Annotated in this window: 54 protein-coding genes and 4 tRNA genes (2 of these 58 only partly in view); 20 read left to right on the forward strand and 38 right to left on the reverse strand. The window is 55.9% G+C overall.

Annotation, left to right across the window (positions count from 1 at the left end; genetic code table 11):
- The 7 genes from V6L81_RS12775 to V6L81_RS12805 form a co-directional block, all read left to right on the forward strand.
- Positions 1 to 193 carry the 3' end of an O-succinylhomoserine sulfhydrylase gene (locus V6L81_RS12775; RefSeq protein ID WP_322213123.1) on the forward strand. It extends 1,019 nt beyond the left edge of the window, so 193 of the gene's 1,212 nt are visible here — the last part of the coding sequence; the start codon falls outside the window, past its left edge; it ends in the stop codon at positions 191 to 193.
- A gap of 8 nt (positions 194 to 201) precedes the next feature.
- Positions 202 to 969, forward strand: a complete 768-nt coding sequence (locus V6L81_RS12780) for an SDR family oxidoreductase (protein ID WP_153400341.1) — start codon at positions 202 to 204, stop codon at positions 967 to 969.
- Positions 970 to 1,066: 97 nt separating this feature from the next.
- Positions 1,067 to 1,142 (forward strand) — tRNA-Val (locus V6L81_RS12785).
- Positions 1,143 to 1,197: 55 nt separating this feature from the next.
- A tRNA-Asp gene (locus V6L81_RS12790) sits at positions 1,198 to 1,274 on the forward strand.
- A 102-nt stretch (positions 1,275 to 1,376) separates the two neighbouring features.
- Positions 1,377 to 1,453, forward strand: a tRNA-Asp gene (locus tag V6L81_RS12795).
- A gap of 297 nt (positions 1,454 to 1,750) precedes the next feature.
- On the forward strand, positions 1,751 to 2,590 hold the full coding sequence (locus tag V6L81_RS12800) for a DUF2242 domain-containing protein (protein ID WP_095000608.1): 840 nt from the start codon (positions 1,751 to 1,753) through the stop codon (positions 2,588 to 2,590).
- Between the two features lie 38 nt (positions 2,591 to 2,628).
- A complete protein-coding gene (locus V6L81_RS12805) occupies positions 2,629 to 2,814 on the forward strand; it encodes a hypothetical protein (RefSeq protein WP_130871641.1) in 186 nt (61 codons plus the stop codon).
- 13 nt (positions 2,815 to 2,827) lie between these two features.
- Here the strand turns inward: V6L81_RS12805 and V6L81_RS12810 are convergent, their stop codons facing one another.
- Entirely contained in the window at positions 2,828 to 3,868 is a 1,041-nt protein-coding gene (locus V6L81_RS12810) for an AraC family transcriptional regulator (RefSeq protein ID WP_095019774.1), read from the reverse strand.
- A gap of 4 nt (positions 3,869 to 3,872) precedes the next feature.
- Positions 3,873 to 5,003: a carbon-nitrogen hydrolase family protein gene (locus V6L81_RS12815; protein WP_095025746.1), complete on the reverse strand. Its 1,131-nt coding sequence runs from the start codon at positions 5,001 to 5,003 to the stop codon at positions 3,873 to 3,875.
- A 210-nt stretch (positions 5,004 to 5,213) separates the two neighbouring features.
- Between V6L81_RS12815 and V6L81_RS12820 the strand changes: the two genes are divergently transcribed.
- On the forward strand, positions 5,214 to 7,250 hold the full coding sequence (locus V6L81_RS12820) for an NADPH-dependent 2,4-dienoyl-CoA reductase (RefSeq protein ID WP_338659987.1): 2,037 nt from the start codon (positions 5,214 to 5,216) through the stop codon (positions 7,248 to 7,250).
- 122 nt (positions 7,251 to 7,372) lie between these two features.
- Here V6L81_RS12820 and V6L81_RS12825 read toward each other — a convergent pair whose 3' ends face one another.
- The 6 genes from V6L81_RS12825 to V6L81_RS12850 all read right to left on the reverse strand — a co-directional run bounded on the left by V6L81_RS12825 (position 7,373) and on the right by V6L81_RS12850 (position 12,641).
- Positions 7,373 to 8,158, reverse strand: coding sequence for an amino acid ABC transporter ATP-binding protein (locus tag V6L81_RS12825; protein ID WP_095000605.1), 786 nt, complete (start codon positions 8,156 to 8,158; stop codon positions 7,373 to 7,375).
- A 16-nt stretch (positions 8,159 to 8,174) separates the two neighbouring features.
- Entirely contained in the window at positions 8,175 to 9,416 is a 1,242-nt protein-coding gene (locus V6L81_RS12830; protein WP_150629341.1) for an FAD-dependent oxidoreductase, read from the reverse strand.
- 49 nt (positions 9,417 to 9,465) lie between these two features.
- Positions 9,466 to 10,176 carry an ABC transporter permease gene (locus V6L81_RS12835; protein ID WP_338659988.1) on the reverse strand — a complete coding sequence of 237 codons (711 nt, stop codon included), beginning with the start codon at positions 10,174 to 10,176 and terminating at the stop codon, positions 9,466 to 9,468.
- Complete coding sequence (locus tag V6L81_RS12840; RefSeq protein ID WP_095019762.1) at positions 10,173 to 10,892, reverse strand: ABC transporter permease; 720 nt, start codon at positions 10,890 to 10,892, stop codon at positions 10,173 to 10,175. Before V6L81_RS12840 ends, V6L81_RS12835 begins: the two co-directional genes overlap by 4 nt.
- Positions 10,893 to 10,996: 104 nt before the next feature.
- The gene (locus tag V6L81_RS12845) at positions 10,997 to 11,752 is read right to left on the reverse strand and encodes a transporter substrate-binding domain-containing protein (protein WP_095000601.1); all 756 of its coding nucleotides are present in this window, start codon (positions 11,750 to 11,752) and stop codon (positions 10,997 to 10,999) included.
- Positions 11,753 to 11,765: 13 nt separating this feature from the next.
- Complete coding sequence (locus tag V6L81_RS12850; RefSeq protein WP_095024524.1) at positions 11,766 to 12,641, reverse strand: MurR/RpiR family transcriptional regulator; 876 nt, start codon at positions 12,639 to 12,641, stop codon at positions 11,766 to 11,768.
- A 132-nt stretch (positions 12,642 to 12,773) separates the two neighbouring features.
- On the opposite strand from V6L81_RS12850, the gene V6L81_RS12855 reads away from it, so the two are divergent.
- A complete protein-coding gene (locus V6L81_RS12855; RefSeq protein WP_133144457.1) occupies positions 12,774 to 13,784 on the forward strand; it encodes an Ldh family oxidoreductase in 1,011 nt (336 codons plus the stop codon).
- Between the two features lie 157 nt (positions 13,785 to 13,941).
- Here the strand turns inward: V6L81_RS12855 and V6L81_RS12860 are convergent, their stop codons facing one another.
- A complete protein-coding gene (locus V6L81_RS12860) occupies positions 13,942 to 14,976 on the reverse strand; it encodes an AraC family transcriptional regulator ligand-binding domain-containing protein (protein ID WP_338659989.1) in 1,035 nt (344 codons plus the stop codon).
- On the reverse strand, positions 14,973 to 15,893 hold the full coding sequence (locus V6L81_RS12865) for a GGDEF domain-containing protein (RefSeq protein ID WP_095000597.1): 921 nt from the start codon (positions 15,891 to 15,893) through the stop codon (positions 14,973 to 14,975). Before V6L81_RS12865 ends, V6L81_RS12860 begins: the two co-directional genes overlap by 4 nt.
- A 468-nt stretch (positions 15,894 to 16,361) precedes the next feature.
- Between V6L81_RS12865 and V6L81_RS12870 the strand changes: the two genes are divergently transcribed.
- The 6 genes from V6L81_RS12870 (at position 16,362) to V6L81_RS12895 (ending at position 24,623) form a co-directional block, all read left to right on the forward strand.
- The gene (locus V6L81_RS12870) at positions 16,362 to 18,896 is read left to right on the forward strand and encodes a TonB-dependent receptor (RefSeq protein ID WP_338659990.1); all 2,535 of its coding nucleotides are present in this window, start codon (positions 16,362 to 16,364) and stop codon (positions 18,894 to 18,896) included.
- A gap of 132 nt (positions 18,897 to 19,028) precedes the next feature.
- Positions 19,029 to 20,936: a phytase gene (locus V6L81_RS12875; protein WP_338659991.1), complete on the forward strand. Its 1,908-nt coding sequence runs from the start codon at positions 19,029 to 19,031 to the stop codon at positions 20,934 to 20,936.
- 48 nt (positions 20,937 to 20,984) lie between these two features.
- On the forward strand, positions 20,985 to 21,695 hold the full coding sequence (tolQ, locus tag V6L81_RS12880; RefSeq protein ID WP_338659992.1) for a protein TolQ: 711 nt from the start codon (positions 20,985 to 20,987) through the stop codon (positions 21,693 to 21,695).
- 14 nt (positions 21,696 to 21,709) lie between these two features.
- Positions 21,710 to 22,156, forward strand: coding sequence for a protein TolR (gene tolR, locus V6L81_RS12885; protein ID WP_016780534.1), 447 nt, complete (start codon positions 21,710 to 21,712; stop codon positions 22,154 to 22,156).
- A complete protein-coding gene (locus V6L81_RS12890; RefSeq protein ID WP_338659993.1) occupies positions 22,153 to 22,935 on the forward strand; it encodes a TonB family protein in 783 nt (260 codons plus the stop codon). Before tolR ends, V6L81_RS12890 begins: the two co-directional genes overlap by 4 nt.
- A 197-nt stretch (positions 22,936 to 23,132) precedes the next feature.
- Positions 23,133 to 24,623, forward strand: coding sequence for a DASS family sodium-coupled anion symporter (locus V6L81_RS12895; protein ID WP_338659994.1), 1,491 nt, complete (start codon positions 23,133 to 23,135; stop codon positions 24,621 to 24,623).
- A gap of 97 nt (positions 24,624 to 24,720) precedes the next feature.
- On the opposite strand, the gene V6L81_RS12900 is transcribed toward V6L81_RS12895, so the two are convergent.
- The 7 genes from V6L81_RS12900 to V6L81_RS12930 form a co-directional block, all read right to left on the reverse strand.
- Complete coding sequence (locus tag V6L81_RS12900; protein ID WP_095000591.1) at positions 24,721 to 25,074, reverse strand: Na+/H+ antiporter subunit G; 354 nt, start codon at positions 25,072 to 25,074, stop codon at positions 24,721 to 24,723.
- A complete protein-coding gene (locus V6L81_RS12905; RefSeq protein ID WP_048358261.1) occupies positions 25,071 to 25,349 on the reverse strand; it encodes a K+/H+ antiporter subunit F in 279 nt (92 codons plus the stop codon). Before V6L81_RS12905 ends, V6L81_RS12900 begins: the two co-directional genes overlap by 4 nt.
- A complete protein-coding gene (locus V6L81_RS12910; protein ID WP_095000590.1) occupies positions 25,346 to 25,834 on the reverse strand; it encodes a Na+/H+ antiporter subunit E in 489 nt (162 codons plus the stop codon). Before V6L81_RS12910 ends, V6L81_RS12905 begins: the two co-directional genes overlap by 4 nt.
- Positions 25,831 to 27,516: a monovalent cation/H+ antiporter subunit D gene (locus V6L81_RS12915; protein WP_095000589.1), complete on the reverse strand. Its 1,686-nt coding sequence runs from the start codon at positions 27,514 to 27,516 to the stop codon at positions 25,831 to 25,833. The genes V6L81_RS12910 and V6L81_RS12915 overlap by 4 nt, the downstream gene beginning before the upstream one ends.
- A complete protein-coding gene (locus V6L81_RS12920) occupies positions 27,513 to 27,857 on the reverse strand; it encodes a Na+/H+ antiporter subunit C (protein ID WP_003446102.1) in 345 nt (114 codons plus the stop codon). The genes V6L81_RS12915 and V6L81_RS12920 overlap by 4 nt, the downstream gene beginning before the upstream one ends.
- Positions 27,857 to 30,799, reverse strand: coding sequence for a monovalent cation/H+ antiporter subunit A (locus tag V6L81_RS12925; RefSeq protein ID WP_095019769.1), 2,943 nt, complete (start codon positions 30,797 to 30,799; stop codon positions 27,857 to 27,859). The genes V6L81_RS12920 and V6L81_RS12925 overlap by 1 nt, the downstream gene beginning before the upstream one ends.
- Before the next feature lie 180 nt (positions 30,800 to 30,979).
- Positions 30,980 to 31,915 carry a DMT family transporter gene (locus tag V6L81_RS12930; RefSeq protein WP_240881347.1) on the reverse strand — a complete coding sequence of 312 codons (936 nt, stop codon included), beginning with the start codon at positions 31,913 to 31,915 and terminating at the stop codon, positions 30,980 to 30,982.
- 87 nt (positions 31,916 to 32,002) lie between these two features.
- Here V6L81_RS12930 and V6L81_RS12935 point away from each other — a divergent pair, with 87 nt between their 5' ends.
- From V6L81_RS12935 to V6L81_RS12945, 3 genes are all read left to right on the forward strand, one after another.
- The gene (locus V6L81_RS12935) at positions 32,003 to 32,566 is read left to right on the forward strand and encodes an XRE family transcriptional regulator (protein ID WP_338659995.1); all 564 of its coding nucleotides are present in this window, start codon (positions 32,003 to 32,005) and stop codon (positions 32,564 to 32,566) included.
- Between the two features lie 194 nt (positions 32,567 to 32,760).
- Positions 32,761 to 32,834: transfer RNA gene (locus tag V6L81_RS12940), tRNA-Cys, on the forward strand.
- Positions 32,835 to 33,241: 407 nt separating this feature from the next.
- A complete protein-coding gene (locus V6L81_RS12945; protein WP_338659996.1) occupies positions 33,242 to 34,537 on the forward strand; it encodes an anti-phage deoxyguanosine triphosphatase in 1,296 nt (431 codons plus the stop codon).
- Between the two features lie 109 nt (positions 34,538 to 34,646).
- Here the strand turns inward: V6L81_RS12945 and V6L81_RS12950 are convergent, their stop codons facing one another.
- Positions 34,647 to 34,922 (reverse strand): integrase, encoded by a 276-nt coding sequence (locus V6L81_RS12950; protein ID WP_141228830.1) that lies wholly within the window; start codon positions 34,920 to 34,922, stop codon positions 34,647 to 34,649.
- Positions 34,923 to 35,088: 166 nt separating this feature from the next.
- On the opposite strand from V6L81_RS12950, the gene V6L81_RS12955 reads away from it, so the two are divergent.
- Entirely contained in the window at positions 35,089 to 35,643 is a 555-nt protein-coding gene (locus V6L81_RS12955) for a nucleotidyltransferase family protein (RefSeq protein ID WP_095025677.1), read from the forward strand.
- A gap of 72 nt (positions 35,644 to 35,715) precedes the next feature.
- The gene (locus V6L81_RS12960; RefSeq protein WP_095025676.1) at positions 35,716 to 36,216 is read left to right on the forward strand and encodes an AAA family ATPase; all 501 of its coding nucleotides are present in this window, start codon (positions 35,716 to 35,718) and stop codon (positions 36,214 to 36,216) included.
- A 39-nt stretch (positions 36,217 to 36,255) separates the two neighbouring features.
- On the opposite strand, the gene V6L81_RS12965 is transcribed toward V6L81_RS12960, so the two are convergent.
- The 20 genes from V6L81_RS12965 to pseG form a co-directional block, all read right to left on the reverse strand.
- Positions 36,256 to 37,044 carry a nucleotidyltransferase domain-containing protein gene (locus V6L81_RS12965; RefSeq protein ID WP_095025675.1) on the reverse strand — a complete coding sequence of 263 codons (789 nt, stop codon included), beginning with the start codon at positions 37,042 to 37,044 and terminating at the stop codon, positions 36,256 to 36,258.
- Positions 37,045 to 37,835: 791 nt separating this feature from the next.
- Entirely contained in the window at positions 37,836 to 38,537 is a 702-nt protein-coding gene (locus V6L81_RS12970; RefSeq protein ID WP_095025674.1) for a DUF6977 family protein, read from the reverse strand.
- A complete protein-coding gene (locus V6L81_RS12975; RefSeq protein ID WP_338659997.1) occupies positions 38,537 to 40,150 on the reverse strand; it encodes a DarT ssDNA thymidine ADP-ribosyltransferase family protein in 1,614 nt (537 codons plus the stop codon). Before V6L81_RS12975 ends, V6L81_RS12970 begins: the two co-directional genes overlap by 1 nt.
- A gap of 101 nt (positions 40,151 to 40,251) precedes the next feature.
- The gene (locus V6L81_RS12980) at positions 40,252 to 40,842 is read right to left on the reverse strand and encodes a hypothetical protein (RefSeq protein ID WP_338659998.1); all 591 of its coding nucleotides are present in this window, start codon (positions 40,840 to 40,842) and stop codon (positions 40,252 to 40,254) included.
- A 348-nt stretch (positions 40,843 to 41,190) separates the two neighbouring features.
- Positions 41,191 to 42,507, reverse strand: coding sequence for an undecaprenyl-phosphate glucose phosphotransferase (locus V6L81_RS12985; RefSeq protein ID WP_338659999.1), 1,317 nt, complete (start codon positions 42,505 to 42,507; stop codon positions 41,191 to 41,193).
- 353 nt (positions 42,508 to 42,860) lie between these two features.
- Positions 42,861 to 43,502 (reverse strand): winged helix-turn-helix domain-containing protein, encoded by a 642-nt coding sequence (locus V6L81_RS12990; protein ID WP_338660000.1) that lies wholly within the window; start codon positions 43,500 to 43,502, stop codon positions 42,861 to 42,863.
- 86 nt (positions 43,503 to 43,588) lie between these two features.
- Positions 43,589 to 44,293, reverse strand: a complete 705-nt coding sequence (locus tag V6L81_RS12995; RefSeq protein WP_338660001.1) for a helix-turn-helix domain-containing protein — start codon at positions 44,291 to 44,293, stop codon at positions 43,589 to 43,591.
- Between the two features lie 202 nt (positions 44,294 to 44,495).
- Positions 44,496 to 44,810 carry a VanZ family protein gene (locus tag V6L81_RS13000; protein ID WP_404824671.1) on the reverse strand — a complete coding sequence of 105 codons (315 nt, stop codon included), beginning with the start codon at positions 44,808 to 44,810 and terminating at the stop codon, positions 44,496 to 44,498.
- Between the two features lie 56 nt (positions 44,811 to 44,866).
- Positions 44,867 to 46,954: a YjbH domain-containing protein gene (locus V6L81_RS13005; RefSeq protein WP_338660003.1), complete on the reverse strand. Its 2,088-nt coding sequence runs from the start codon at positions 46,952 to 46,954 to the stop codon at positions 44,867 to 44,869.
- Positions 46,951 to 47,700: a capsule biosynthesis GfcC family protein gene (locus V6L81_RS13010; protein WP_338660687.1), complete on the reverse strand. Its 750-nt coding sequence runs from the start codon at positions 47,698 to 47,700 to the stop codon at positions 46,951 to 46,953. Before V6L81_RS13010 ends, V6L81_RS13005 begins: the two co-directional genes overlap by 4 nt.
- A 14-nt stretch (positions 47,701 to 47,714) precedes the next feature.
- Positions 47,715 to 48,374, reverse strand: a complete 660-nt coding sequence (locus tag V6L81_RS13015; protein ID WP_338660004.1) for a YjbF family lipoprotein — start codon at positions 48,372 to 48,374, stop codon at positions 47,715 to 47,717.
- Positions 48,375 to 48,387: 13 nt separating this feature from the next.
- Complete coding sequence (locus tag V6L81_RS13020; RefSeq protein ID WP_338660688.1) at positions 48,388 to 49,500, reverse strand: polysaccharide biosynthesis/export family protein; 1,113 nt, start codon at positions 49,498 to 49,500, stop codon at positions 48,388 to 48,390.
- Between the two features lie 85 nt (positions 49,501 to 49,585).
- Entirely contained in the window at positions 49,586 to 49,903 is a 318-nt protein-coding gene (locus V6L81_RS13025) for a hypothetical protein (RefSeq protein ID WP_338660005.1), read from the reverse strand.
- Between the two features lie 280 nt (positions 49,904 to 50,183).
- Complete coding sequence (galE, locus tag V6L81_RS13030) at positions 50,184 to 51,248, reverse strand: UDP-glucose 4-epimerase GalE (RefSeq protein ID WP_338660006.1); 1,065 nt, start codon at positions 51,246 to 51,248, stop codon at positions 50,184 to 50,186.
- An 85-nt stretch (positions 51,249 to 51,333) separates the two neighbouring features.
- The gene (locus V6L81_RS13035) at positions 51,334 to 52,059 is read right to left on the reverse strand and encodes a WecB/TagA/CpsF family glycosyltransferase (RefSeq protein WP_338660007.1); all 726 of its coding nucleotides are present in this window, start codon (positions 52,057 to 52,059) and stop codon (positions 51,334 to 51,336) included.
- Between the two features lie 195 nt (positions 52,060 to 52,254).
- Positions 52,255 to 53,433 (reverse strand): hypothetical protein, encoded by a 1,179-nt coding sequence (locus V6L81_RS13040; protein WP_338660008.1) that lies wholly within the window; start codon positions 53,431 to 53,433, stop codon positions 52,255 to 52,257.
- Between the two features lie 93 nt (positions 53,434 to 53,526).
- Entirely contained in the window at positions 53,527 to 54,606 is a 1,080-nt protein-coding gene (locus V6L81_RS13045; protein ID WP_338660009.1) for a polysialyltransferase family glycosyltransferase, read from the reverse strand.
- Positions 54,607 to 54,754: 148 nt separating this feature from the next.
- Positions 54,755 to 55,819 carry a pseudaminic acid synthase gene (gene pseI, locus V6L81_RS13050; RefSeq protein ID WP_338660010.1) on the reverse strand — a complete coding sequence of 355 codons (1,065 nt, stop codon included), beginning with the start codon at positions 55,817 to 55,819 and terminating at the stop codon, positions 54,755 to 54,757.
- On the reverse strand, positions 55,816 to 56,373 hold the full coding sequence (gene pseH, locus V6L81_RS13055) for a UDP-4-amino-4,6-dideoxy-N-acetyl-beta-L-altrosamine N-acetyltransferase (RefSeq protein ID WP_338660011.1): 558 nt from the start codon (positions 56,371 to 56,373) through the stop codon (positions 55,816 to 55,818). The genes pseI and pseH overlap by 4 nt, the downstream gene beginning before the upstream one ends.
- Before the next feature lie 11 nt (positions 56,374 to 56,384).
- On the reverse strand, positions 56,385 to 56,590 hold the final stretch of the coding sequence (gene pseG, locus V6L81_RS13060) for a UDP-2,4-diacetamido-2,4,6-trideoxy-beta-L-altropyranose hydrolase (RefSeq protein ID WP_338660012.1). The gene runs 892 nt beyond the window's last position; the window shows 206 of its 1,098 coding nt (coding positions 893-1,098); its start codon lies beyond the right edge, outside the window; the stop codon is at positions 56,385 to 56,387.

The raw sequence follows: 56,590 nt of genomic DNA on the forward strand, positions 1-56,590 counted from the left end.
GATCTCGATCACTGCCAACCTGGGTGACAGCAAAACCACGATTACTCATCCGGCGACCACTTCCCATGGTCGCCTGGCACCGCAAGAGCGTGAAGCGGCCGGTATTCGTGACAGCCTGATCCGCATCGCCGTAGGCCTGGAAGATGTCACTGACCTGCAAGCCGACCTCGCACGAGGCCTGGCCGCGCTGTGACCGACTGGATGCTCGAGGCGCCGGTAAGCGGCAATGGCCGTGTAGCACTGGTCACCGGTGCTGCGCGGGGCATTGGCCTGGGCATTGCAGCCTGGCTGGTCAGTGAAGGCTGGCAAGTGGTGCTCAGCGACATTGACCGCGCCCGGGGCACAAAAGTGGCCAAGGCGCTGGGCGACAGTGCCTGGTTTGTGCGCATGGATGTGTCGGTTGAAGACGATGTCATCCAGTGTGTCGCGCAAGTGCTGGGGCAGTTCGGACGGCTGGACGGGCTGGTGTGCAACGCCGCGATTGCGGACCCGCACAACACGCCCCTGGAAAGCCTCGATCTGGAGCAGTGGAACCGCGTGCTGGCGGTCAATCTCACCGGGCCGATGTTGCTGGCCAAGCATTGTGCGCCGTATCTGCGTGCCCATTGCGGGGCGATCGTCAACCTGGCTTCCACCCGTGCCCGCCAGTCGGAGCCTGATACCGAGGCTTACGTGGCAAGCAAGGGCGGGTTGCTGGCATTGACCCATGCGCTGGCCATCAGCCTTGGCCCGCAAATCAGGGTCAATGCTGTAAGCCCGGGCTGGATCGACGCCCGTGATCCATCTGTAAGGCGTGCAGCGCCGTTGACGGACGCCGATCACGCTCAGCACCCTGCTGGCAGGGCAGGGGTTGTGGAGGACGTTGCCGCGATGGTTGCCTGGTTGTTGTCGCGCAACTCCGGTTTTGTCACGGGTCAGGAGTTTGTGGTGGATGGCGGCATGAGCAAGAAGATGATCTATGGCGATTAAGGCCATGCCACTATTTTTGCTTGTTTTGAAAAAAACCAATCTTGTCCTTGACTTAGCTTCGATAGGTGCGTAAATTTCGCGGCCTCAACGAAGCAAAGGGTGATTAGCTCAGCTGGGAGAGCATCTGCCTTACAAGCAGAGGGTCGGCGGTTCGATCCCGTCATCACCCACCACTTCTTGAGATTCTCGCAAGAGAAAGGTCGTTCCGAAAGGAGCTGCCACCGACGCGCAGCGGTAGTTCAGTCGGTTAGAATACCGGCCTGTCACGCCGGGGGTCGCGGGTTCGAGTCCCGTCCGCTGCGCCATATTTGTACAAATCAGGTTCGCCTGGTTTGCGATTGAAAAGCACCGAAGCTCTTCAGTCACAGGTTTTAAAAGTTTCAAACGGACGCAAGTCCGAGCGATACGCAGCGGTAGTTCAGTCGGTTAGAATACCGGCCTGTCACGCCGGGGGTCGCGGGTTCGAGTCCCGTCCGCTGCGCCATATTTGCTTCAGGGCCCTTGAACTCCCTGAAGCTACAAAAAAAGCGACCCCAGGGTCGCTTTTTTTGTGCCCGGGATTTTGTACGGACCCAGCCACTGTGGGAGCGAGCCTGCTCGCGAAGATGCCGGACTTGCCGGATAACCGCGAAGCTCTTGGCGCCTTCGCGAGCAGGCTCGCTCCCACAGTGGGGTCGAATGCGGTTTCAGGCCGCGATCCACGATCAGACGCGACAAACTGCCCGCGATTATCACCACTTGATGCACAATACGCCCCGTACCGTTCTCTTCAGGATTTTCAATGCTTATGTCATTCCCCGTGCGTGCCGTGGTAGTCGCTCTCGTGCTGACTGGCCTGGCAGGTTGCTCGTCGAAGAAAACTGCCATCTATGAACATGAAAACTTCGATGACTCCGGTACGTTCTCGCGCAATTACCCGGTGACCGACAAGACAGCCTGCGAATCAGCGCGGCGCGCCTTGCTTAGCCAGGGCTATATCATCACCAGCAATGACCCGAAAATGATCAGCGGCCACAAGAGCTTCCAGCAAACCGGCGAAAGCCATCTGGAGATCAGCTTCAACATTGTGTGTGCCGACGATGGCGGTTCTGAGCATCACGCCACCATGTTTGCCAATGCGCTGCAGGACCGTTACGCCCTGAAGAAAGTCAACAACTCTGCCAGTCTGGGTGTCGGTGTGCTGGGTTCGGTGTCGATGCCGATTGGTTCAACCGATGATTCGATGGTCAAAGTCGCCAGCGAGACGGTGTCTTCGGCGCAGTTCTATGACCGTTTTTTTGGCCTGGTCGAAGTGTTCCTGCCCAAGCCCAAGGAAGTCGTGAAAGCGGTAAAGGCGCCGCAAAAAGCCAAGCCTGATCTGGGCGTGCCTGAGCCTGCGCCAGTGCCGACTGAAGTGATTGTGCCTGCACCCCAGCCGGTTATTGTGCCCGAGCCAGTTGTGGCGCCTGCCAGCGAGCCTGTGCTGCTGCCCCCGGCCGCAGCCGAACCTGTTCTACCTGTGCTGGAGGCCCCGGTAACGGTACCTGCAGTTGTGGCGCCAGTCACGCCTGTGGTCGAGCCTGTGACCGAACCTGCCATCACCCCCGTACCTGCCGCCGTAGAGCCTTCCCCCGTTCAATAACTGTGCAGTAAATCTCAAAAGCTCTGCTACGTTTAACGATGAGTATTGACAGTGCCCGCGAAGGTGTCATTTTTCCTTCATGCGGGCACTTTATGCTCAGGCATGACTTAAACAAACAGACTGAAAAAGGATGCTGTATGGACGACTATCAGGAAGAGCTGCTTGAATACCAGGCCTTTGAACTGGACCCACTGGAACCTGCCGACGATGCGACTGAGCTTTGAGCCCGGTGCAGCATCAGGCAGTCTGGCGCTGACGCCGTCGGTATTCTCCCGGCGTCTGCGCATTCCAGCGCTTGAAGGCCCGCTGAAACGCCTCGGCTGAGGCAAACCCCAACAAATAAGCGATTTCGCCGAAGGCCAGCTCCGTATCACGGATATAGGTCATGGCGAGGTCGCGGCGTGTGTCGTTGAGAATGGCGCGAAATTGCGTGCCTTCTTCGGCCAGCTTGCGGCGCAAGGTCCAGGTCGGCAGCTTGAGGCGTGCCGCCACTTCTTCAAGGTCGGGTTCGCGGCCGCCATTGAGCAAAGGCCCCAGCAGTTGCGTAATGCGCTCGCGCAGGCTGCGGGTGCGGGTCATTTGCTCCAGTTCGCGCTCACACAGTTGCAGCAGGTAGGCCCAGGTGCTGGGGCAGTGCTGCGGGTTGCGCAGGTCGAGGGTGGCGTGATTGAGGCGCAGCTGGTTGGTTTCTGCACGAAACTGCAGGGTCGAGCTGCCCAGCCCGTTGTAGCATTGGGCGTAATCCGGTTCGCTGAATTCGATATCGATCTGCTCGCAGCTCAAGGGCCGGGCTGCAACCGCGGACAGGTGCTGCAACCAGCCGGCAATGATCGAGTCCACCACAAAGCGGTTATAGGCGTTGTACGGGCTGATGGAGTAAAACCGCAGCCAGGCACCCTGGGCGTCTTCGTGCAGGCTTGACTGCCCGCGGTAGTTGGAGCCGTACAAGGGTTCGAAACGTATCAGGGTGCGGGCCGCTTCGCGCACTGTGGGTGCCTGGGCTGCAGTGACGCCGGCCAGGCCCACCTGGCCCAGACGGCTGAGTTGGCCCATACGCAGGCCCAGTGCCGGCTCGCCGGTCAGCATAATTGCGGCGTGGCCCAGGCGCATATAGCGCGGGATCGACAGGCGTGCCAGAGGCTGGGCCAGACGGGCTGGGTCAAGGCCGAACTGGTCGAGCAGGGGGGCCGGGTCGTGGCCGCAACTGCGCACGGCGTCGGCCAGGGACTGAACGAACCCGACCGATAGATCGCCCAGACGCATCGGCAGCGGTTTCATCATTCTATAACCAGAGGTTCAGCAGTCGTGCACCGCTGCCAGGCTGGTCCGGGCTGGTCTGGCCGTTGCGGCTGATAAAGCCCTGGCCGGTGCTGTGCTTGTCCCAGAACTTGCCGCGCAAGAACACGGTGACGCCAGCGTTGGCGGTGCTGATGGGCAGGCTGCTGGTGAAGGTCAGGCGATGCCAGGCATCGCCCTCAGTGACTTCGCCGGGCTTGAGGCTGATTTCACTGGGCGTCGACACGCTTTTGTAACCGCCCCAGGGCTTGTCCCAGGTGGTCTTGCCGACGATAAACGCGGGCACTGCGATCAGTTGCGCGCCTTTTTCGTTCAGCGTGCGGTAGTTCTCGGGGTACCAGCTGTCGCTGCCGATCAGGATGCCCAGGCGCCCGGCCGGGGTGTCGACCACATTCAGCTCATGATCGGGGCTGGGCTGGATATAGCTCTGTTCTTCATAGGTGGGCAGCAATTGGCGCTGCGGAGTGCCGATGGCGGCACCCTCGCGGTCAAACACCACGCTGCTGTTGTATAACGCGCCGGTGCCGACCAGCAGTTTGCCGTGTTCAATGCGCGGGTCGGGCAAGGCGATGCTGCCGGCCACCAGGGTTACCCCGAACTCTTTGGCCAGGCCGCCAAACAGGGTCTGGTAATCGTCGGCCATGCTGTTGGCTTTCATGCGCAGATGAGCATCGTTGACCCGGCTTTCGCCGTCAGCGCGCAACCACGCATTGGCAAAGGCCAGCGGGTTGCTGATGGCCAGCCAGTGCATCGCTTGATTGAGGTTGGCGGCTTGATACAGCTGGTTTTTTTCACCGCGAAACATCAACCAGGAACCGATATGTTCCGGCAGTACCACTACGGTTTTGCCGTTGATCAGCCCGGCATCGCGGGCGCTGTTCAAGTAGGCCGCCAGTTTCAGATGGACCAGCGCCAGGCTTTGGTAGTCGCGGGGTGACAGGTCGGGCTCGATGCCCAGCAGGTTGCCGCGATCATTATTCACACCCTCGTTAATCGCGAGTTCGATGCGCAAGTCAGAAAGGTAGTGGCCAACATCCCGTTGCGTGGTCCACCAGGCATAACCGCCTGCAGCAGCAAAGAGGGCAATCAGTAAGGTGCAGCCAATTATTTTGCGCATATAAATAAAACAGACAGCTTTCAGCGGAATTCAATCTACAGGGTAGGCGGCGGTTGTTGGCTTGCCAAGGGGGGCTGCGCATTTGGGTTAATAATTTGTAACTTTGGGTCATTGAGTGGGGTCGGTTGAGTCTTTACTGTGCCTCAGATCAACGACGGGAGCCGCAGAGCATCCCGCGTTCCGTGATTTCGCCCGTTGTGGAGCCTACTGATGACCGCCACTCGCTACCCGCACTTGCTCGCCCCGCTGGATCTGGGTTTTACCACTTTGCGCAACCGCAGCCTGATGGGCTCGATGCACACCGGCCTGGAAGAAAAGCCCGGTGGCTTTGAGCGCATGGCCGCCTACTTTGCCGAGCGTGCCCGCGGTGGCGTGGGCCTGATCGTCACGGGCGGCATTGCGCCCAACGACGAGGGTGGGGTGTACAGCGGTGCAGCCAAGCTGAGTACGGTGGAAGAGGCCGAAAAGCATGTGGTTGTGACCCGCGCAGTACACGATGCCGACGGCAAGATCTGCCTGCAGATCCTCCACGCCGGGCGTTATGCCTACAGCCCGCGCCAGGTCGCGCCGAGTGCGATCCAGGCGCCGATCAACCCGTTCAAACCCAGGGAGCTGGATGAAGAGGGCATCGAAAAGCAGATCAGCGACTTCGTGACCTGCGCCAGGCTGGCCCAGAGTGCCGGGTATGACGGTGTCGAAATCATGGGGTCCGAGGGTTACCTGATTAACCAGTTCCTGGCGGCGCACACCAACCAGCGTACTGACCGCTGGGGTGGCAGCTACGAAAACCGCATGCGCCTGCCGGTGGAAATCGTGCGTCGCGTGCGCGAAGCCGTTGGCCCGAATTTCATCATTATCTATCGTCTGTCGATGCTCGATCTGGTGGCAGGCGGCAGCGTCTGGGAAGAGATCGTGCAACTGGCCAAGGCGGTCGAATCGGCCGGTGCGACCCTGATCAACACCGGTATTGGCTGGCATGAAGCGCGCATCCCGACCATCGCCACCAAGGTACCCCGTGCGGCTTTCAGCAAAGTCACCGCCAAGCTGCGCGGTTCGGTGAGTGTGCCGCTGATCACCACCAACCGCATCAACACTCCGGAAATCGCCGAGCAGATCCTGGCCGAAGGCGATGCCGATATGGTGTCGATGGCGCGGCCATTCCTGGCTGATCCGGAGTTCGTCAACAAGGCGGCTGCCGGGCGCAGTGATGAGATCAACACCTGCATCGGCTGCAACCAGGCCTGCCTGGACCACACCTTCGGCGGCAAGCTGACCAGTTGCCTGGTCAATCCCCGAGCCTGCCACGAAACCGAACTCAATTATTTGCCGACCATTGCGGTGAAAAAAATCGCCGTGGTCGGTGCCGGCCCGGCCGGGCTGTCTGCGGCTAGCGTGGCGGCTGAGCGCGGGCATGAAGTGGTGCTGTTTGACGCAGCCAGCGAGATTGGCGGGCAGTTCAATGTGGCCAAGCGCATACCGGGCAAGGAAGAGTTCTTTGAAACCCTGCGTTACTTCAAGCGCAAACTGCAAACCACCGGTGTCGAGGTGTGCCTGAACACCCGGGTGGATGTGCAGCAACTGGTCGAAGGCAAATTTGACGAAATCATCCTGGCCACCGGCATCGCACCGCGCACGCCGGCGATCCCGGGTATCGACCACCCCAAGGTTCTGAGCTATCTGGACGTGATCCTGGAGCGCAAGCCGGTGGGCGGTAAGGTTGCAGTGATTGGCGCGGGCGGTATTGGTTTTGACGTGTCGGAGTTTCTGGTGCACCAGGGGGTGTCTACCAGCCAGGACCGTGAAGCGTTCTGGAAAGAGTGGGGCATCGACACCGAGCTTGAGGCTCGCGGCGGTGTGGCCGGGATCAAGCCTCAGGTGCATGCCCCGGCGCGTCAGGTGTACTTGCTGCAACGCAAGGCCAGCAAGGTGGGTGACGGGCTGGGCAAGACCACTGGCTGGATCCATCGCGCCGGGCTGAAAAACAAGCAGGTGCAGATGCTCAACAGCGTGGAATACCTGAGCATCGACGATGCCGGTTTGCATGTGCGTATTGGCGAGGGCGAGCCGCAGGTATTGCCTGTAGACAATATTGTGATTTGCGCGGGGCAGGATCCGTTGCGTGAGTTGCAGGATGGCCTGGTTGCAGCGGGGCAGAGCGTGCATTTGATCGGCGGTGCCGATGTGGCGGCGGAACTGGATGCCAAGCGTGCGATTGACCAGGGGTCGAGATTGGCGGCGCAGTTGTAAAGCGCCCTCACCCTAACCCTCTCCCGGAGGGAGAGGGGACTGATTTGTGGCGTTGCGAAGATCTGCTTTGGCCTTTAGCCCCCTCTCACTTTGGGAGAGGGTTGGGGTGAGGGGCTTTGCTCTTAATGCACGATCTGGGCTAAAAACGCCTTGGCCCGCGGGCTTTTCGGGGCGTTGAAAAACTCCTCGGGCGGCGAGTCTTCAATCACCATGCCGCCATCCAGGAACAACACCCGCTCCGCCACCTGCCGGGCAAAACCCATTTCATGGGTCACGCACAACATGGTCATGCCACTGCCCGCCAGGTTGACCATCACATCCAGCACTTCGCTGACCATTTCCGGGTCCAGCGCCGAAGTCGGCTCATCGAACAACATGATTTTCGGTTCCATGCACAACGCCCGGGCAATGGCCACACGTTGCTGCTGGCCGCCGGACAACTGGCTCGGGTATTTATCAGCCTGGCTGGCAATGCCAACCTTGGTCAAAAAATGCTGGGCCAGTTCGATGGCTTTCTTGCGCGACAGGCCGCGCACCGACATCGGCGCCAGGATGCAGTTGTCCAGCACACTCATGTGCGGGAACAGGTTGAAATGCTGGAACACCATACCGATCTCACTGCGCACTTTCGCCGCTTCACGGGTTGGCAGTGCCAGGTCGGTGTCGTTGATCAGGATGCGACCCTGCTCGGCGATTTCCAGGCGGTTGATGCAGCGGATCAGCGTCGACTTGCCAGAGCCGGACGGGCCGCACAGCACAATGCGTTCACCTTCGCGCACCTTCAGGTCGATGCCCTTGAGCACGTGAAAAGCGCTGTAATATTTGTTCAGCCCGGCGATATCCACGACGACCTTGCGGGTGTCAGTGACTGGCGACACAGGATGAACGTAAGCAGGTTGTGCAAGCATGGTGTGTCTCCAGTGATCAGTGAAAACGCTCGGCGCTGTAGGGCGCAGGGTCGGTGAAAGGTTTTTCCCCGGTCATCATTTCGGCCAGCAGACGCCCGCTGACCGGGCCCAGGGTCAGGCCGTGGTGGGCGTGGCCAAAGTTGAACCACAGGCCCTTGTGGCGGCTGCCAGGGCCAATCACCGGGCACATGTCCGGCAGGCACGGGCGCCGGCCCAGCCAGGGTTCGGCATCCACACGCTCACCCAACGGGTACAGGCGTTGGGCGCGCTCCTCGCAGCGGCGCAACTGGATTTCGTTGATCGGGTCATCGCTGTCGGCAAATTCGATCCCGGTAGTCAGGCGAATACCGCCCACCATCGGTGCCAGCACATAACCGCCCACCGAATCCAGAATCGGGTGCTGCATGGTGTGGCCGTCTTTGGCCGCGTAATGCATGTGATAGCCGCGCTTGATTGCCAGGGGAATGCGATAGCCCAGCGGTTCGAAAATCGCCCGTGCTTGCGGGCCGAGGGCAATCACCACTTCGTTGCCGACGATCAGGCCCTTCTGGCTCTCGACCTGCCATTGCCCGGCCGTTGCCCGCAGGCTGGTGGCGTCACCGATGACAAAGGTGCCTCCACGCTTTACAAACAATTCGGCATAACCCCGGGTCAGGCCGCCCGGGTCACTGACGGTCTTGGGATCGAGCCAGTGAATGCCTCCGATCACATCGTTATGCAGGCCCGGCTCCAGGGCGTGCACCTGCTGTTCGCCCAGTACCCGGTAGTTGAGCCTGTAGTCGCTCAGAGCCGCCGCATCGCGTTGGGCCTTGTCGAAGTCGGTCTGGGTGCGATAGACCTCGATCCAGCCGCTGTCATCGATCAGGGCAGTCACCCCGGCCGGCTCGGCCAGCAAGTCGTGTTCGCTGACGCATTGTTCAATCAGCGGCAGCATGGCCCGGGTGGCCCTGGCCAGCGCCTTGGGAGCGGATTGCTGCCAGTACTTCAACAGCCACGGCCCGGCCTTGGGCAGGTGCTTGAGGCTGTAGCGCACGTCCGATTGCTGGTTGAGGCCATAGCGCAACAGGCGTGAAAGTTCCCGCGGGAACGAATAGGGGATCACGCTGGCGCGCTCGATCAACCCGGCATTGCCGTGGCTGGTGCCGCTGCCTGGCTGGGCGCGGTCAAGCAGCACGACGCTGCGCCCACGAGCCTGGAGTTGCAACGCGGTACTGACGCCGACAATGCCGGCGCCCAGAACGATAGTGTCGCAGTGCATAAACAAATCCTTAAAACAGGGGGCCGTGTGCGCAGCCCGGGCAATGGGCTTACTGCAAATGGCGGCCGAGGCGGCCTTCGATCAGTTTCAGGCTGCGCCGCACCACTTCCACGATCAGCAGATACAGCACGGCGGCCCACAGGTAGACCTGAAAGTCGAAACTGCGCGAAAACGCCATCTTGGTCACGCCCATCAGGTCGTAAATGGTTACCAGCGAGGCAATCGCACTGGCCTTGATCATCAGGATCAGTTCATTGCCCAGCGGGCCGATGGCCACCAGCAACGATTGCGGCAGAATGATCTTGCGAAAGGTGGTCCAGCGCGACAGGTTCAGCGCTTTGCAGGCCTCACGCTGGCCCTGGGCCACGGAGAGGATACTGCCGCGCAGGATCTCGGCCTGGTACGCCGCCGTGTTGAGGGTGAAAGCCAGCAGGGTGCAGAACCACGCATCGCGGAAAAACCACCACAGGCCCACGTCCTGCCAGAAGCCCTTGAACGAGCCGAGGCCGTAGTACAGCAAAAACAGTTGCGCCAGCAGCGGTGAGCCGCGGAAAAAGTACACGTAGGCACCGGTAAAACTGCGCAAGAAGCGGTTGCTCGACAAACGCCCCAGGGCGATCAGCAAACCGAACAAAGCCCCCAGGGTAAAGGAAATCGCTACCAGTTTGCCGGTGACCAGCAGCCCGTCGATAAACCGTGGGCCGTAGCGTTCCAGCAGGTCGGGGTTGAGAAACATGTTTTGCAGATCCGCCAGACTCATGGCTGCGCGCTCCGTTGATGGCGGCTGAAGTAGCGTTCAAGGAAGGCGAACAGACGCCCGGAAATGGCCGAGAAAAACAGATAGCCCAGGCAGGCGACGGTGTAGAACAGCATCGGCTCTTTGGTCACGCTGACCGCCAGGTTGGTCTGGCGCATCAGGTCCACCAGGGAAATGGTCGACACCAGCGAGGTGTCCTTGAGCAGCGACAGCCAGTTGTTCGACAGCCCCGGCAGGGCGATGCGTGCCAGTTGTGGCAGTACCACCTTGCGAAAGGTGGTGAATTTGCTCAGGCCCAGTGCCGAGGCCGCTTCGAACTGGCCCTTGGGAATGGTTTTAAACGCACCCAGCCAGATCTCGCTCGAGAAGGCGGCAAATACCAGGCTGAAAGCCACCATCGCAGCGACGAAGGTATTGATCGTCACCTGCGCGTCGTAGCCCATCATGGCGAGCAGCTTTTGTGCGGCGATCTGGCAGCCGTAATAAATGATCAGCAGGGTCAGCAGTTCCGGCAAACCACGAAAGACCGTGGAAAAGGTCGTCGCCCACGCCCGCAGCCAACGGTTTTTCGAGCGTGCCGCCACCGCCACGACCAGGCCCAGGGGCAAGCCGATAGGCAGGCAGCTCAAGGCCAGGGCAATGGTCACCAGCGCGCCGGCGAGCAACGCCGAGCCCCAGCCGCCACTGGCAAAAGAAAGAAGTGAGAGTTGATCGAGCATGCTCGAATCCCCGGGCAAAAGTGGGCCGAAATTCAGCCACTGCGCACGTTACGTGCGCAGGGCAGGGTCATTGGCAGGGAGGCCCTCAAGCGAGGGCAGGCGACTCAGTAAATGTCGAAGTCGAAGTACTTGCTGCTGATCTTTTTATAGGTGCCGTCAGCCACGATTTCGTCCAGCGCCTTGTTGAAGCGCTCGCGCAGCACGGTATCGCTCTGGCGTACGGCAATGGCGGCGTCGGCATTGGTGCCGTTGACGTCACCGATGATTTTGCAGCAGTCGTCGCTGGCTTTGTTGATCCATTCCAGCAGCGGGAATTTGTCGGCAATCACCGCATCGACACGACCGTTTTTCAGCTCGGCGTTGGCCTCGTCCAGGGTCGGGTACAGGTTGAGCTTGGCGCCGGCTTTTTCGTAGTGGTCTTCGGCGTAGATGCCCTGGGTTGCAGCGCCCTGGGCACCGATGGTGCGGCCCTTGAAGTCGATCTGCGCATCGGTGATATCAGAGTCTTTAGGCACGGCGATCGACAGCGGGGTGCGGTAGTAGTGATTGGTAAACGCGATCTTCTTTTTGCGTTCATCGGTCACGATCATCGACGCGACGATGGCGTCGTATTTTTTCGCCATCAGCCCCGGGATAATACCGTCCCAGTCCTGGGCAACGATCTTGCATTGCGCGTTCATGCGCTCGCACAGGGCATTGGTGATGTCGACGTCAAAGCCGGACACCGTGCCGTCCGAGTTGGTGGTGTTGAAGGGAGGGTAGGCGCCTTCGGTGGCGATAGTCAGCGTGTCGGCCTGAGCGTTGGCTGCAACGGCGGCCACCAGTGCGCATGCACTTGCAAAGCGAATGACGTATTTCATCTAGCACCTCGTTTTATTGTTTTGATCCGGGTGAGGATGTGTAGCCCACGAACTCATTGTGTAAGGCCGCGGTTGCCTCAAGACGCTTTTCAACGTCAGGCCCCAGTTGTTTGCACACTTCATTGATCAGCAAATGCACCAGCGACAGCATGGCCGCGGTGGACTCCCAGAACAGGTTGAACTCGGTGGGCACGCGAAACACTTCATTGGCGCTCTGGTCGGCCCAGTCGCAGAAGGTATCGGTGACCAGCGTGACCTCGATACCGGCCTCGCGTGCCTTGCGGCACAACAACTGGGCGTGGCGCGAGTAGCGACGGGCTTCAAACACCACCAGGGCGCAGTCTGCGGGCGGGCACAGCAGTACATCGGCGTAATGCCCGGCGGCGCCGTCGACCAGCTGCACGCCATCGCGCAGGTATTGCAGTAAATGCACCATCGAGGCGGCGATTCCGCGCTCGGTCTGGAAGCCTGCGACAAACACCTTGGGCCGCGTGGCCAGGCGCTGGCTGACGGCACGCCACTGCGGGGTGAGGCTGTATTCGTAGACCTTGACCAGCGCCCCGACTTCCAGCTCGAAGCTGCGCGGCAGGGCCTGCGGGCTCTGGCTCGACTGCTGGCGGAATTCTTGCAAGCGATCACCGACCAGCCACGGGCCATCGCCCAGGTCGTCCTTGAGATCGTTTTTCAAATCCTTGAAATGGCTGTAGCCCAGGGCACGGCAAAAGCGCCCCACACTGGACTCGCTGACCCCCAGTTTGCTGGCGATGTCGGCGGCGGTCTGAAAGGGCAGCTCGTAGAGATTGGCCAGCATGTAGCTGGCAATCGCCCGGCCCGAGGGGGCGGCGGTTGACAGACTGCTTTCAAGGCGTTGTTTAATCGGCTGGCTCACGACTGCTTCCTGTTTTTATTTCAGCGCGTTGCAGAAAGTGAATGTTTTCTGTCATTAAGTCAACAATTGACAGATAACTGTCATCGAAGGATAGTTTGCCTCAGACAAAAATAATCAGACTGGAGCCCCAGAATGTCATCCACGCAGTCGCTTTCCCTCGCCGAATTGACCGCCTTGCTGCAACGGATTTTTGAGCGTCATGGCACCTCGCCGGAGGTTGCCGGGGTACTGGCGGACAACTGCGCCCGGGCGCAGCGCGATGGTTCCTATAGCCATGGGGTATTCCGCATTCCGGGTTATCTGTCATCACTGGCCAGCAACTGGGTCAATGGCCAGGCGGTGCCGGTTGTAGAAGACGTTGCCAGCGGGTTTATCCGCGTGGATGCGGCGGGGGGCTTTGCCCAGCCTGCATTGGCGGCCGCCCGCGAGTTGCTGGTGGCAAAAGCCCGCAGTGCCGGGATTGCGGTGCTGGCGATTCGTAACTCCCATCACTTCGCCGCGCTCTGGCCGGATGTCGAGCCGTTTGCCGAAGAAGGCCTGGTGGCCTTGAGCGTGGTCAACAGCATGACCTGCGTAGTGCCTCACGGTGCACAAAAACCGTTGTTTGGCACCAACCCGATTGCCTTTGCCGCACCCTGTGCGGATGGCAATCCGATCGTATTCGACCTGGCCACCAGTGCGATTGCCCACGGCGACGTGCAAATTGCCGCTCGTAAAGGCCACTCGTTGCCTGCTGGCATGGGCGTAGACAAGCAGGGTGAGCCCACTGAAGACCCGAAAGCCATCCTCGACGGCGGCGCTTTGCTGCCTTTTGGCGGGCACAAGGGCTCGGCGCTGTCGATGATGGTCGAGTTGCTGGCGGCGGCGCTGACGGGGGGTAATTTCTCGTTTGAGTTTGACTGGTCGAAACACCCGGGTGCACAAACCCCGTGGACCGGCCAATTGCTGATCGTGATCGACCCGAGCAAATCTGGCGGCAACAGCTTTGCCCAGCGCAGCGCAGAACTGGTTCGGCAGATGCATGCAGTAGGGCTTGAGCGCATGCCGGGTGACCGGCGCTTTATCGAGCGGGCCAAATCGTTGAGCGAAGGCATCCCGCTGGGGGCTGAAGAGTTGGCCAGGTTGCGTGAGCTGGCGGGGTAACTGCGCCAAGGATCCGTTTGGTAAACGCCGCTAAACCTGTGGGAGCGGGCTTGCTCGCGATAGCATCACCGCGGTTTGCCAGATAACCGGCGTGGCCTGCATCGCGAGCAAGCCCGCTCCCACAATCCACCTGCGCGCATCAGGTTTGGGGAGTGGCTTACAACGCCAGAAACTGCCGTATCAGATTGGGCGTACACCCCGTCCAGCGTTTCAGGGCCCGGCGAAAGTTCGCCGGGTCGTTGAAGTTCAGGTACTCGGCCACCGCTTCATTGCTCAGCCCCTTGATCTGGTAAAGATACAGCGCCATATGCTTGCGCGCCTGATCCTGCTGGGCCTGAAAGTGGGTGCCGTGCTTGTTCAGCTTGCGCTTGAGGGTGGCCTGGCTCACCGAAAAATGCTGCGCGGCCTGCTCAAGGCCCGGAGCCTCCCGGGCATTGTTGCGCAAGTACACATACAGCCGGTCAAGCAGGCTGGCGCGAAAGCCCAGGCTGTGCAACTGCTCCTGTGCCTGTTGATAGGCCACTTGGCGGGCAATGGCCGAGGCATTCGGCCAGGGCCGGGTCAGGTATTCACGGGGCAGGCGCATCATGTCCAGTTGGCAGCCAAACTGGGTGTTCTCCCCCAGATGTACCCAGTACTGCTCCACATAATGCGGCTCGGCATGGCTGAAACTGCATTCCCACGGCAGGCGCTCGCCACTGAGCCACTGACTCATGGCCATCAGCGCCGTCATACTGGCCTCCAGTACAAAACGCAATTGCTCCTGGGCCCCACAACTGTCGAGCCAGTACACATAGGCGTATTTGTCGTCCAGCAACAGCCGCGGGGTGAGCAAGGGGCTGAGCAGGGCGCGGTGATGAATCAGGGTTTCCAGGGCCTGCTGCAGGTTCTGTGCCTGCTGCAGGGCGTGGCTGGCCGGGCCGTAATGCCCCGGCCACAGGCGCTGGCCAAACAGAAAACTGCTGTCATCGGCTTCGAGTAAGCGTTGTGCATTGGCGATCAGGGTAAAACACTGCTGGGGGCTGAGACGCGTGTGCCCGGCGACGATGTCCTCGTAAAACAGCCCGGTACCGCGCAGCAGGCGATGGCTGTCGATATCCCGCGACAACGCCAGATCAATCAGGGTCGCAGGTTGATAGTGCCCGGCAATAAAGCGGCTGTCGGCTTCGTACCAGCGGCTGTCCAGGATCATGCGCGTTTGCTCCGTGGCGGCTTGGCCCGCACCAGTGTCAGGTTCAGGCGCTTGAGCAGCTCATCGGGCGCTTCGTTGACGGCCATCACCACCGCGGTACTGGCCGACAGATACACCCGTTCACCCTGTTGGCGGGTTTTGTGGGCCAGGCTCTGCACCGCCTGCTGCAGTTCCAGCGCCAGCAGGCGGGCCTGACTCTCGCCGGTATTGGGCAACAGCACCACAAAACGGTCACCGGCCAGCCTGCAGAGCAGATCGTGGCGACGCAGGTTGAGCAGCAGCAACTGGCTGAGGGCCTGCAACACGGCATCACCTTCGGCGTGGCCGTAATGCTGGTTGATGGACGTGAAATCGTCGATATCCAGCGCCAGCAGTGACAGCGGCTGTTGCTGCTCGACGCTTTGCGCCAGGCAGTCGCTGACCTGGTGCTTGAGGTAACCGGCGCCGCCCAGGGGGGTGAGTTTGTCGAACAGCCGGTGCTCGCGAAATACCCGCTCGCGCTTCTCCATCTGTTGATTGATAGCCTGCTGCTCGCGGTGCCAATGAAACAGGCCGATGGTCAGCAGAATCATGCCGACGGGCATGGGTGCCGACTCCATCCAGTGATCCCAGCCAATATGTTTGGGCAGGCGGATAAACTCGTCGAGCACATCCACCCACCAGGAAAAAAACATAAAGCACAGGCCGTACGCCAGGTAGTTGGTGACCCGCCCGGTGGGCCGGCTTTTAATCACCAGCCCCAGCCAGAACAGCATAAACAGGGCGGTGCCGCCTTCGCCGAAGATATCCAGCCAGTGCCATTCGCTGAAGGCCTTGGGCGTGCCGAATGCCAGGTTGAGCAGTACCGCGGCATTGGCAGCCAGCAGCAGTAAACCAAGCTTGTAGCGATGGTGTTTAAGGACGTTTAACCAAGTCATCACAGTTCTACCCAAACCTATTGCCGGTCAGCAGAGCAGAGCGGTGTGACAACTGTATGACGGGGCTTGCGGGTCGAATCAGCTCAGGTGTGCTGTGCAAAAAAGATAAACGTAAGCCCGTGGTTGCCCCCGATTTCGTAGCAGCTGCCGAAGGAGCGAGGCTGCGTTCGATTGCGCAGCACTCGTAAATGCGGGGTGTCGGACTGACCTTAAATACCGCACAACCTGATTTTACGACGACTCCGTCGTCGAACGCAGCCTCGTTCCTTCGGCAGCTGCTACGGGGGGCGATCCTTTCGTAATCAGGTCAAATCAGCTCATTTACCCCTTTCTCACTGCTTGAAACCTTTTGTTTCGGGCGTTTCGCCGAACACTGTCACAGCGCTGTCATCCGCCGACCCTAGCTTTCGCTCCCAAGTTGTCGGGCCATTTGCCCGGCCTGACGTGCGATTTTGGGGGAGCACCAACATGTACAAGTGTCGCAGCAAGGCGCAGTGGGTCGGCTTTACGGTCAGTGCATTGGCCCTGGCAATCGCCAGCGAACGTTTGAGCGCCGCCGAAACATCGGCCATCGGTGCCACTGAACACGTCGAGGTAGTCGGTCAGGCCGTCAGCCTGGACAAGGCACTCAAGCAACAACGCAACTCGGACACCATCGAAAGCGTGGTGCATGCCGATGGCGTGGCGCAGTTGCCCGACGCCAACGTGGCCGAGGCGGTGCAGCGCCTGCCCGGTATCAGCATTGAGCGCGATCAGGGCGAAGGCCGCTTTGTCAGCGTGCGTGGCCTGGGCCCGGACCTCAACAGCGTGACCATCAACGGCACCCTGGTACCGTCCCCGGAAAGCGCCCGCCGCGCCGTGGCCCTGGACGTCTTGCCCTCGGAACTGGTGCAGTCGCTGTCGGTGATCAAGACCCTGACCCCGGATATGGACGCCAACTCCCTGGGTGGCACGGTAGACGTACAAAGCCTCTCGGCCTTCGACCATGACGGCCTGTTCTTCACCGGCAGCACCGAGGCCGGGTACAACAAGAACAGCCACAAGACCAGCCCCAAGGTGTCGGGCGCCATCAGCGACCGTTTCAGCCTGGGTGACGGTGTCGACAACTTCGGTGTGGCCGCAGCCCTGAGCTGGAACAAGCGCGACTTTCGCTCCGACAACGTCGAAACCGGCGGCGATTGGGATTTCACCGACGGCGCCCGTCTGAACAGCTTTGAACAGCGTGTTTACGAGATCAGCCGCGAGCGTGCCGGTGGCGGCCTCAACTTTGATTACAAGCCCGACGACGACACCAGTCTGTACCTGCGCACCCTGTACAGCCGCTTTGAGGACAACGAAACCCGCAACTCCACCGCCTTTGAATTCTCCGACCCCCAGGCCGAAGACGAGGTGGGTAAAACCAAGACCAAGCGCAAGCTCAAGCAGCGCGAGGAAACCCAGGAAATCCAGTCCTACGTATTCGGCGGCGAACGCACCATGGGCCTGTGGACCCTCAGCGGACAGGCCGGTTACAGCGAGTCCAGCGAAGACAACCCGGGGGGAATCGCCGGCGCAACGTTCAAGGGCAGCTCGAGCATTGGCAACGGCGGTTTCTACGACACCGAAAAGCCCCGGCCGATCATCGGCGCAGGCTTTTATGACCCGACCAACTTCAGCCTCGACAAGGTGGACTGGCAAGAGCAGCACACCAAGGACACCGAGAAAAATATCCGCCTGGACCTGGCCCGCGACTACGACGTGCAGGGCTATGCCTCCCAGGTCAAGTTTGGCGGCAAGGTCAGCCGGCGCAACAAGGACAACGATCTCAATGCCTGGACCTACAAGGACTTCTCCGACCTGGGTTTCAGCGACGAGCAACTGAGCCTCAATGCGTTCAACAAGGGCAACCTGCACTACAACCTTGGCCAGTACGGCCCGGGCATCAGCGGCGGGGCGATCAAGGACCTGATCGGCGGCCTCAACCGCAACGACTTCTACAACGAGCAGGACTCGCGGGCCAATGACTTCAAGATGCGCGAAGACATCAATGCGGCCTACCTGATGAACACCCTGGATATCGATGACTGGCGCTTTATCGCCGGCATGCGCTACGAGGGCACCGAGTTCGAGGCCAAGGGTACGGGCGTGCGCGATGGCGTCTTTGCAGACCAAAACACCCAGCGCGATTACCACCACTGGCTGCCGGGCCTGCATGCGCGCTATCAGTTGGCGAAAAACACCCAGGTGCGGGCGGCCTGGACCAACACCGTCGTGCGCCCGACCTTTGGCCAGCTAGCCCCGGGCTTTGTTATCGAAGATGACAAAGCCGAGTTCGGCAACCCCAACCTCAAGCCGCTGGAATCGAGCAACTTCGACCTTGGCATCGAGCACTTTATGGGGCAGGCGGGCACGGTGTCGGCGTTCCTCTTCTACAAAGACATTAAAAACTTCGTCTACAACAACGACCTGGCGGGCAGCGGCGAGTGGGTCGACTTCACCGAAGCCCACAGCTATGCCAACGGCGACAGTGCCAAGCTCTATGGTCTGGAACTGGCCTACTCGCAGAAGTTCGACTGGCTGCCGTCACCCTGGAACGGTTTGATCCTGGGCGCCAACAGCACGTTCAGCCGCTCCAATGCCAGTATCAAGGGCGTTGACGCAGCGACCGGAGCCAGCCTCAAGCGCGATATCGATTTGCCCAACCAGTCCAAGACCGTCGGCAACCTGATGCTCGGCTGGGAAGACGACAAGCTGAGCCTGCGCCTGTCGGCCAACTACAAGTCGGACTACCTCTACGAACTGGCCGGGGTCAACGACAAGGCCCATGACACCTATGTCAATGCCCAGACCTTTGTCGACTTCAGTGCCCGCTACTCGCTGACCAAGAACCTGCAAGTCAAGTTCGACGCCCAGAACCTTACGGACCAGCCGTACTTCACGTACAGCGGCAACAGCCGCTTCAACAACCAGTACGAAGAATACGGCCCGACCTACTCACTGGGCCTGACCTACACCCATTTTTAAGGCTTCGATGTCCCCCCTTGTGGGAGCGAGCCTGCTCGCGAAGGCCGTAAGTGATGTTGAGACCTTCGCGAGCAGGCTCGCTCCCACTGAAGCGCCATTGTTTTTTTGAACAGAATTCAGGATTGATCACTCATGTTCACACGCAAACCCCGCATCCTGCCCTTGCTGGCCTGCCTGACCGCAGGCAGCGTCCAGGCAGCTACCGATATTGCTGCCCCGACATTGCAGCAATGGTCCACCAGCAAGGCCCAGGCCCTGAGCTTTTTACCCGGTAGCACAGGTGACGAGCGCCTGGCGGCAAGCAAGCGTGAAGGCCTGCTGTTGCTTGATAAACAGGGCAACACCCTGAGCCGGGTCCAGGGCACCTTTGCCGGGCTGGACAGCCGCGCCCTGGGCGACCAGGTGCTGGTGGCCAGTAACGACAAGGACAAGCAGCAGGTTGCGCTGTTCAATCTCGACCCCAAGAGCCATCAATGGCAGGCGCCATCCTATCTGCCCACCCGCGACTACGCGGTGAATGGCGTGTGCCTGTACCAGGACGACGCGAGCAATATCTACCTGTTTACCGTAGGTGAAGAGGGCAGGGGCGAGCAATGGCTGGTTGCCGCTGACAACCGCCGTTTGCCGACGCCGCTGCTGGTGCGCAGCCTGCCCCTGCCGCCGCAGGCCAAGTTCTGCAAGGTCGATGACGCCGCGCAGAACCTCTTCGTCAACGAAGAGAATGTCGGTTGGTGGGCCTACCCGGCCCATGCCGAGGCCGACGTCGAGCGTGTGCCGGTGGCGATGGTCGAGCCATTTGGCAACGTAAAAAAATCCACCGGGGACATGGCCCTGGTGCCGGGCGGTATGCTCGGCCTCGATCCCGAGGCGGCACAACTGAATCTGTATCAGCAGCAGGGCAAGGGCTGGGCAGCCGTTGCCAGCTTGCCCCTGGCCGGGGTCCGCGAGCCGGAGCATCTGGCCCTGCGTCAGACGCCGCATGGCCTGCAACTGCTGGTGCAGGACGGTGCCAGCAGCAAAATGTACGAAGGCGCATTGGACTGGAAGGCCACCCCGGCCAGCCACCCCCCTGTGCTGGTCAGCGTAAAACCTGCGGTGCAAACCGACGTGGTGATGAGCCAGGGTGATGCCGCGGATGACCCGGCCATCTGGGTACACCCGAAAACCCCTGCGCTGAGCCGGGTACTGGGCACCAACAAGCAGCAGGGCCTTGAGGTGTACGACCTGCAGGGCAAACGCGTGCAGCATCTGCCTGTGGGCCGCCTGAACAACGTCGATGTGCGCCCGGGTTTCGAGCTGGGCGGACGCACTGTGGATCTGGCCGTGGCAACCAATCGCGATCACAACAGCCTCAGCGTGTTCAGCATCGACCGCGCCACCGGCACCTTGCAGGAAGCGGGCGAGATTGCCACGCCGGTCACCGATATTTACGGCCTGTGCCTGTTCAAGGCCCCTACCGGCGAGATCTACAGTTTCACCAACGACAAGGACGGCACTTTTGTGCAGCACCGCTTGTACGCCAAGGGCGACAAGGTGCAGGGCGAGCTGGTGCGCCAGTTCAAGGTGGCCAGCCAACCCGAAGGCTGCGTAGCGGACGATCGCAACCAGCGGCTGTTCCTCGGTGAGGAGGATGTGGCGGTGTGGGCGGTGGATGCCCGGCCTGACCAACCGGCCACGCTCACCAGCGTGATCAGGGTGGGTGAACAGGTGCATGACGATATCGAAGGCATGGGCCTGTACCAGACCGACAAAGACAACTACCTGGTGATCTCGAGCCAGGGCAACGACAGCTATGTGGTGGTCGATGCCGAGCCGCCGTATGCCCTGCGCGGTGCGTTCCGGGTGGGGGTCAATGCGGCGGCGGGCATCGACGGCGCGTCGGAAACCGATGGCCTGGAAGTGACCTCGGCCAACCTCGGCGGCCCGTGGCACAAAGGCATGTTGGTGGTTCAGGACGGTCGCAAACGCATGCCCGAGCAGGCGCAGAACTTCAAGTACATCCCCTGGGCTGAAGTGGCCAAGGCCCTGCACTTGCCATAACCCGGTCATTTAAGACGCTTATAAATACCCCTTTACTGGAGCAACAACATGCACGCAACCATGGAACATATGACGATCTGGGGCCTGATCAGCGACGCGAGTCTGCTAGTCAAGGGGGTGATGCTGATCCTGCTGCTGGCCTCGCTGTTGAGCTGGTTTCTGATTGTGCGCCGCAGCGCCATCCTGCGCCGTAGCGAGCGCGACATGGACAACTTTGCCGGGCGCCTGCGTGGCCAGGGCGAGCTCAATGCCCTGTACCGCGAAAGCCGCGACGCCAGCCAGGAAGATGCCGGTGCCGAGCAAGTATTCGCCGCTGCCTACAGTGAATACGCCCAACTCAAGCAGCAGCCGGGAGTGGATGCCGAAGGCGTGATGCAAGGGGTGGAGCGGGCGCTGTATGTGGCCATCAGCGAGCAGGAGATTCGCCTGGAGAAAGGCCTGCAGTTTCTCGCGACCGTCGGCTCGGTGAGCCCCTATATCGGACTCTTCGGTACCGTGTGGGGGATCATGAACTCCTTTATCGGCCTGTCCCAGGTGCAACAGGCGACCCTGTCCACCGTCGCCCCGGGCATCGCCGAAGCCCTGATCGCCACCGCCATCGGCCTGTTTGCGGCGATCCCGGCCGTGATCGCCTACAACCGTTTCTCGGCCCGTGGCCAGACCCTGCTGACCCGTTACTACAGCCTCGGCAATGAAGTGCAGATGCGCTTGTACCGCAGCCTGCATGCCGGTTCGCGGAACATGTCCGCCGTCGCTTGAAAGGGAGTTTCATCATGCTTGCTCGACCACAGCGCAAACACGGGCCCAAGGCCGAAATGAACGTAGTGCCTTACATCGACGTGATGCTGGTGCTGCTGGTGATCTTTATGGTGACCGCGCCGATGTTGACCCAGGGGGTGAAAATCGAACTGCCGAAAGTGGCCAGTGAAGCCCTGGTCAATGACAGCCAGCAAAAAATCCTCACTCTGTCAGTCAAGGCCGAAGGTGGCTACTACTGGAACCTGGGCAGTGAACTGGACACCAAGAACCAGACCGACAGCGCCGTCAGCCTTGAAGAGTTGCAGGCCAAGGTCGGCCAGGTGGTGGCGCAGGACAGCAACACCCAGGTGTATATCCGCGCCGACAACGAGGCGGGTTATGGCAGCGTGGTCAAGGCGATGGCGGCCCTGCAGCAAGGTGGCGTGAGCAACCTGGGGCTGGTGACCGAGGCGCCACAATGAGTGCCGCGTTGATGCACGGCGAGCTGGCGCCTGCACAGCCGTTGCCCTGGTCGCGGATGTGGCATAACAGCCAGGCGCTGGTGGTCAGCGTGGCTCTGCACAGCGCTGTGGTGGCGTTCCTGGTGCTGGGCTGGAGCATGGAGCAATCGCTGCCGGAGCCTGTGCCATCGACCCTGAAAACCCGGCTGGTGATGCTGCCCGCCGAACCGGTAATGGCGCCTCCTGCGCCGGAGCCGCTGCCGGTGGTGACTCCGGCACCGGTGGTTGAGGCCAGGCCCGAGGTGGTGAAGCCTAAAGTGGACCCGCAGATCCAGGCGCGCAAACTGGAACAGGCGGCACTGGCGCGCAAGCGGGTCGAGGAGCAGAAGCAGGCGCAAGTGGAGCAGCAAAAAGCCGCGCAGCAGCGCGCCGAACAGGTTGAAGCCCAGCGTCAGCAGGCCGTGGCTGAACAGGCCCGGGTTGCAGCGGCGGATAATGCCCGCCGAGCGCAACAGGCCGCTGCGGCGGATGTGCGTCAGTACCTGCCCATCAGCAAACAAGCCCCGGACTACCCGCAACGGGCACTGGACAAGGGCATTCAGGGCGATTGCACGGTGGAGTACTCGGTAACGCCCCAGGGCAAGGTCGACAACCCCAAAGTGGTGGGCAACTGTCACCCGGCGTTTATCCGGCCGTCTTTAGTGGCGGCGGCGACGTTCCGCTACCAGCCACGCATGGTCGATGGCCAGGCGGTGACGGTGCCGGGGGTGCGTAATACCTTTCACTACAAGATCCAGTAGCCCAAAGCCCCCTCACCCTAACCCTCTCCCAGAGGGAGAGGGGACTGATTGGCGTTGAGTTTGAATCCGCGTGCGGTCAGCTCCCTCTCCCTCTGGGAGAGGGTTGGGGTGAGGGTGCCTCTGAGCTGATCAATATCAAAACCCATCCGCTGCTCTTGACCTATGCTCCACGGGTTTTCAAGCTCAAGGAGATGGCCATGAATGCGCCTGCAACCAGCCCCACGCCGGCTACGGCAAAAGCAAAACTTCCCATTGGTCTGGTGATAGCAGTCCTGGTCATGATCGGCATCCTGCTGCTGCCACTGCCCGCCGACTTGCCGGTAGCCGGTCATCGCATGCTGGCGATCCTGGCATTTGCCGTGGTGGTATGGATCACTGAAGCGGTGTCGTACGAAGCCAGTGCCATCATGATCACCTCGCTGATGGCGTTCCTGATCGGCATGGCGCCCACCCTGGCGGACCCGTCCAGGCTTTACGGCACCTCTGCTGGCATCACCATGGCCCTGACCGGGTTTTCCAATGCTGCCCTGGCCCTGGTGGCGGGCGCCCTTTTTATCGCGGCTGCCATGACCCACACCGGCCTTGACCGGCGCATTGCCCTGGTCACCTTGTCGCGTATTGGCACCAGCACCCGACGCATTTTGCTGGGGGCGATTGCGGTCACCATTTTGCTCAGCCTGGTGGTGCCCAGTGCCACGGCGCGCAGTGCCTGCGTGGTACCGATCATGATGGGGGTGATCCTGGCCTTCGGTGTGGACAAACGCTCCAACATTGCTGCCGGGATCATGATTGTCGTGGCCCAGGGCACCAGTATCTGGAATGTCGGCATTCAAACTGCGGCGGCACAGAACCTGCTGACCGTGGGCTTTATGGACAAGATGCTCGGTGCGCGGGTGAACTGGCTTGACTGGCTGATCGCCGGTGCACCCTGGGCCATCATCATGTCGGCGGTGCTGCTGTTTGTGGTGCTGAAAATGCTCCCGCCAGAGAGCGACAGCATCCCCGGCGGCAAGGAGGCCGTAGAAAAATCACTGGCCGAACTGGGCCCCATGACCGGCCCGCAGAAGCGCCTGATGGGCGTATCGATCGCCTTGCTGCTGGCCTGGGCCACCGAGGGCAAACTGCACAGTTTTGACACCACTTCGACCATCTATGCCGGCCTTGTATTCTTGCTGCTGCCGCGCTTTGGCGTGATGACCTGGAAAGACGTGCAGTCGCGTATCCCCTGGGGCACGGTGATTGTGTTCGGGGTGGGTATCAGTTTGGGTACGGCCTTGCTCACCACCCAGGCCGGGCAATGGTTGGGCGGGCAGGTGGTGGCCAATACCGGGCTGGATCAGGTAGGGCCGCTGGGGATCTTTGCGATTCTGGGCGCGTTTTTGATATTGATTCACCTGGGCTTTGCCAGTGCCACGGCATTGACCTCGGCCTTGCTGCCGATTCTGATCGCGGTGCTGCAAACCTTGCCGGGTGAATTCAACCGCCTGGGCATGACCATGTTGCTGGGCTTTGTGGTCAGCTACGGTTTTATCCTGCCGATCAACGCCCCGCAAAATATGGTGTGCCTGGGCACCCAGACCTTTACCGCGAAACAGTTCGCCAAGGTCGGATTGATCGTTACGGCGGTGGGTTATCTGCTGATGCTGCTGTTCGGTGCCACGTACTGGAGCTGGCTGGGCTGGATGTAGCCCAGTGGGTGGGAGCGGGCTTGCCCGCGATGGGCGCACTGCGGTCTGACAGACACACCGCGTCGTTCCTATCGCGAGCAAGCCCGCTCCCACAGGTTCAGTTAGCGTTTTCGCTACGCCCGCCGCTGCTGACTTCTGCCGGTACATCCTCACCCGCCATGCGCTTGCGGAACAGCGATGTGCGGGCCAGCAGCAAGGTGGTCACCGGCACGGTGATCGACAGCAGGATCGGCATCAGCCAGGCGTGCAGCACCGGCGTCGACTTGAGCGCCGAGAAGTACAGGATCGACGCCAGCGCCACGCCCCAAGCGCCAAGGGTTGAAGCCAGTGCCGGCGGGTGCATGCGCTGAAAAAAATCCTTGAGGCGCAACAACCCGATAGCGCCGCACAAGGCAAACAGGCTGCTGAGCACCAGCAGCACGGCCACCGATATTTCGATCCAGAGACTCATTCGATCACCTCGCCACGCAGCAGGAATTTGGCCAGCGCAAACGAGCCGACAAAGCCAAACAGGGCAATCAGCAGTGCGCCTTCAAAGTAGGTGTCACTGGCGTATCTGATACCCAGCACCAGCATCATCAACATGGCCAGGATATACAGGTAGTCCAGCGCCAGAACCCGGTCCTGGGCCGAGGGGCCCTTGAACAGGCGGATCACGGTCAAGACCATTGCCAGGCTGAAAATAAACAGGCTGAGCAGGATGGCATTGGTGAGCAGGGCACTCATTCAAAAATCTCCATCAATGGGCGCTCGTAGGCGGTTTTGAAGTGCTCGATAAACGACGCCTCGTCATCCAGGTCGAACACGTGCAGCAACAGCACGCTGCGGTCCAGCGCCAGTTCCGACCAGATGGTGCCGGGCACCACGGTGGTGATCATCGACAGGGCGGCAAGACCGTTGGCATCGCGCAGGTCCAGGGGGATTTTGATAAACCGCGAACGGGGCGGATTTTTGCCGGCGCGCAGTACACCCCAGGCCACGGCAATATTGGAGGCCACCACATCGCGACCTACCAAAAAGAACAGCTTGATAATCACCCCGGGACGGCGAATGCGCACCGGCAGCGGGCGCAGCGGCGCAAACATCACCGGCGCCAGAATGGCCAGCGCAGCGCCCAGCAGCAGATTGCCGGCACTCAGGGACAGGTTGAGCAACAGCCACAGTGCCCACAGTGCCAGGGACAGCCAGGGAGCAGGGAACAGGCGCCTCATGGTTGCACCTCCTGTAGTGCCGCCTTGGCCTGCGGGCTTGGTACAGGGCGGGTGGCGATCACGGCCATGACATAACGCTCGGGGTTGTTCAGGGTGTCGGCAGCGGCCTGGGTATAACGCAGGACCGGCTCGGCCTTGAACGTCAGCACCACACACAGCCCCAGCAGCAGCACGATGGGCAGGCATTCAATGCGGCGCAGGATCGGCGACGGGCGCTCAAGGGGGGTCCAGAAACGCTGGATGCCCATACGTGAAAAGCCGATCAACGAGGCCAGCCCGGAAAGAATCAACAAGGCCAGCAGGCTCCAGGCCGCGGTTGAGATTGGCGCATCGGTGGCATTGCCCAGCCCCAGCGGATTGAGCAGGGCATTGAGCAGGCCGAGTTTGCCGATAAAGCCCGACAGCGGCGGCATGCCGATGATCAACAGCGCGCAGGCGATAAAGCTCAGGCCCAGAAAGGCCATCGTCCACGGGATGACCAGCCCGACCACCACTTTCTGTTCGTCGTCCAGGTTGCTGCCCCGGGGCGGGGCCGTGGGCTCGCTGAGGCTGGGCGTGACCTCGACATCATCCTCAAGCACCAGGTCGGCAGAAGAGCGCGAGCGTTCAATCAGCTCGGCCAGCAGGAACAGCGCACTCAGGGCCAGGGTGGAACTGACCAGATAGAACAGCGCGGCGCTGGTCAGGTTGGGCTGGGCGAAACCCACGGCTGACAACAGGATCCCGGCAGACACCAGAATACTCAGGCTGGCCATGCGCTCCAGGCGCTGGGCGGCGAGGATGGCGATGGCGGCGCAAACAATGGTGGCCATGCCGCCGTAGATCAGCCAGTCACCGGCAAAGTACGCCGAAGCCCCGGCTTGCCCGGAAAACAGCAGGGTCCACAGGCGCAGCACGGTGTAGATACCGACCTTGGTCATGATCGCAAACAGCGCCGCCACCGGCGCACTGGCCGACGAGTACGCCGGTACCAGCCAGAAGTTAAGCGGCCACATGCCGGCCTTGGCCAGAAAGGCCACCGCCAGAATGGCCGTGCCTGCATGCAGCAAGCCGCGATCGGCCTCGGGCACCAAAGGGATCTTCAGCGCCAGATCGGCCATGTTCAAGGTGCCGGTCACCCCGTAGATCAACGCCGCACCGATCAGGAACAGCGATGAAGCCAGCAGGTTGATCGAGATGTAATGCAGCCCCGCCGACACCCGCGCCTTGCCCGAACCATGCAGCATCAAGCCGTAGGAGGCGGCCAGCAGCACTTCGAAAAACACGAACAGGTTGAACAGGTCGGCGGTCAGGAAGGCGCCGTACAGGCCCATCAGCTGGATCTGGAACAACGCGTGGAAACTGGCCCCGGCGCGATCCCAGCGGGCCATGGCGAACAGCAGGGCGCAACTGGCGATAATGCCGGTCAGCACCAGCATCAAGGCGCTCAGGTGATCGACCACCAGGGCAATCCCGAACGGCACTTGCCAGTTGCTCGGCAGGTACACGCCAATCGAAGCCGGAATCGCCTGCTCGCGAGTCCACAGCAACAGCATCACCGAAATACCCAGGCCGAGCAGGGTCGAGACCAGGTTGATCCGCGCCTTGAGCGGGCGGTGTTTTTCCCCCAGCAACAGCATGCAGGCAGCGGTCAGCAGTGGCAGCAGAATGGGCGCGACAATCAGGTGCGGCATTACATTCATTCTTTTGGCTCCCGGCCATCAACGTGGTCGGTACCGGTCAGGCCCCGAGAGGCCAGCAAGACCACCAGAAACAGCGCGGTCATGGCAAAACTGATGACGATGGCAGTGAGTACCAGTGCCTGGGGCAGCGGGTCGGTGTAATTGAGCAAGTCCTGGGGCACGCCGTCCTTGATCACCGGCTCCTTGCCGATAAACAGGCTGCCCATGCTGAAGATAAACAGGTTAACCCCGTAAGACAGCAGGCACAGGCCCATGACCACCTGAAAGGTTCGCGGACGCAGAACCAGCCAGGTGCCCGATGCGGCCAATACTCCGATAGCGATGGCGATGACTTCTTCCATCAGGCGGCTCCTTCTTTGGATGCAAGAGGCGGTTGCAGGGCAGGCAGCGGGGCAAGCTGATTGCTCGGGCGATGGGCGCGCACCGACTGGTGAGCCAGTGCCGTCAGGATCAGCAGCGTTGCACCGACCACCACCGCATACACGCCAATATCGAAGAACAGGGCGCTGGCCACATGAATATCGCCCAACAGCGGCAGGCTGAAGTGAGCGGTGTGGGTGGTCAGGAACGGATAGCCCAGGGGGATCGAGCCCAGCCCGGTCAGGGTTGCGCACAGCAGCCCGGTACCCATCCAGCGCAGCGGTCGCAGGCTCATTTGCGCCTCCACCCACTGCGTGCCGGCAACCATGTACTGCAGGATAAACGCCACACTCATCACCAGGCCGGCGACAAAGCCACCGCCGGGCTGGTTGTGACCGCGCATGAACAGGTACATCGACACCACAAAGGCGATCGGCAGCAACAGGCGCACCAGCACCGCCGGCACCATCATAAAGCCCAGGGCGGTGTCACTGGCGCTGCGCGGGTTGACCAGGTCGGTCATCACGTCCTTGGCCAGCAAGCGCTGCTGGGCAGGCAACTGCATGCTCTCTTTGGACGGGCGGAAGCGGCGCAGCAGGGCAAACACGGTCAGCGCCACGGCGGCCAGTACGGTGATCTCGCCCAGGGTATCGAAGCCGCGGAAGTCCACCAGCATCACATTCACCACATTGCTGCCGCCGCCTTCAGGCAGGGCGCGGCTGAGGTAGAACGAGGAGATATCGTTGGGTGTCTGACGGGTCAGCATCGCGTAGGACAGCAACGCCATGCCGCCACCGACCGCGGTGGACAGGAGCAAGTCGCGCAAGCGACGGACCTGGGCCTTGCGCAACGTGCCCGGCAGCGGTGAAACCTCTTCGATCCGTCGCGGCAGCCAGCGCAGGCCCAGCAGGATCAACACCGTGGTCACCACTTCAACCACCAGTTGGGTCAACGCCAGATCAGGCGCCGAAAACCATACGAACGTCACGCAGGTCATCAGGCCGCATACGCTGACCATGGTCAGGGCTGCTAGACGGTGGTACTTGGCTTGCCAGGCGGCGCCCAGGGCGCAGGCAATCGCAATCAGCCACAGGGTGATAAACACGATCGAGCCCGGTATTTTCGGGCGGTCGCCCCAGCCCAGCCCGCTGTACAACATCGGGATCAGCCCGGCGATCACGGCGACCAGAATCAACAAAAACAGCTGGGTTTGCAGGCGCTGGGTGCTGATGCGGCGTTCCAGGCGCCGCGCGCCGCGCATGATCACCACCAGGCTGCGCTCGAAAAAGCGTTTGCCATTGAAATACTGGATCAGCGGCGGCAGCGGGAAGCGGTCGAGCTTAAGCTGCTTGCGCAACAGCACATACAGCACGATACCGCCGGACATGGCGATCAGGCTCATGATCATGGGGGCATTCAGGCCGTGCCAGATGGCCAGGCTGTACTCGGGCAACTCACCCCCCACCACGGGTTGAGCCGCTGCAGCAAGCAGCGGGCCGACGGTTTGCGCCGGGAAAATGCCCACGGTCAGGCAGGTAAGCACCAGCAGTTCAACCGGGGCACGCATCCAGCGCGGTGGCTCGTGGGGTGTATGGGGCAAGTTGGTCGCGGGTGGGCCGAAGAACACATCCACCGTAAAGCGCAGGGCATAAGCCACGCTGAAGGTACCGGCGATCGTCGCAATGACCGGCAGGGCGATTTCTACCCAGGCCGTGGAATTGATAAACACGGTTTCGGCAAAGAACATCTCTTTGGACAGAAACCCGTTCAGCAACGGCACCCCGGCCATCGAGGCACTGGCCACCATGGCCAGGGTCGCGGTGTAAGGCATGAGCTTGAACAGGCCGCTGAGCTTGCGGATATCCCGTGTGCCGGTCTCATGGTCGATAATCCCCGCCGCCATAAACAGCGACGCCTTGAACGTGGCGTGGTTGAGGATATGGAACACCGCAGCCACCGCTGCCAGCGGGCTGTTCAGGCCCAACAGCAGGGTAATCAGGCCCAGATGGCTGATGGTGGAGTAGGCCAGCAGGCCTTTGAGGTCATTTTGAAACATCGCGCAATAGGCGCCCAGCACCAGGGTGCAGGCACCGGCGCCACTGACAATCCAGAACCACTCTTCGCTGCCCGACAGCGAAGGCCACAGGCGCGCAAGCAGAAAGACCCCGGCCTTGACCATGGTTGCCGAGTGCAGATAGGCCGATACGGGGGTTGGCGCCGCCATGGCGTGGGGCAACCAGAAATGGAACGGGAACTGCGCGCTCTTGCTTAGGGCGCCGATCAGGATAAGCGGCAGCAGGATCGGATACAGGCTGTGGGCGCGGATCTTGTCGCCCGCAGCCAGCACGGCATCCAGATCATAGCTGCCGACGACATGGCCGAGCAGCATGACCCCCGCCAGCAGACACAACCCCCCAGCACCTGTCACCATCAGCGCCATATAGGCGCCGCGGCGGGCATCCGAGCGGTGGTGCCAATAACCAATCAGCAAAAATGAAAAGAGGCTGGTGAGCTCCCAGAAAAACACGATCTGGATCAGGTTACCCGACAACACCAGGCCCAGCATGGCCCCCATAAACGCCAGGAAAAACGCAAAAAAGCGCGGGACCGGGTCCTCGGGTGACATGTAATAACGGGCGTACAGCGACACCAGCGTGCCGATGCCAAGCACCAGAATCGAGAACAGCCAGGCGAACCCGTCCAGGCGCAGAACGAAATTCAGGCCGAGGCTGGGCAGCCACATGAACTCTTCACGGATAACCCCACCGTGGGCAATCTGTGGATAGAGCAGGGCTACTTGTACAGTACCGATCAAAGCAATCAGACCGGCCAACAGTGATTCACTGTTGCGTGCGTTATGCGGCAAAACAGCCGCCAGACAGCTGCCGATAAAGGGCAGAAGCAGTAGAACTATCAGGGACATAGGCTTCTAATCTGCAGGAGTTTGTAAGCGATCATACGGGGCGGGCTGCAGATCACCAACAGCAAACCTGTGGCTGAATCCTACAAAGACTGTCGATAACCTGTCTGGTTTCCTACAGCTCTACCCCTATATAAGCGCTTGTAAGTAAAAAAAATCGTACCGTCTTTCAGGCTTGCAGCTTTAATCGCAGGCTTGATCGCCTTGCTTGTCCTCAAGCGCTTCGGGCTTTTTACCCTTGGTTTTTAACTCACTGACGATCACCGCTGCAACAATCAATACGGCACCCAGCAAGGCTATGCCTGGCAAACGCTCGCCCGCCAGGCGCCCGGCAATGCCTGCCCAGACCGGCTCGCCGGCATAAATCAGGGTGGCGCGGGTGGGTGAAACGCTTTTCTGTGCCCAGTTCATGGCCACCTGAATCACCGCACTGGCGCCACCCAGGCCGACAGCACTGGCTAACAATAGCCATGAAAAGTCAGGAATGGCCTCTTGTGTTGGAATAATCATCAAAAAGGCCAGAATGGACGCAGTACTGAGCTGCACCACCGTGACGCGGCGCACATCCACCTTGCCTGCATAAGCACTGATCAGAATAATCTCCGCCGCTATGGCAATGGCACTGATCAACGTGGCGATCTCCCCCGGGCTGAAATCCAGCGATGCGCCGCCGGGGCCGGACAGCAGCATCAGCCCGGTAAAGGCCAGCATGATCCCCAGGCTCGGCATCAACCCGGGCCTGCGCCCCAGCACCAGCCATTGCAGCAGGGGCACGAACGGCACATACAGCGCGGTAATAAAGGCCGACTGGCTGCTTGGAATGGTTTGCAGGCCGATGGTCTGCAAACCGTAGCCGAGCATGATCGACACCCCGATAAACATCCCGGCCTTGAGCTCGAACAGCGTGATGCCACGCAAACTGCGCAGAGAAAACAGCGCGACCATGGCCGCCGCGGCCGCAAAACGCAGGCCGACAAAAAACATCGGCCCACTTGCCGTCAAGGCATGTTGTACCAATAGAAAGGTGATGCCCCAGACCATGGTGATCAGGATCAGCACACACTCCGCTTTACTGAAGCGGGACGTCAATGACAGCAACCCGGGTAGTTTCAATGACATTGCAACCTTGCGTGTGACGGGAATGGAGACGCACAATGCGCCAAAGCTGGGCAGTATACTGCGCAGCCCCACAAGGTGAGCAATATAGTGCCCAAAGAAAATTCACAACGCGTATCCGTTCTCCAGCACGTCAGCCAGAACGTACGACGTCTCAGGCTGCTTGCGCACCTGAGCCAGAGCGCATTGTCAGAACAGTCCGGGGTAAGCCGGCGAATGCTGGTGGCGATCGAGGCAGGCGAAAAGAACGTCAGCCTGAGCACCCTTGACCGTGTGGCGGAGGCGTTGAACGTAGCCTTTAGCGACCTGATCCAGGCCCCGGGTTCCGCGGACCCGAGCCGCATCAACGAAGTGGCCTGGACGGGCACGCGGGTGGGCAGCAAGGCAGTTCTACTGTCCAAGGCCAGCGCCACACGGGAAGTAGAACTGTGGGAATGGACCCTGGAGCCGGGTGAGGAGTACCACTCCCAGGCGGATGCCGAGGGCTGGAGCGAACAGCTCTACGTATTTGAGGGTTGCCTGACCCTGGTGATGGACGACCGGACGCTGCATATAGCGGCGGGCGAGTTCCATATGTACGCCAGTAACCGCCCCCATGCCTACCGCAACGAAGGCGACGGACTACTGCGCTTTGTACGCAACGTCGTGATCTGAAAACGGGGGGCTGAAAAATAACTAAAAATTATTAGAATTCAGGGGGTTGCCAGCTTCCAGCTTCTAGTACATAATGCGCGCCATCAGCCCGGGGGCAACAACCTGAAGTGCTGAAGAATCAAATGCTTGTAGTGATATAGTCGCAGTAACAAACTCTTGTTTTTGATGTTTCCAAGGAATCATCAAGCACAATTGGCCGAATAGCAAAATGGTTATGCAGCGGATTGCAAATCCGCCCACGCCGGTTCGATTCCGGCTTCGGCCTCCACATTCGAAAGCCCCGTAGACCTTGGTCTACGGGGTTTTTTTATGCCTGGAAAAAAGGGGAGATGTGTTCCGCATTTTTGGCAGCTGTTCCGCATTTGGGGTTCGAGGCTAACGGTCTTCTACCATTGCGTGCATCTTTTAATTGTGAGCGGTAAATATGAACTTTATGCATCTGGCGTGCATTTAATTAGAGTTAGATAGTTGACATCCTGCGGTTCTAGCTGCGGACCTCACCCGAGGTGAAGCTCGTTTTTTTAGCAAAAAAGCAGATTGATCATAATTAATTGTTGCATTTGTGGCCATTAGCCATTATCAATTGCGCCTCTAGGTGTGGGTGTTTAGTTGTTGATATGCTCTATTTTACTCAGACTACCATACTACTTTAGTCCAAATATTAACCGGTGGCTTATGTGGGAAGAACGATTCGAAAATGTTGGCAATGATAACTTTGCTAGGGATCAGTATGCACGTGACCGTGCGCGTGTAATTCACTCTGCATTTTTTCGAAGGCTTCAAGGTAAAACCCAAGTTTTGGGGCTTGGTGAAAGTGATTTTTATCGAACTCGTCTAACCCACTCACTGGAAGTTGCGCAACTGGGCAGTGGGTTAGTGGAGTTTCTGATCGAAAAATATAAGGATGATAGTGGTATTATAGAGTCATTGCCTGAGAAAGACTTAATTGAGGCTATAGGTCTAGCTCATGACATAGGTCATCCTCCTTTTGGTCATGGCGGGGAAGTGGCATTAAATTTTTCAATGAAAGACAATGGTGGTTTTGAAGGTAACGCTCAAACTCTTAGAATATGCACGACGCTAGGTGAGTACTCCGGTCAGTCTGGTTTGAATTTGACCAGAAGATCAATGCTGGGGATTGTAAAATACCCTGCTGTTTATAGCTCTGTCGTGAATACTGAAATATATAGTGGTGCAGGGAGTAAAAATATTGATAGCTACAAGCCTCCTAAGTGTATTTATGACTCTGATCTGCCAGCAGCGAACTGGATTCTAAAAGGTCTTGATTCAGATGAGCGAAAAAAATTCACAGCGAAAAACCAGGATGGAGTGAAGCATTGGAAGACTCAGCGTAAGTCTTTTGATTGTAGTATCATGGAAATTGCAGATGATATAGCTTATGGAGTGCATGATCTTGAGGATGCCATTGCTCTTGGGCTAGTTGGAATAACCTTGTGGCAGTCAGAGGTCGTAGAGCCACTGAAGAACTCTCCTGGTGTATATAGTTTAGAGGATAAAATTGATGAGCTTACGGTTAATTTGTTTTCTGGGGAGAATAGACGTCGGAAGAAAGCAATTGGGGAGTTGGTGCATCATTTTATAACTGCATCTACTGTATCTAAAGCTGGCGAGTTCTCCAGTGACGTATATGATCTTGTGGCTTCGATGAATTGTGAAGCAAGAGAAAGTTTAAATTTGCTTCAGGGCTTCGTACTTAAAAATGTGATTAAAACACCAGAAGTTCAGACCTTAGAGTACAAAGGTCAGCAAATGATTATTGCTTTGTTTGATGCGATAGCTAATAATCCCTATCGCCTCTTGCCACTAAAATATAGAAATCTCTATAAAGAATCTAACTCGGATATGCGCGTAATTTGTGACTATTTGGCGGGCACGACTGATGATTATGCAACGAGGCTGTATCATAAGATATTTACCCCGTCGTCAGGGTCCATATTCGATAGATTATAATATGGGCGAGGGTTTTAAGGGGTTTTAAAGCCATGGTTTACGATACATGTATTAGCCTGTAATCGACACTTAGCTAATGGGTGTGTTTTTTGTGAGGCTTATCAGAGCCTCACAAAAATAAAAGCGTAGCTATGTTTAAGTTATTCTGTTGGTCTAACAATTTTCCCAAGCCGATGATAAACTTTTCTTGTGATTCCTCCTTCGGGTGTCCCGGCAGTCGGCTAGCATATTCTAGCCCAATCTCACTGGCGGCTTTAGGCCGAATATCCCTAAATTGGAGTTGTCGACTACTCGCTGCCACTTCATGATTGTCATCACGAACGGCTTGTTTAGCGCCTTTTAAATGAGCCTCAACCCAGCGGTTGCGCAACATTTGTGAACTCATGCATAACCCTCCGGAATTTGTGATTAGTCGGGAGTTCCGAATTCCGCTCAGCATCCGGCGCTCCATCAGGTTGTCTATAAATATACTCAGCTTGGTTGGACTGCCCCCTACACCATAGACATCTACAGCAGGGGCAGCGTGCCGTATTGAAATCTGAGGACTAAAAGTGAAATTGACTCCTGAACGCTTGGTCACGATAGCGATGACCAATCCGATTAACGCGCAGATTGCAGAGCGGTTGCCTTCGCTTGGGCTGAGCCAATGCATGCTGACAGCAGGCTGTCTATTTCAGGCCGTCTGGAATCACCACTCGAGTCTGCCACCGGAATCAGGCGTAAAGGACTACGACATTTTTTACTTCGACACGGATCTGTCCTGGGAGGCCGAGAACGACGTTATTCTCCGTACCCAGCAGCTTTTCCAGGATCTGGGCGCAAAGGTTGATATCAAGAATCAGGCTCGTGTCCATCTCTGGTACGGTGAACGCTTTGCTAGGGCTTATCCTCAGCTTGAGTCGGCCAGGGACGGAATTGACCGGTATCTAGTTGCGGGTACCTGCATTGGCCTGGACCCTGGTACGGGTGAGGTGTATACGCCTTATGGGTTGGATGATGTCGCACTGGGGTATCTGCGGCCCAACACCAAAAATATCCAGCCTGACTTGTTCCATCAAAAGACCACAAGCTATCAGTCGCGCTGGCCGTGGCTGCGGATCGTTTAGTCCAGCGGATAGGGCCAGAGCCTGTACACGTTGACTAAAACGATGGTTGATCTATCTCGATAGGGGAAACTGATGCTCATTGTTTTTAGCGGCCTGCCGGGCACCGGAAAAACAACTATTGCTCGCGCATTGGCGGCCAAGTTGGGGGCTGTCTATCTGCGTATCGACAATATTGAGCAGGCAATTCGTAATGCGGGAGTCTTGAGAGATGAAGTCGGTCGCAGCGGTTATTTTGTCGCGAATGAACTGGCGCTAAGCAATCTTGGGCTGGGGCAAACGGTCATAGTGGATTGCGTCAATCCCGTTGCCGAAAGCCGGGAAGCATGGCGCGAGATTGCCAGTAGGGCAGGTGTCCCATTAATGGATATTCAGGTGATTTGCTCGGACCAGGATGAGCACCGTCGTCGTGTGGAAACCAGGCAGGTCGGTGTCCCAGGACTGACTCCCCCAACTTGGCAATCTGTCCTGAGTCATGAATACGAAGTGTGGGACTGCGTGCCTTTTACTGTGGATACTGCAAACATGCCGGCAGATCAGGCAGTGGCGTTAATCAGAGGGAAACTTTCTGGCTGAGCGGTGACACGTGTTGAGGGTGGTTCAGTATTTTGACGCTCATCCCCACGTGTCTTTCAGCACTGAACGAAACAGGTCTGAAAGTAACGGTTCTACTTCTTTGCGGTCTCCACGTTGTGGTTTGATGCTTTCGAGCCGCTGCAGTTCACGCTCAACGAATTGTTGGATCGGTGCAATCTGGGGGGATAGCCCCATTTCTGGTGATGCTCGTTTGAGCATAAGCAAGTCGTCTATGGCCTGCTGGAGCGCTAGCTCCCGGTCGATCACAACGCGCAGTTTTTCAAACTCGATAGGGGCGGGCTTGCCAAATTCTTCAAGCCAGCGGACTGATAACAACGGGCGAAGCACGTAGAAGTACTTTTTTAGTGGTACTTGTGGGCCTTGCAAGTACCCCCTGTAATTGGTCTTGGCCATGCTGCGGTAGTGGTAAATACCGCTCTCGACCGAGTAAACCTCGGGTAATAACGCCTTAGCACGTTCGTGGAATGATCCGGAGCGTTCGTACACGATTGTCGACTGCACCCACTCAACAAACCCGGGGTTGGACTTCCAGAAAAGCCTCAGGGCTTTGCGCAGATCCCAGCCATTGATATCCATCTCGTCAATGATCGGGTACTCAATGACGTCACGTTGCTCTTCAAGGCCAACAGAAAGATACCAGTCAGGTTTATTGACGTAGATGAGCCGTGCGTCGTAGTCGCTATTGGGAGACGCGAACCCCCAGGCCCGGCTTCCTGACTCAACGGCCAAAAGCACTTTTACCTCATGCTCTTCCTCCGCACGGCGAAGGCGCTGTCGGACTTCCTCCCTAACTGCTGCAGAAACCATTACCTGACCCAATTAAGTGATATTTGACTTAGACGCTACTGCGCAGAAATCAGACTGTCTAGGGGGGGGGCGTTCCAGGCTGGTTAGTTACTTCGTTAATGTATGTTTCATATTGAGAATCGAAAAAAAGTACTACATGGACGCTCTAAAACGGTTCCGCATCCAAAATCCGGATGGCTCAAAATTAGTTATTTCAGCCTGTCGATACAAACTCAAGTGTGGTTCCGTAACGATCGTAACTATATGAAAATAAACAATATTTACCGTGGAATGCAAATCCGCCCACGCCGGTTCGATTCCGGCTTCGGCCTCCACCTTCGAAAGCCCCGTAGATCTTGGTCTACGGGGTTTTTTTATGCCTGCGATTTGGCGGATCACTTCCGCAATTTTTCGGATCGCTTGCGCAACCTGGGGAATGACCTAAATCCTGCGGCTTGTGGTCAGCTCGATGAAGTCAGCGTGGTAATTGTTGGGGATGCAAGTTGTTGAAGGCTAGGTGTTAAGCGGGAGGTGGAGCGCTCGTACCTCACTTTTTCGAGCGTCACACCACCTCTGACAAGATTGCGTCTGCTTGCCGTTTCTTCGACCCGCCGGCCTTGGGGCAAAAGCGTGTCACCCTGACATAACGGACTAAAACCCGAAGGGTTGGTCGGCAATCTTTGAGCGCTGGCTGCGGATTATGGGCATTCGTCGATACCGAGCTGCAGCAGCCGGTTTTGACAGAGGTGCTCTTTGTCCAGCCATGGCTTGTCGATCTCAATGGCGCAGGCCAAGCCTGTGCCTGGGCACACTCAGAAAAGCCGCCCCTGCGACAGGTCGTCCTGGTGCGCGCTGATCACAGGCCTGGATCCTAAATAGCGGAGAAAAGCTCCTGGCGACTCGGTGGCCTGTTCGAGGTGGTTTCTCTGCTGCAGGGAAACGAAAAGTGCAACCGAGTAAGCCTGGCAATTGATGGATTTTTGCGGGCTGAACTCAATGTCGGTGAACGCAGAATATTCGGATAGCTGATCCGCCAGGTCCGCCCGGTGTTTCAGCGCGCTGATATACAGCCAGTCATAAAACGCTGTTTGCGGTTCCAGAGGCCATTGCACGTTGGCGAAATCAAAGCCTGTCAGCCTGCCAGAAACACGCAGCCGTTCATCTCGCTTTGCCTCGCGGGAGGACATTGCATAGATATCGGTGAAAGGCCCACCCTGAACGAATACCTTGCTGCCCTGGAAAGCGCATTCGACACTCAACGAGTGACCGAGCACCGAGTGAGCAAAGCACAGATTGAAAGCACTGAGGGCGGCGCCCAGAGGTTCTGTGGATTTAGTGGACACCTCCAGCACCTTATTTATACCAGGTATTGCATGGGCTGCCTGATGCAGTGCGGTGACGGATTTCTGCTTCTGGGACAGGCTCAGACCTGCAAACCATCGAAAGTCCAGGGTCTGTGTACGCACCAGCGCTTGCCCATCAAGGTCAGGGATAAAAACGGGTCTGCTGGCCATCAATAAGTCCATCCGGTTTTGCGCGCATAAGTTCTTGCGCCGAGAAAGCCGTGGCTCTCAGTGTGCAAGTGCGCAGGCTTGCCCGCAATGCAGTCTTTATACGTTTGTAGGTTGTGCGGGTCACTGAAAACCACACCATTGATAAGCTCGGGTAGTAACGTGTCGAAGATTAAAACCTCGGCTTGTACATCCGTCGGGTCGTAGGGCCGCAATCTGCTGTCCTCTCGAGAGGGCAGGGTACTCAGCGGCATAAAAAGGCTGTCGAATGCCGCCAGGGTTTTAAGGTCGCCGAGGGGGCGTTGGCGAATTCGGTGATCTGCTGCGTTGTGATTGCAGAATGCCGTATCCAGTGACCATAAGGCGCAGCGATCAATCACAAGAACGGCCCAGCCTTGTTCAGGGCTTTTCCAGCGGTAACTGGCGAACATTTTGTCATTGGGATGGCCGATAGACAGGCAAATGGCATGGGGCTGACCTTCAAGGCGCAGATGATCGTTAAACCTGAAGTCGATCTGTTTGTCATTAAGGGTAGTGATGGAACACAGGCCATGCTGCATGATCGAAGGCAGGTTTTCGACGCGAGTGAAATGAACCAGATAGGGGAGTTCCAGCACCCGCGCGCGAGTCTGGAGCGCTTGTTTTAGCAGGAACCCTGGCAAAAAGCCGATTGATTCACGGCCCTGTAACACGGGTGTCGGGCGATCCGCCGTTGATGTCTGGACCTTGCCCAATACGGCTCCGAACGTAAGGCGCGCAAGGGGTTTGTGGGTGAATTCAGCCTGGCGAGAAATGCACGCCCAGGTCTCGTGGCCGCCCACCTTGCTCAGCTCATCAGCCATGGCAATGCGAAGAGGGAGATCAGCCCAGATTTGCTGAGCAATATCGCTGAAAAACCTGTCGCGTTCCCCTTGCAGCTGGCGTTTTTTGGCCTCTATGGCAATCGCCAGTGGGTTATCACCCTCCCTGGGGGCGCTGGAAAAATCGATGTGCCTCCACTCGGGCAGTGGCGCGGCTACAGCGGCGTTGGCACTGGAGTCGAGCGCTATGGTGTATATGGCCTGCGCTTGCAGATAATGCGCCCAGGCTTTCTCGCCATGCTCCTGGCGCCAGGCAGCCAGCTTTAAAGCCGCGTGCGAGCGCTCCAGCGCTTTTTCGGTGCAAAGCTTCTCGGTAAACAAGACGGCTGCGAGCGAGGCGGTTGCCTTTTGAACCTCAAGGCTCAAACAGACCGAGTCGTTGAAGGATGAGAGTGCATTGTTTAGGGTGTCGAGCGAGCGAAGAAAACCGCCGTCCGTGGGTGGACTCTCAAGAGGCGTTGAGGCTACAGGCACCAAAAGCAGCGGCGGGGTCGGCGTAGGGCCGGATACTGCAGGCCTCTTTTCGGCAGGCGTTGTTGCAGGTGCCTCTGCGGCGTGGTTTGTTTTGCGCTTCAGAAACCAATAACAGCCTGCCCACAGGGTAAACAGTTGGAGCAGAATCACGCCGGGCAGAAACCCGTTCGAGAGGCTGAATATGGACCATGCACAACAGACAATAACCAATGACTTTTTACCCAGGCGGCGCGCGAGGTAAAGAGTAGAAATAATCAAGATCTGAAAATAAAGAATGGCCATCCATTGCACCTGACAGCTGGGTAAGGGCTGCCCTCGGCACCCGGGGTAGCAGGAAGGGGCCGCCTGACGGCAAAACAGCGAGCGTTAAAAAGTGCCAGGGGTTAATCGACAAGCTCTTCTGCAGCTTTTGCTGTGACCTGCAGGGCGGCGTCGGGTATTGGAACAGTTGCCTGGGTATAAGGCGTTAAATCCCCTGATGGCCAGCGCTGGAGCCGGTGCATCTTTAGCCGAACCCATAGCCAATAGCTGAAGCTCAGGAACGCAACCCCGGCCCCTATCTGCAGGCTGAGTGTTTCCAGCAAGGGCACACCCTTTTGCGCATTGGCGCCATACCAGGACAGTACAGGCACCGCCAGCAAGGCCCAGGTGGCGAACCAGGCCAGCACGCCGGCAAGCAAGGTTCTGACAATCATTTTGTAAGGGCTGCTGATTGCGCGATTGCGCAGCACGTTGTGCTCTTGGCCGGCAGGCCGTACAGCGGCGATAACCAGCGCTTTATTGAACCCGGGGGCGTAAAACCAGACCCGGCTTTTGCCACTGCGGTCAGCGCCCATCAGGTGGTGATAAAGGTCATGGGTCATGGCCAGGCGTTTGGCCGTGCGCCCATTGATACGGGCAGTGAACTCGTCACGGTGAAAGTCTATTTGTTTAAGATCGGTTACTACGCAGTCCGTATAAAAGAACTTCGGCACACAAAACATCCTGTTTGGGTGGGGCTTGCTTAACGGGTTGATATCATATCGCCATGCATGTTTTCTGTCGAGACGATGAGGTTGTTTTGTTGAGTGGTTAGAGTGGGTTAATTAGAGAATTAATTGGCGCCAATTTAATGGCTGTCAACTAAAGATGGATAAGAGTATTGAAGTTGCTATTGCGGAGGGGGTGTTGAGTGCGAATATGAAGGAAGAGTCACGGAGGGAGTAAGGGGCGGGAGGTACGGGGGGAGTGAAGCTATTAAGTGGGTGGGAGCGAGCCTGCTCGCGAAGTTTTAAAGAACATCGCGGGCAGGCTCGCTCCCACAGAGGTAGGGCGCTCTACTGTCAGTAAATATCTTTCGAGATCAAAGTCAGCGGGGTCTTGATCATAATTTTGATATCGAGCCACAATGACCAGTTGTTGATGTAGTCGAGGTCAATTTCTACTCGCTTCTGCATCTTTTCAATGGTATCGGTTTCACCACGGCAGCCACTGATTTGCGCCAGACCGGTAATGCCGGGCTTGATACGGTGACGGGCCATATAAGCGTGGATCTTGCCGGTGTAATAGTCGTTATGGGCAACGGCATGAGGGCGAGGCCCCACTAATGCCATATCGCCATGTAACACATTGAACAGTTGAGGCAGTTCGTCCAGCGAGGTACGGCGGATAAAGCGGCCAACGGCTGTTACGCGTGAATCGTTGCGGCTGGCTTGCTTGACGTGTTTGTCATCATGAACTTGCATGGAGCGAAATTTCCACACCTTGATCACCTTGCCATTCCAGCCATGGCGATGCTGTTTAAACAGGATCGGGCCAGGGGAGGACAACTTCACGGCAATGGCAATCCCTGCAAGCACCGGGCTTAGGCAGATAATGGCCGCCAGTGACAGCGAGCGCTCCATCAATGCCTTGCTCAAGGCTGCAGTTGGATAGCTGGTAAGCGGGCTTTCATTCAAATGGATAGCAGGGCGGCCGCCAATTTCACTGACCGAATGGTTAAGCAACATCATGCTGTCCAGGTCTGGTACCCAGACAACGTCGACATTCAAATCAAGCAGGTCAATATACAGTGCTTCAATACGCTGGGCTTCTTGCAGGGACAGCGAAATATAAAGCCGGCGGATATTATGTTCGGTAATCAGTGAGCGTAACTGGGTCAGTTCACCCACGATAAGTGGGGAATTGGTCGCGTCTTCAAAGGGGGAAGCGCTGACCACTCCGACTAATGGAAAGTGGTTTTGTTCAATAAAACTGTCAGCCAGTTTCAGGGCCACACCATCAGCACCAATAATAAGGCTGTTGTAATGATGGTTATTGCGCTGGTGATAAAACCTGGACAGTCGATGCAGGATCAAATACGGCGGCACTTGAATCAGAAAGCCCAGGGCGGCCCAGCTGAGCAGGGTTCCCCGGGAAAATAACTCGCCGGATTTCGTTACGAAACCGATGGTGCACAGGCACGCCAGGGTCAACATCCATCCAAGAAACAGGCGCACACAGCCGTTAAAAAGGGAGTGCCTTTTGTAGTAAACATGGGTGGCAGAATAGGCGGGCACTGATACCAGCAAGGTCAGAACGGCGAGGATGCGGTAATGGAAATCGACGCTGCCAAATTTGGTATAGACCAGTGCTACCAACAAGGCGATGACAAAGGCCATGGCGACAGACCACTGGCCCCAAAAAGTCAGCCCTCTGGCCACGGTTTTACGATCTAGACGTGTATGAATCAAGGTAGCAGCCTTGTGATAATGACTTGACTATAGGGGAGCAACTGACATGAATAAATCACAGCACTCTTCCATGTGCAGGCGTTGAGTGGCGCTATATCTGTAAAGCTATCGGCCACACGAAACGTTGATAATAAAGGTTCTCAGTAACAAGGGTTCGACGTTTTATAACAAGGCATTAAGCGGATGTTATTTTTAATAGAGCGATAAAATACGACTTGCAGTGATGTCGATATAATGGCTAATTGCCTGTATCGGTAAGTTGCGTGATTGCTTTATGCCAGTTATTCGGCCATTTGCACATCTTGTACCAGGCAATAACCGCGGTTGCGTACCGAGCGAAACAGTCGCTCGCCAAAAACACCTTTAAACTTGCTCTGGAGTCGGCTGAGGCACATTTCCAGACCACTGTAGCTGTATGTATCTTTATTGATGCCGATAATAAGTTCCTGTTTGCTGCAAATACGCTCATCTCTTTGGGCCAGAGTCTTGATCAGCAGCGACTCTATAGCAGTAAGCTGTATGCAGGTGTGGTTATTGCACAGGCGATGTGCTGCTGAGCAAAACAACCAGGTATCAGGGCTGTTGGAATAGCGTGCGCTAGGCGCAAAGGCTGGAGAGGTCAGGGGAGTTTTCAAAGGAGGAATAACAGTCAGGCCCAGAGAGCAGGGGTGGATGTTCAGCAAGTGAGGCTTTATTGCCGTTATCAAGCTGGCTGCGTTAGATACATGATTGTTAGCAGGCACCATGCCACGCTGTGCATTTACCCAGCTATCCAATTGCAGCGTACGCCACTGCGAACTACTGCGTTCGCCGGTCTGTTGGCTAGCAGAGCTTTGTTTAAGGGCTGCGCTGGGTAAGCTATATGCAATCCAATTGTTATTGGCCGAGGGTATGTAAGCTGAGTATCTGAGTGTTACCTTCATGCTTCAACGTCTCCATTCGTCGGTGTCAGGCGGGTGCCAGTTGGCGAACTACAGCGCGCTGCAGCGCAGTTCATGAAGTAATTGTTTTATTCCTGAATAGTGCCCCGACGCAGTCGATAGCCGAATGCGCGAACACTAAAGATCAATTCCAGGTGGTAGTATTTTTTTATCTTGGTTCTCAAGCGGCTAATGGTTTTTTCCAATGCTCGCGGGTCATAAAATACAATATTGGGGTCCAGGGTTTTAGCAATGCTGTCCTGACTCAGTGCATGCTGCGGCGCCTGTAACAGTGCGTCGATAATGATCATTTCAGTGTATGAAATATCAATTTTTTGACTGGCGCTGCATAATAAAAGCCGAGTGCGGTCAAGGGTTAGGTGGGTAGTTGTGGTCCAGTGTGACTCCGCTAAAGTGCGTGACAGTAATGCCTGCTTTTCCAGTGGATCCACCGGTAACTTTATACAGTGATCGGCGCCGGCAAGATAATAATGGGTGCTGTTGAACGATTTGTTATGGGTTACCAGTATATAAATACAGGCGGCGTCATTGATTGTACGGATATGCTTAAGCAGCTCCAGGCTGTCATTAACAGCTTCAGGAGCATTCACCTCAATAAAAGCGGCTTCTGTGGTACTAAAATCGCAAGCCATATTCCCCAGCGTGTCGCAGGCGTCGAGATGCCTCACTTCAGCAGTGACAAGCTGTTTTATATCATCGACCAGCGCTTGGCTATAGACAAAATTAAGCGCTTTGGGGGCCTGAATATCGGTAGTGCATCCTGCAGCAAGCATATCACCTAACCCAAGTACTTAGAGGCTGTGGGATTTTGCCATACAAGACAATAGTGAATCAGACATTTTATAACGTTTACTACATTTGGTGTTATTTCTACTGGCAATTATCGAGCTTATGCATATCGAAGGTCGATTTATCGAGATAAACCGCGTTGTTGGCAGTATAAATGAGCGTATCTAGCATGAATTCACACATTATTCAATGTAACTTTTCAGGTAGCGAGAAGCGCGAAGCTACTAGCAGGCCCAGTGCCACCCCGGCGGTATTGGCAAGTGAGTCGTAAAACGACGCCGTGCGCAATGGAATAAGGGCCTTGGCATATTCAATCAACACCCCGACCAGTACGCAGCCGATGGCGATCCAGTGCAGCTTGACAGGCAAAAACGCAAGGCGGCAACTGAATGCCAGGACGAAAAAACCAATAAAGTGATGCAACTTGTCTTCCTGGCCATAAAGCTCTGGAATCGGCTGGCTGCGCAAGCCTGTAAACAGTAGGCCAGCGCACACGGCCATAAATAGCAGTGCACGCAGCCAAAATGGGAGATCAACCAGGCGCTGAATCAGCGGCTTCACTCGCTGATCTTCTCGAAGTTCTCATAGAAGGCATCACGATTGCGGCCATCGGTCATGGTATGCAGCGAGTACTGGCGATGCAGCATGGCGCCACCGTCTCGAGTCAGCGGGGCCCAGGCGATATTGGCACGGCTCATGGTCGACACACTCATCATCTCGTCAAACGGAATCGAGATATAGATGCCTTTGTCGAAACTACCTTCGCCGTATTCTTCCTTGGACGCAGTGGTACGAGTCACCCAGCCACCGAACTTCACGCCATTGGTGAATTCGCGGGAGATATCGATGGTGGTACCCCAGTCGCGGGCCAGATAACGGCCGACGCTGACTGCGGCGTCCAGATCGAAGGGCAGCTTGGTGTAAGTGGTGACATGACCGGTTACTGTCCGGTAATCACGCAGGCCAAAGCCCTGGTCAAAGTCCCGTTGGCGCACATAGTTCAAATCGGCACCGATCGACCAGCGTTCGCTCATGGGGCGATACAAGAGTTCACCGCCGACACCGGCATACATGGACTCCAGATAACCGCCATAGACCATGCCATACAGATCCTGATCCAGGCGTTTTGCCTTGTTAAGTTGCAAGGCGGGCATGGTGATATCGGAGGTGGTCACATACTGGCGCACGTCAGTGCGTACACGTGGCAGATTGCTGGATGCATCATAGGTAAACTTGTCATAGTTGTTCAGCAGGTTTGCACTTATCCCACCACTCGCCCAGGTACTTGGGGTAAAGCGGTATTGCCCTTCGGCATAGGCGCTGATCTGGTAGAGCAGGAAACCGTCTGGGCCACCCATATTTTGCTGGTAGCCCAGGCCAAAGCCATAGGTAAAGGGGTCGGGCTTGTGCTGATACAGGGTTTTATCATAGTGGGCCGTGGCGCGATTGACCTCGGTGGTGCGATGCAAATTAACCAGATCCTGTTCGTTATTGACCACGTCGCGAAAGGTCGAGCGCGGGACGCTGATTTCTTCCACAGGCATGTCATAACGCTTGTTCACCATGGTGAACCACTGGATCTGGTCGTTGGCGGTATTGTCCAGAATCCGGCTGGCCCGGCCTGCACCTTTGGCGGTGTAGAAGTACTTAGATTGCTCACCATATACCATCAGTTCGGAATCACGCTGGGCGATTCGCTCGACTTTATAGCCGGCATTGCTCTCCAGTTTTTTCGAGACCTCGGCCCAATCAACCTGGTCCAACCCTACAGTTGGCGCATTGGTTGGCAGCGGTTGGGCAGGTGGGTCGTAGGTTTTGGCTGGTGCCTTGCGGCTGACAAAATTAGTATGCAGGGTAATACCGAACAGGGCTGTATTGCCTCGCTCCCAGCCTGCAGTGAGGTCGATATTTTCATTAAGTTTGTAGACTGCACCGATGTTAATGGGGGAGTCTTGTACATGGCTGCTGTTGAGTGGCTCATGTTTGTAATCGTTGCCGTCGAACTCTAATTTCAGACTCAAGGGCGCCCATGGAGTTTGATACACAACTCCTCCGAACAGGCTAGGCGAACCTCGGAAATACGAACTCGTATTAACATTACCAGCATTGCTATTACTGCTAGCAGGACGAGAGTCAAATCGGTCATCGATATAGCTCAGCGGATTCTCAAAGTCCCCTCGGTTGCCGATATAGCCCCAAGCTATGCCTAGACTGAAATCAAAATTATTATAGCGCTTGTTTGCCACAAAATATTCACTTGAAAACAGGCCGGTACCGCCGATATCCAGAAATCCCAGTGCAACCTCAGGGAGCCAATGGCTTTCTTGCCAGAGTCGAGCTTTAGCATCGACTGCTTTATCCTTATAGCTCTGGTTACCGCTAAATGACTTTGGGCCATACATGCGGTCTGTAATAGCAGTATAGCGAAACGTTCCTTCGAGCCACTCAAGAGGTTGCAAAGACAGGCTGTAGCGAGAATAAGGCTCTGTACGATTCGCGTTAAGGCTTAATTCGCCGGCCGGGGCCATACGTGCGGTGGGTGTTTGCAGCAGGCCAACACCACCAAAGTCATTCTGGGTATAGCGCGGTTCCGCATGGGCCAGGCTATAAGGTAACAAGGCGACAACAACAAAACGTAACTTCAAGGTGCAACCTCAGCCAGCGGTTGGGTGGCGAGGAATTGCGCCAACTGCTCGTTTAAATCAGGTGTGGGCAAATCGGCATTGTCATTGCGCACGGGCACCAGAATCTTGCTGCCCGCCACGGCATACACGCCGTCCTCACGGTTCCAGGCAGCAATGGCAACACGCTTGTAAGTGCCATCAGGGTGAATCAGCCACAGGAAATCCGACTCGGCCTCTTTTAGCTGCGGGCAGCTGTCAAGGTAGTCGCGTACTTGCTGCAGAGGCTGATAGGGCAGGGTACAGTCGTGCTCCACGGCGCCCAGCACGGTCACGCTATTGGTGCGCGCCGGGTAACTAACCTTGTCGCCATCACTCACCAGGTAGTTGTGGGCAAAGCCGACTTCCAGCGCGACGGGGTCCAGGTTAACCACCTTACGGCCAGTGACAGGCAATTGGCTGATGTCCTGGTGCAGACGTGCCGCCACCGCCGCGAGGCCATGGTTGTTACTGAGCAAGGCGCCGCGTTGCAGCATTTTCAGGTCAAACAGCACGCCTACCTTGAGCCGTACTTGCTTCTCAACTTCCGGTTGATGCAGCCATGCGGCTGCCAGCCAGTAGCTTTCCGGATTGGGTTGGGCCTGGCTGATCACATCCAGCAAACGCATACCGGGTTTAAAAGCCACGCTGACGGGTTTTAGCACATCCCCGCTAACAGACACGGCGGCCTGACTGATCGCGGTATGACTAAGCAGCACGCACAGGGCCATTTTTTTCAAAGAGATCACTGGGTAGCCTCCCAGTCAGGGCGCAGATGGACAATGCGTAGCTCAAGCCCTGGCGTAACATATTGCTCGCTTTGCAGGATCACCCCGTCTTCGGGTCGCACCCAAAAATGGTTGGTGCCGCTAAAGCCCAGTGCCGGAACTTCAAATTTTTCATCGATGCGCTGCAGCACATAAGGCTTGTCAAGAATGGTCACGGTTTCCAGGCCTTTACGCACAAAGCGGCTATTCACCGCCAGGCCGACCTGTTCACCCTGATAGATATCGATCCAGCGCGTGCTGCGCTCGCCATCCGCCACATGCTGCAAACCGCGCTTGAATGGTGACTGCCCGTCGAAACGGGTGCCATCCAGGGCGGGTTGCAGCCCGGTGGTACGAACCACCAGGCCGTTACGAATCAGCAATACTTGCTTGCCCGAGGCGACCCAGTACTGCAGGTCACCCTTCTGGCGAAGCCTGGCCATAACACCTTCACTGGAAGGTGTGGTCACCAGGATTTGCGCATAAGGCACGGCCGCGACATCGGTTGCTGTCAATTGCAGCGGCTCCACGCCTTGAACGGCAGCCTTGAAAGTATCGAGTGAGCCTTGCATCAGCGGGCTACAGCCACACAGCAGCAGGCACGCCACCAGGCATGAGCGGTTACGAAGAATTTTCAAAACGGCTCAAACCTTATCGGCTGTTGGCTTCACTGAGGTTGTTACCGGCGGCGGCGCTGGTACCCAGAATGGTGGCCGATGGCAGCAGTTGGCTGATCAGGCGGTTCCAACGGGTGACCTGAGCGGGGCCAACGTAAACGATGTCCTGAGGCTTGAGTTCAAAACGGTTGGCAATCGCAAAGGCAACTGGTGACTCGGCATCCAGTTGGTAGACCTTGGCCGGCTGAGTATCGATATTTTCAGCGCCACGAATCACATACAGTGCATTGCCGTTTGAGGTGGTTTGGTTCAAACCGCCGACAGAGCCGATAACATCAGCCAGGCTCATGCGCTTGGTCTTAAATTTCACGGCTTGAGGCGCAAGGACTTCGCCCATAACATAAATCTTTTTGCGATCGTTATAAGGCAAGTACAACTGGTCGCCATCTTTAAGAAACACATTGTGCAACTGCGCGCCTTGGCCGTTGAGCGAGTCCAGATCAAGCGTGTATTCGCGACCGCCACGCGTGAGTACAAGTCCCGAAAGATCAGCATTCAGGGGATCAATTTCGGAGGCTCCCAGTGCTTCCACAACACTCACCGGGGATGTAGTAATAGGAATCGGGCCTGCCTTGATCACAGCGCCAGCGAGGATTGCCTTTTGGCTGGCAAAACGCAAAACGCTCAAATCAACCTGTGGACTGTCAACGTATTGCGCCAAACGCTGGGCAATGGTGGCGCGCAATTCTTCGATGGTTTTACCCGCAGCATCGAGCTTGCCGATATACGGGTAGAAAATAGTGCCGTCCGGCCGCACCAGGCGACCATTCGCATCAATTTGTTGTTGCGGGCCCGAGGGCGCCGTCAGCTCAGGATGGTCCCAGACGGTGATATACAACACATCGTTGGCACCGATCCGGTAGGCCTGAGGCTTGAATGCCAGCAATTCTGCCGGCACCGAGCTTGACACGTAAGTCGCCGCGTTTTGCGCAATCAGCTTCGGAGTGATAGGGATCAACTCGACCCGACTGCTTTCAGGTGAGCCTTCAGTTCCGATCTCACTGGTATCCAGGTACTGACCGGGCGCAAACATACAACCTTGCAGGGCGAGCCCTGCAAGTACCGCGAGCGACAAACTACGAATCATCATTGAGGACACTTGTAAAGGAAACACATCAAAATCAAATGCCTGGAATTTCCAGGTGGTTTAGTCCTTTCGACCTGGCAGGTACTTAGTTGGTACCGGTAGTGCCTGTGGTACCGGTAGTGCCTGTGGTGCCAGTAGTACCGCCGTTGCCACCACCGCCGCCACCACCGCCGCCCGAAGCTGCGGCTGCAATACCGGCTGCTGCGGCAACACCTAAACCTACTGCTGTTGTGGTGCTAACGCCACCCAGTACGCCGGTTTCGGTAGCTAAAGAGGTACCCGAAGTCGCATCTGCCGCTCCTTCTTCTGCGACAGGTGCGTTTGAAGTGGGGGCAACAGGCTCGGCTGCAAATGCAGAAGCGCTCAAGGCCAGGGCGAGGGCGGAAACGATAAATTTGTGCATGGGAAATCCTTTTGGTAAATAGACTGTGTAGATTGTAGTGCTTGAGTGCTCATATCAGATATTACGAATTTAGGCTTTACAGCGCTCAGGTGATAAATGACACGAAAAAAATTGCTCCCAAGCGGTTTTACTACAGAGATTATATTTCATAATAACACACTCAGAATACCTGCGTAGAGCGGTTCGGGTTGCTGACTTTTTATAACGCATCTGTTTACTTGTGGCGCTTGAGTCGTGGCAAGATGCCATTGGACTTTTATCGTAGCTGATCTTTAACAAATCAGCCACCATAGCCCTCTGGATTGGCCTGTTGCCAGCGCCATGTGTCGGTCATCATTTCCGTCAATCCGCGATTAGCTTTCCAGCCTAATTCGTCGGCAGCTTTAGTCGGATCGGCCCAGCACTCAGCAATATCACCTGGGCGACGCTCAGCTATTTGATAGGTAACTGCTTGTCCGCTTGCCAGCTCAAAAGCTCGGATCAACTCCAGAACACTGTAGCCGATGCCTGTGCCAAGGTTCCAAATGTTCACTCCGGTTCTATTGGAAATAGCCTTTAGTGCACTTAAATGTCCATCAGCTAGATCTAATACATGAATGTAATCACGTACACCAGTTCCATCATGTGTTGGGTAGTCGGTACCAAATACTGATAGAAACTTAAGTTTTCCGATAGCAACTTGGCTCATGTAAGGCATAAGATTGTTTGGAGTGCCATTTGGAGCTTCGCCTATCAATCCACTCTGGTGTGCACCTACTGGGTTGAAGTAGCGGAGTAGGGCAATGCTCCATCGTGGATCTGACTTCGCTAAAGACTGTAAAAAGTCCTCAATGATTAACTTGGTGTGGCCGTAAGGATTAGTTGGCTCCGCTGTAGGAAAGCTTTCGCTAATCGGCATTTCTTTAGGGGTGCCGTAGACTGTTGCTGATGAGCTGAATACTAAATTGAAAACTTGGGCGTGGGCCATGGCTTCGCACAGATTCACGCTACCAACCACATTGTTCGAGAAGTAGTCGAGTGGTTTGACAACACTCTCGCCTACAGCTTTCAATCCTGCAAAGTGCAAGACTGCACCAATCGAGTGAGTGGTGAACAAATGATCTAGTAGTTTGCGATCTCGCACATCACCTTGAATAAATTCTAGGGTCTTGCCAGAAATTCTTTGTACTCTTGAAAGCGATTCAGCTGAGCTGTTGGTGAGGTTGTCAAGTACGATTACATTAAAGCCAGCATTAAGCAGGGCGAGGGTGGTGTGTGAGCCAATGTAACCAGCGCCACCAGTTACAAGGATCTTAGATGTTATGTTCGAGTTCTGATCACTGCTGGGCGGAGTATTTATTAACATTCTATACTTTTCTCCATGCGAAAGAAGTGTGTTGTATAAGCATGTGAAATTGCCTGCCCTGTAGTGGTGTTTGCGTGAGTGAGGATTATAGTAAACTATTCAGGGTATTTTCTTTTATGAAATGCTTGTGTTTTTTGTAAAAGGTCACATCTAGTATAAAAACAATAAGAAACATGGGGTAGTGTAAAGCGTATCGCTTTAATAGCTTTGGCTCATCAATAATTCGATATAGCCAGCGTAAGTTAAGTTTATTGAACCAAAAAGGATAATATTTTATTCCCGTTTTGGCTGTTTGATGGAAAAAACCTCCACAGGTGAAACCTGATCCAATCCAGCCTGACTCTTTGAGTTGTAGGATGAAATTCTCTTGGTGTGGAGTTCCCATGCCGCAAATCACTATGTCAGGTTTGGTTGATGCTAACTCTGTAATTACGAGTTCTTTCTCTGTTTCGTTTTTGAAGAAACCAGATCTACAACCGATTATGTTTAATTTTGGATATTCCGCTCTAAGTATTTTTGCGGCCTGATCGGAAATACCTTCCTCGCCACCAATAAAGTAAACAGTCTTTGTCTCATTTGATGCGTGTTGAAATACCCTTGGCGCTAATGATGTCATGTCAAAGCTGACGCGAGACTGTCTTACTCCTATTGCATTCATTAACTTGGAAAGTACGATCCCGTCGAAGTAAATGTTATCAAAGTTTGAAAAAGTTTTAATGTTTTTTCTAGCTACAAGGTAAGAGTAAGGGTTCAAAAAAGTTGTTAGGCTTGATCTGGGTTCTTTAATTGAAGGTGCAGGTGAGCTGGGCAATTTTTGACTCTCTAGGATACTTCGGATGCTGGTATTTAAATCGTAATCGTTCGCTGGTGTTTATTAGGTTTTTAGAGGGTGGCGTTATAGTGACGTGAGTAGTGGTGTTTCAAGATGTATTAACTTGCTTGTGGTTCGAATTGCATCAGTGTGATTTTTATGAGCGCTACAGAACTAGCTTTGATGACAAATGATCTACTTTGATGTCGACATATTATCTTTTTTGGTGCTTTTTGGAGTTTGTTTGTATGAGAACGCTATAGCCAGTGCTATTGCTGAAAAGACACTGTTGACAGATGAGACTGATACTCCTGAAATCATTAGCACTCCAATAATGCAGTATTTTTGCCTATTTGTATAATTGGCTGATCCAAGTCCTGTCCATATAAATCCTAGCATTAATAGCAAGGCTATAATTCCTTGGTCAAAAATTACGCGTAATAAGTATGCGTGCAAAATTACGGAGTAGCATTCTCCTGTTCCTGCAGAGCTGAACATTCCTTCATAAAAGGACAGGCTTGCACATGATTGCGGTGATAACGGTGTAAGGGGGACACTGCCAAATAAGTAATTAAATACACCCCAGCTCCTTATTTCATTTAGAAATACCATCATAAATCTGTAGCGGTCAATTTCTTCTAAGCCGCCGCCTGCAAGTCTTTCGGAGAAAACTATGTATAAAATCCAAAGCAAAATTGCGAGTGCAATAAATGATAAGATAACTTTGGCATCTATTTTTTTAATAAAGGTAGCACTATATACGATTAGTAGTGCAAGAAGAGCTGATCGAGACCCGGAAATGACTACTATAAATGCTAGAGTTGAAAATGTAAGGAGTTTATATTTCTTTATTGTTGGTGTGGCTAAGTAATATATTATGAGTAGCAGTATTAGTTCGAAGTTGTTTTCTAAGTATATGCCGGGCCTCGTTGAAAGTCTCTCGTCCAAGTGAAGTAGGCGGGAGTAGCTGTATTTGGCCAGGAACATTGCTAAGAGGAAGTATAGGATTGTTTTGATTTGCTTTTCGTTAAATTTATCTTTTCCTGCAAATAAGCTTAAAGGAATAATGTAGTAAAATGACTTGTAGGCTTGTGCAAAATCAAAGATGTTTGCTGGCTTCAACAAATGCATTACGAGGAAGCTGGATATCAAGTAAATTGAGCTTATGATTATAAATGAATAATATCTCTCTGAAGTTCCTTTGGCGGCTAGAAGTGCAGCGATGATTAAAGTGATTTCGAGTATTGGATTTACGGGGAGCAAGTTGTATTTGTACGGGGAGATGATGCCCGTGATAGCTAAAAAGAAAAGCATTAATATTATCAGAAATGATGAGCTTTTGTAATGCAGGAATGCATCTGGCTTTATTCTCAAGTTGCTTTCTCGGTATTGTTTTTGATCTGTTAAAATAAATGGTTCATTTGCAATATGGCAAGTTCCCGCATTCCGAATACGAGTTTTTGGCTTTTAGTCGCTTTTTGATAGATTTTTTAAGAGGGGTATTGTTTTGTCTATTTGAGAGAAGAAGGAGCTCAAAGATATCTCGGTGAGTGTTTTTTTTCCTTCGATTGTACTGATTAGTGTATCTAGGTCTTTAATTGTTTGTATGTTGTACTTGTCGTATGATGCTGAGTAAACTTTGTCTAATGAATCTGTTGAGTAAAATATGATTTTTGCATTTCTAAAGGCAAGTTCAAGCGACATTGTTGAGAAAGGGGTAACTATTATATCGGTCTCTAAGATTGTCGATAGAAATATTGCTGCAGGAGTATCGATTATTTTGATTTTGTCGCTAGCCAGATCCAAATAATCAGTCGTATCGCGAGGATGTTTCTTTACAAATAAAGATATATTGTCGTTTGCTGATAGCTTAAGTTGTAGGTCTTTTAGAAACGAAAGCTGAGAGTTGTGCTGGTCAATGTAGCCATGATGCTCGAAGGCTTGTGTTATAAAAATGACTCTTCTGGTTTCCATTGAAGGCGTTATGTTGTTGGCGGTCTCCGGGCTTGATATTGGTTTTTCTAACCATGTTGGGCCAACTAATATTATGTTTTTTTCCGGAGTTCCTTTTGCAATCATGTATTTTTTGTTGCAGTCTCCAATTGTTACTACAGTATCGGAGTGATATGGGTTTAAGAAGTCATTATTTTTTAGCTTTAATAGGGCGCAGAGCTTTTCTGAAAAGCCGAACTTGTGGTTTGGGTCGAGGAGTAAGGCTCTGTGATATGTAATGTGTTTAAAGTTGAATATTTTTTGCCAAGCTTTATAGGTTAGTGATGAGTTTGTGAATATGCATTGAGGCTTTGTCGTTAAGAGCAGATATCCGAATAAAAATAGACGATAAGTCTTTATTAGATATTTATTTTTTGTGAATCTCGGTTCCATCACTCTTCGTACTTTATCTGGTGTTTTCAGTTTTTCCTGACCGGAGTGTGTGATCACGAGTATGCTCTCTTGAGCAATTCCGTTAGATAAAGAAATATCCAGCATTTCAAGAACATCTTCGTCAGTACTGGAAGATATGATAATTTTAATTTTTGGTTTCAATTTATCTGCCTGTCTGCAAAGCGTCTGATGATTGCTTTGGTCTTGTCTGTTGTTAATATTTTGGAATATGTACTGAGTGCTTTGATTGTGGGTCACTCTAAAATACTGAGGCAGTATATCTCTCTCTTGAAAAATACTGCCCATCTGTTTACTGGGGGGCGATATTTTTTATTAAGTTTATGTTTGTTGCAGTATTGGCTGTTATATCTTTAGTCACTTGCGAGCCAATTATTTCATTCAGGAATTTTGGTGGTAAGCCAAAACCAGGTCGCACGCTCCGTACAGTGTCCGCTGAGATTATATCTCCAGCTTTAAGGTCTTTAACGAAATAAAGCGAGCGCCGAAATTTAACATTACCTTGTTCGCTAGACTTACGCCCGTAATCCACCTGCCCCAGCGAAGCCCAAGCGGTTTTACTGTCACGGCACAAGGCAGCCAGTTCAGCCGGTTCCAACGAGAAGCTGTCATCAGGCCCGCCGCCGCTACGGTCAAGGGTGAAGTGTTTTTCAATAACCGATGCACCCATAACTACACTGGCAATGGCCGTCGTATTGTCAAGGGTATGGTCGGACAGGCCAGTGACCAACCCAAAGCGGCTCATCATGTCCGGAATGGTGCGCAGGTTATAATCTGCTGCAGGTGCAGGGTAGCCACTGACACAGTGAAGAATTGCCAGCTCCTTGCAACCACCATCACGAGCAGCCTGGATAGCTTCCTGAATTTCATCGGCATCAGCCATGCCTGTCGAGATGATCATCGGTTTACCGGTGCTGGCAACGTATTTGATCAGCGGTAAATCTACAGCTTCAAACGATGCGATTTTGTAAGCCGGTGCGTTGAGGCTTTCCAGCAAGTCGACCGCTGTGTTGTCGAACGGGGAGCTGAAAATGGTGATGCCCAGTTTGCGTGCATGTTCAAACAGTATCGAATGCCATTCCCAAGGCATTTGTGCTTCTTTGTATAGCTGATACAGGTTTTTACCGTCCCACAGCCCACCATGGATCTGAAACTCTTCCGAGTCGCAATCCAGGGTGATGGTGTCTGCGGTGTAGGTTTGCAGTTTGACCGCGTCGGCACCGGCCTTTTTCGCTTCTTCGATGATTTTCAGTGCGGTTTCAAGCTTGCCATTATGGTTGGCAGAGAGCTCGGCAATGATATAGGGGGCGTGATCGGGCCCGATCGGGCGGCCAGCAATCGAAATAGTCGGATTCATGCGCTTTTTCCGGAAAGTTTGATTAATTTGTTCAACATATCGGTGCGTTTTTCTGCCCACTCTGTTTCCAGCAGGCCTAACCGATAGATATCGATAAAGGTGTCATCGATTTTATGATGCTCGCGCAGGATGCCTTCTACGCTAAAACCGAACTTTTGATGCAGCTTGATAACGGGTGCATTAAAGGCGAGCACTTCACAGTAAAGTTTATGCAGGGCAAGTTGATTGAATGCACACTCCAGTGCCAAGAACTCCATTTTGCTGCCGGTGCCTTTTGGCGCCTCGGGTGAGGCATAAAAAGCCCAGGATGAGTTCTCACTGGTTTTGTCGATCCCTACAAAGCCCACGATGCCCAGTGGCGCATCATCAGCTTCGTACATGAAATACTGCTGATCGTCACGTTTTTGTACCCGTGCCCACCAGGCCAGATGTTCCTCCAGGCTTATTTCGTGGCGGGTATACATATTGGCCCGCACATTGGGTGCGTTGCGCCAATCAAGCATCAACTCAAGTTCATGCTGTTCTATCGGGCGTAGCTGTCCAAGTTGCTGCATAACCTGCTCCATTAAATTTGGCTCAACACATTCAGCTGGCGGGCGACATGCTGACAGCCTGTGCCGTCGGTAATGTTTTTGGCGTGTTCAGTCATGCTTTCAAGGCGATTTGAGTCATGGGTGAGCGTACTGACTATCTGTTCAAGCTCGCTTGCCAGTTGCTCATCCAGCGCAAGCTTGATAACAGCCTGTGCGTTATCAAGAATCTGTGCGGCCA

It is taken from the genome of Pseudomonas bubulae, from assembly GCF_037023725.1.
Lineage (GTDB): Bacteria > Pseudomonadota > Gammaproteobacteria > Pseudomonadales > Pseudomonadaceae > Aquipseudomonas > Aquipseudomonas bubulae.

What these genes read in the sequence shown, in the direction of transcription:
- V6L81_RS12810 (WP_095019774.1), bottom strand. Translation starts at nt 3,868, where the DNA reads ATGAAACCGCTGCCGATGCGTCTGGGCGATCTATCGGTCGGGTTCGTT.
- V6L81_RS12815 (WP_095025746.1), bottom strand. Translation starts at nt 5,003, where the DNA reads ATGCGCAAAATAATTGGCTGCACCTTACTGATTGCCCTCTTTGCTGCT.
- pseH (WP_338660011.1), bottom strand. Translation starts at nt 56,373, where the DNA reads ATGCAGCAACTTGGACAGCTACGCCCGATAGAACAGCATGAACTTGAG.
- V6L81_RS12915 (WP_095000589.1), bottom strand. Translation starts at nt 27,516, where the DNA reads ATGAATGTAATGCCGCACCTGATTGTCGCGCCCATTCTGCTGCCACTG.
- V6L81_RS12910 (WP_095000590.1), bottom strand. Translation starts at nt 25,834, where the DNA reads ATGAGGCGCCTGTTCCCTGCTCCCTGGCTGTCCCTGGCACTGTGGGCA.
- V6L81_RS12965 (WP_095025675.1), bottom strand. Translation starts at nt 37,044, where the DNA reads ATGGTTTCTGCAGCAGTTAGGGAGGAAGTCCGACAGCGCCTTCGCCGT.
- V6L81_RS13020 (WP_338660688.1), bottom strand. Translation starts at nt 49,500, where the DNA reads ATGATTCGTAGTTTGTCGCTCGCGGTACTTGCAGGGCTCGCCCTGCAA.
- V6L81_RS12970 (WP_095025674.1), bottom strand. Translation starts at nt 38,537, where the DNA reads ATGGCCAGCAGACCCGTTTTTATCCCTGACCTTGATGGGCAAGCGCTG.
- V6L81_RS12925 (WP_095019769.1), bottom strand. Translation starts at nt 30,799, where the DNA reads ATGTCCCTGATAGTTCTACTGCTTCTGCCCTTTATCGGCAGCTGTCTG.
- V6L81_RS12960 (WP_095025676.1), top strand. Translation starts at nt 35,716, where the DNA reads ATGCTCATTGTTTTTAGCGGCCTGCCGGGCACCGGAAAAACAACTATT.
- V6L81_RS12820 (WP_338659987.1), top strand. Translation starts at nt 5,214, where the DNA reads ATGACCGCCACTCGCTACCCGCACTTGCTCGCCCCGCTGGATCTGGGT.
- V6L81_RS13000 (WP_404824671.1), bottom strand. Translation starts at nt 44,810, where the DNA reads ATGGCCGTGTGCGCTGGCCTACTGTTTACAGGCTTGCGCAGCCAGCCG.
- V6L81_RS12890 (WP_338659993.1), top strand. Translation starts at nt 22,153, where the DNA reads ATGAGTGCCGCGTTGATGCACGGCGAGCTGGCGCCTGCACAGCCGTTG.
- V6L81_RS12900 (WP_095000591.1), bottom strand. Translation starts at nt 25,074, where the DNA reads ATGAGTCTCTGGATCGAAATATCGGTGGCCGTGCTGCTGGTGCTCAGC.
- V6L81_RS12985 (WP_338659999.1), bottom strand. Translation starts at nt 42,507, where the DNA reads ATGGCCTTTGTCATCGCCTTGTTGGTAGCACTGGTCTATACCAAATTT.
- V6L81_RS12875 (WP_338659991.1), top strand. Translation starts at nt 19,029, where the DNA reads ATGTTCACACGCAAACCCCGCATCCTGCCCTTGCTGGCCTGCCTGACC.
- V6L81_RS12840 (WP_095019762.1), bottom strand. Translation starts at nt 10,892, where the DNA reads ATGCTCGATCAACTCTCACTTCTTTCTTTTGCCAGTGGCGGCTGGGGC.
- tolR (WP_016780534.1), top strand. Translation starts at nt 21,710, where the DNA reads ATGCTTGCTCGACCACAGCGCAAACACGGGCCCAAGGCCGAAATGAAC.
- V6L81_RS12920 (WP_003446102.1), bottom strand. Translation starts at nt 27,857, where the DNA reads ATGGAAGAAGTCATCGCCATCGCTATCGGAGTATTGGCCGCATCGGGC.
- tolQ (WP_338659992.1), top strand. Translation starts at nt 20,985, where the DNA reads ATGCACGCAACCATGGAACATATGACGATCTGGGGCCTGATCAGCGAC.
- V6L81_RS12870 (WP_338659990.1), top strand. Translation starts at nt 16,362, where the DNA reads ATGTACAAGTGTCGCAGCAAGGCGCAGTGGGTCGGCTTTACGGTCAGT.
- V6L81_RS12975 (WP_338659997.1), bottom strand. Translation starts at nt 40,150, where the DNA reads ATGGCCATTCTTTATTTTCAGATCTTGATTATTTCTACTCTTTACCTC.
- V6L81_RS12835 (WP_338659988.1), bottom strand. Translation starts at nt 10,176, where the DNA reads ATGAGTCTGGCGGATCTGCAAAACATGTTTCTCAACCCCGACCTGCTG.
- V6L81_RS12995 (WP_338660001.1), bottom strand. Translation starts at nt 44,293, where the DNA reads ATGCTTGCTGCAGGATGCACTACCGATATTCAGGCCCCCAAAGCGCTT.
- V6L81_RS12855 (WP_133144457.1), top strand. Translation starts at nt 12,774, where the DNA reads ATGTCATCCACGCAGTCGCTTTCCCTCGCCGAATTGACCGCCTTGCTG.
- V6L81_RS12930 (WP_240881347.1), bottom strand. Translation starts at nt 31,915, where the DNA reads ATGTCATTGAAACTACCCGGGTTGCTGTCATTGACGTCCCGCTTCAGT.
- V6L81_RS12845 (WP_095000601.1), bottom strand. Translation starts at nt 11,752, where the DNA reads ATGAAATACGTCATTCGCTTTGCAAGTGCATGCGCACTGGTGGCCGCC.
- V6L81_RS12780 (WP_153400341.1), top strand. Translation starts at nt 202, where the DNA reads ATGCTCGAGGCGCCGGTAAGCGGCAATGGCCGTGTAGCACTGGTCACC.
- V6L81_RS12905 (WP_048358261.1), bottom strand. Translation starts at nt 25,349, where the DNA reads ATGAGTGCCCTGCTCACCAATGCCATCCTGCTCAGCCTGTTTATTTTC.
- pseI (WP_338660010.1), bottom strand. Translation starts at nt 55,819, where the DNA reads ATGAATCCGACTATTTCGATTGCTGGCCGCCCGATCGGGCCCGATCAC.
- V6L81_RS13025 (WP_338660005.1), bottom strand. Translation starts at nt 49,903, where the DNA reads ATGCACAAATTTATCGTTTCCGCCCTCGCCCTGGCCTTGAGCGCTTCT.
- V6L81_RS12825 (WP_095000605.1), bottom strand. Translation starts at nt 8,158, where the DNA reads ATGCTTGCACAACCTGCTTACGTTCATCCTGTGTCGCCAGTCACTGAC.
- V6L81_RS12865 (WP_095000597.1), bottom strand. Translation starts at nt 15,893, where the DNA reads ATGACTTGGTTAAACGTCCTTAAACACCATCGCTACAAGCTTGGTTTA.
- V6L81_RS12830 (WP_150629341.1), bottom strand. Translation starts at nt 9,416, where the DNA reads ATGCACTGCGACACTATCGTTCTGGGCGCCGGCATTGTCGGCGTCAGT.
- galE (WP_338660006.1), bottom strand. Translation starts at nt 51,248, where the DNA reads ATGTTAATAAATACTCCGCCCAGCAGTGATCAGAACTCGAACATAACA.
- V6L81_RS12805 (WP_130871641.1), top strand. Translation starts at nt 2,629, where the DNA reads ATGAGTATTGACAGTGCCCGCGAAGGTGTCATTTTTCCTTCATGCGGG.
- V6L81_RS12800 (WP_095000608.1), top strand. Translation starts at nt 1,751, where the DNA reads ATGCTTATGTCATTCCCCGTGCGTGCCGTGGTAGTCGCTCTCGTGCTG.
- V6L81_RS12990 (WP_338660000.1), bottom strand. Translation starts at nt 43,502, where the DNA reads ATGAAGGTAACACTCAGATACTCAGCTTACATACCCTCGGCCAATAAC.
- V6L81_RS12860 (WP_338659989.1), bottom strand. Translation starts at nt 14,976, where the DNA reads ATGATCCTGGACAGCCGCTGGTACGAAGCCGACAGCCGCTTTATTGCC.
- V6L81_RS12895 (WP_338659994.1), top strand. Translation starts at nt 23,133, where the DNA reads ATGAATGCGCCTGCAACCAGCCCCACGCCGGCTACGGCAAAAGCAAAA.
- V6L81_RS12950 (WP_141228830.1), bottom strand. Translation starts at nt 34,922, where the DNA reads ATGAGTTCACAAATGTTGCGCAACCGCTGGGTTGAGGCTCATTTAAAA.
- V6L81_RS12945 (WP_338659996.1), top strand. Translation starts at nt 33,242, where the DNA reads ATGTGGGAAGAACGATTCGAAAATGTTGGCAATGATAACTTTGCTAGG.
- V6L81_RS13010 (WP_338660687.1), bottom strand. Translation starts at nt 47,700, where the DNA reads ATGGCCCTGTGCGTGCTGCTTAGTCATACCGCGATCAGTCAGGCCGCC.